General features: G+C 67.9%; 56 protein-coding genes, 1 tRNA gene and 4 pseudogenes (2 of these 61 cut by a window edge). 44 read left to right on the top strand and 17 right to left on the bottom strand.

Annotation, left to right across the window (positions count from 1 at the left end; all coding sequences use genetic code 11):
- From ACIRA5_RS09845 to ACIRA5_RS09760, 18 genes and pseudogenes are all read left to right on the top strand, one after another.
- Positions 1-146, top strand: the end of a protein-coding gene (locus ACIRA5_RS09845) for a hypothetical protein (protein WP_403689166.1). The gene continues 280 nt to the left of window position 1, outside the view; only the last 146 of its 426 coding nucleotides appear in the window; the start codon falls outside the window, past its left edge; it ends in the stop codon at positions 144-146.
- Positions 147-318: 172 nt separating this feature from the next.
- Entirely contained in the window at positions 319-1530 is a 1212-nt protein-coding gene (locus ACIRA5_RS09840) for an acyltransferase family protein (protein ID WP_403689164.1), read from the top strand.
- Between the two features lie 224 nt (positions 1531-1754).
- Entirely contained in the window at positions 1755-3143 is a 1389-nt protein-coding gene (locus tag ACIRA5_RS09835) for a S8 family serine peptidase (protein ID WP_403689162.1), read from the top strand.
- A gap of 119 nt (positions 3144-3262) precedes the next feature.
- Positions 3263-3697, top strand: a pseudogene (locus tag ACIRA5_RS09830) (hypothetical protein); the annotation flags it as partial.
- Positions 3698-4083: 386 nt separating this feature from the next.
- The gene (locus tag ACIRA5_RS09825) at positions 4084-4707 is read left to right on the top strand and encodes a DUF6230 family protein (RefSeq protein ID WP_403689161.1); all 624 of its coding nucleotides are present in this window, start codon (positions 4084-4086) and stop codon (positions 4705-4707) included.
- 76 nt (positions 4708-4783) lie between these two features.
- A complete protein-coding gene (locus ACIRA5_RS09820) occupies positions 4784-5272 on the top strand; it encodes a DUF6114 domain-containing protein (RefSeq protein WP_403689158.1) in 489 nt (162 codons plus the stop codon).
- A gap of 61 nt (positions 5273-5333) precedes the next feature.
- A complete protein-coding gene (locus tag ACIRA5_RS09815; protein WP_403689157.1) occupies positions 5334-5975 on the top strand; it encodes a hypothetical protein in 642 nt (213 codons plus the stop codon).
- Positions 5976-6199: 224 nt separating this feature from the next.
- Entirely contained in the window at positions 6200-6829 is a 630-nt protein-coding gene (locus ACIRA5_RS09810) for a response regulator (RefSeq protein ID WP_403689749.1), read from the top strand.
- 523 nt (positions 6830-7352) lie between these two features.
- A complete protein-coding gene (locus tag ACIRA5_RS09805) occupies positions 7353-8042 on the top strand; it encodes a DUF4389 domain-containing protein (protein ID WP_403689154.1) in 690 nt (229 codons plus the stop codon).
- Positions 8043-8827: 785 nt separating this feature from the next.
- A complete protein-coding gene (locus tag ACIRA5_RS09800; RefSeq protein ID WP_403689151.1) occupies positions 8828-9271 on the top strand; it encodes a GntR family transcriptional regulator in 444 nt (147 codons plus the stop codon).
- Positions 9268-10182 (top strand): ATP-binding cassette domain-containing protein, encoded by a 915-nt coding sequence (locus ACIRA5_RS09795; protein ID WP_403689150.1) that lies wholly within the window; start codon positions 9268-9270, stop codon positions 10180-10182. Before ACIRA5_RS09800 ends, ACIRA5_RS09795 begins: the two co-directional genes overlap by 4 nt.
- On the top strand, positions 10179-11225 hold the full coding sequence (locus ACIRA5_RS09790) for a transporter (RefSeq protein WP_403689148.1): 1047 nt from the start codon (positions 10179-10181) through the stop codon (positions 11223-11225). The genes ACIRA5_RS09795 and ACIRA5_RS09790 overlap by 4 nt, the downstream gene beginning before the upstream one ends.
- A 264-nt stretch (positions 11226-11489) precedes the next feature.
- Positions 11490-12689 carry an acyltransferase family protein gene (locus ACIRA5_RS09785; protein ID WP_403689145.1) on the top strand — a complete coding sequence of 400 codons (1200 nt, stop codon included), beginning with the start codon at positions 11490-11492 and terminating at the stop codon, positions 12687-12689.
- A gap of 137 nt (positions 12690-12826) precedes the next feature.
- Complete coding sequence (locus tag ACIRA5_RS09780) at positions 12827-13606, top strand: polysaccharide deacetylase family protein (RefSeq protein ID WP_403689143.1); 780 nt, start codon at positions 12827-12829, stop codon at positions 13604-13606.
- 1134 nt (positions 13607-14740) lie between these two features.
- The gene (locus ACIRA5_RS09775) at positions 14741-16099 is read left to right on the top strand and encodes an alkaline phosphatase (protein ID WP_403689140.1); all 1359 of its coding nucleotides are present in this window, start codon (positions 14741-14743) and stop codon (positions 16097-16099) included.
- Between the two features lie 385 nt (positions 16100-16484).
- Positions 16485-16688: a hypothetical protein gene (locus ACIRA5_RS09770; protein WP_403689138.1), complete on the top strand. Its 204-nt coding sequence runs from the start codon at positions 16485-16487 to the stop codon at positions 16686-16688.
- A 143-nt stretch (positions 16689-16831) separates the two neighbouring features.
- Positions 16832-17347: a hypothetical protein gene (locus ACIRA5_RS09765; protein WP_403689136.1), complete on the top strand. Its 516-nt coding sequence runs from the start codon at positions 16832-16834 to the stop codon at positions 17345-17347.
- A gap of 209 nt (positions 17348-17556) precedes the next feature.
- Positions 17557-17718: a hypothetical protein gene (locus tag ACIRA5_RS09760; RefSeq protein ID WP_403689135.1), complete on the top strand. Its 162-nt coding sequence runs from the start codon at positions 17557-17559 to the stop codon at positions 17716-17718.
- A gap of 569 nt (positions 17719-18287) precedes the next feature.
- Here the strand turns inward: ACIRA5_RS09760 and ACIRA5_RS09755 are convergent.
- Positions 18288-18854: a Uma2 family endonuclease gene (locus ACIRA5_RS09755; protein WP_403689133.1), complete on the bottom strand. Its 567-nt coding sequence runs from the start codon at positions 18852-18854 to the stop codon at positions 18288-18290.
- A gap of 697 nt (positions 18855-19551) precedes the next feature.
- Here ACIRA5_RS09755 and ACIRA5_RS09750 point away from each other — a divergent pair.
- The 4 genes from ACIRA5_RS09750 (at position 19552) to ACIRA5_RS09735 (ending at position 23941) form a co-directional block, all read left to right on the top strand.
- Positions 19552-19974 (top strand): hypothetical protein, encoded by a 423-nt coding sequence (locus tag ACIRA5_RS09750; RefSeq protein ID WP_403689131.1) that lies wholly within the window; start codon positions 19552-19554, stop codon positions 19972-19974.
- Complete coding sequence (locus ACIRA5_RS09745; protein ID WP_403689129.1) at positions 19971-21794, top strand: GMC family oxidoreductase; 1824 nt, start codon at positions 19971-19973, stop codon at positions 21792-21794. Before ACIRA5_RS09750 ends, ACIRA5_RS09745 begins: the two co-directional genes overlap by 4 nt.
- 79 nt (positions 21795-21873) lie before the next feature.
- Positions 21874-22725 (top strand): hypothetical protein, encoded by an 852-nt coding sequence (locus tag ACIRA5_RS09740; RefSeq protein WP_403689127.1) that lies wholly within the window; start codon positions 21874-21876, stop codon positions 22723-22725.
- A gap of 436 nt (positions 22726-23161) precedes the next feature.
- Entirely contained in the window at positions 23162-23941 is a 780-nt protein-coding gene (locus tag ACIRA5_RS09735; protein WP_403689124.1) for a hypothetical protein, read from the top strand.
- A gap of 51 nt (positions 23942-23992) precedes the next feature.
- Here ACIRA5_RS09735 and ACIRA5_RS09730 read toward each other — a convergent pair whose 3' ends face one another.
- Together ACIRA5_RS09730 and ACIRA5_RS09725 are read right to left on the bottom strand one after the other, a co-directional pair.
- A complete protein-coding gene (locus ACIRA5_RS09730; RefSeq protein ID WP_403689122.1) occupies positions 23993-24502 on the bottom strand; it encodes a hypothetical protein in 510 nt (169 codons plus the stop codon).
- A 451-nt stretch (positions 24503-24953) separates the two neighbouring features.
- On the bottom strand, positions 24954-25289 hold the full coding sequence (locus ACIRA5_RS09725; RefSeq protein WP_403689120.1) for a hypothetical protein: 336 nt from the start codon (positions 25287-25289) through the stop codon (positions 24954-24956).
- 342 nt (positions 25290-25631) lie between these two features.
- Here ACIRA5_RS09725 and ACIRA5_RS09720 point away from each other — a divergent pair, with 342 nt between their 5' ends.
- Both ACIRA5_RS09720 and ACIRA5_RS09715 read left to right on the top strand, forming a co-directional pair.
- Positions 25632-25868 (top strand): hypothetical protein, encoded by a 237-nt coding sequence (locus tag ACIRA5_RS09720; RefSeq protein ID WP_403689118.1) that lies wholly within the window; start codon positions 25632-25634, stop codon positions 25866-25868.
- 220 nt (positions 25869-26088) lie between these two features.
- Entirely contained in the window at positions 26089-26460 is a 372-nt protein-coding gene (locus tag ACIRA5_RS09715; RefSeq protein ID WP_403689115.1) for a hypothetical protein, read from the top strand.
- Positions 26461-26978: 518 nt separating this feature from the next.
- Here ACIRA5_RS09715 and ACIRA5_RS09710 read toward each other — a convergent pair.
- Entirely contained in the window at positions 26979-27263 is a 285-nt protein-coding gene (locus tag ACIRA5_RS09710) for a hypothetical protein (protein WP_403689112.1), read from the bottom strand.
- Positions 27264-27649: 386 nt separating this feature from the next.
- A pseudogene (locus ACIRA5_RS09705) lies at positions 27650-27807 on the bottom strand (ISAs1 family transposase); the annotation flags it as partial.
- Between the two features lie 168 nt (positions 27808-27975).
- Between ACIRA5_RS09705 and ACIRA5_RS09700 the strand changes: the two are divergent.
- The 3 genes and pseudogenes from ACIRA5_RS09700 to ACIRA5_RS09690 all read left to right on the top strand — a co-directional run.
- Positions 27976-28473, top strand: coding sequence for a lactococcin 972 family bacteriocin (locus tag ACIRA5_RS09700; protein ID WP_403689110.1), 498 nt, complete (start codon positions 27976-27978; stop codon positions 28471-28473).
- A gap of 215 nt (positions 28474-28688) precedes the next feature.
- The gene (locus ACIRA5_RS09695) at positions 28689-29183 is read left to right on the top strand and encodes a hypothetical protein (RefSeq protein WP_403689109.1); all 495 of its coding nucleotides are present in this window, start codon (positions 28689-28691) and stop codon (positions 29181-29183) included.
- 54 nt (positions 29184-29237) lie between these two features.
- Positions 29238-29477: pseudogene (locus tag ACIRA5_RS09690) on the top strand (ISAzo13 family transposase); the annotation flags it as partial.
- 109 nt (positions 29478-29586) lie between these two features.
- On the opposite strand, the gene ACIRA5_RS09685 reads toward ACIRA5_RS09690, so the two are convergent.
- Both ACIRA5_RS09685 and ACIRA5_RS09680 read right to left on the bottom strand, forming a co-directional pair.
- The gene (locus tag ACIRA5_RS09685; RefSeq protein ID WP_403689107.1) at positions 29587-30072 is read right to left on the bottom strand and encodes a hypothetical protein; all 486 of its coding nucleotides are present in this window, start codon (positions 30070-30072) and stop codon (positions 29587-29589) included.
- Positions 30073-30351: 279 nt separating this feature from the next.
- On the bottom strand, positions 30352-30921 hold the full coding sequence (locus ACIRA5_RS09680) for a TetR/AcrR family transcriptional regulator (protein WP_403689105.1): 570 nt from the start codon (positions 30919-30921) through the stop codon (positions 30352-30354).
- A gap of 125 nt (positions 30922-31046) precedes the next feature.
- On the opposite strand from ACIRA5_RS09680, the gene ACIRA5_RS09675 reads away from it, so the two are divergent.
- On the top strand, positions 31047-31754 hold the full coding sequence (locus ACIRA5_RS09675; RefSeq protein ID WP_403689102.1) for an alpha/beta fold hydrolase: 708 nt from the start codon (positions 31047-31049) through the stop codon (positions 31752-31754).
- A 270-nt stretch (positions 31755-32024) separates the two neighbouring features.
- Positions 32025-32557: pseudogene (locus tag ACIRA5_RS09670) on the top strand (tyrosine-type recombinase/integrase); the annotation flags it as partial.
- Between the two features lie 69 nt (positions 32558-32626).
- On the opposite strand, the gene ACIRA5_RS09665 reads toward ACIRA5_RS09670, so the two are convergent.
- On the bottom strand, positions 32627-33133 hold the full coding sequence (locus ACIRA5_RS09665) for a hypothetical protein (RefSeq protein WP_403689100.1): 507 nt from the start codon (positions 33131-33133) through the stop codon (positions 32627-32629).
- Positions 33134-33878: 745 nt separating this feature from the next.
- Between ACIRA5_RS09665 and ACIRA5_RS09660 the strand changes: the two genes are divergently transcribed.
- Entirely contained in the window at positions 33879-34391 is a 513-nt protein-coding gene (locus tag ACIRA5_RS09660) for a hypothetical protein (protein WP_403689099.1), read from the top strand.
- A gap of 76 nt (positions 34392-34467) precedes the next feature.
- Positions 34468-37134, top strand: coding sequence for an ATP-binding protein (locus ACIRA5_RS09655; RefSeq protein ID WP_403689097.1), 2667 nt, complete (start codon positions 34468-34470; stop codon positions 37132-37134).
- A 367-nt stretch (positions 37135-37501) separates the two neighbouring features.
- Here the strand turns inward: ACIRA5_RS09655 and ACIRA5_RS09650 are convergent, their stop codons facing one another.
- The 4 genes from ACIRA5_RS09650 to ACIRA5_RS09635 are packed head-to-tail and all read right to left on the bottom strand — an operon-like array spanning position 37502 to position 39099.
- Entirely contained in the window at positions 37502-37879 is a 378-nt protein-coding gene (locus tag ACIRA5_RS09650) for a hypothetical protein (protein ID WP_403689096.1), read from the bottom strand.
- A complete protein-coding gene (locus ACIRA5_RS09645) occupies positions 37876-38223 on the bottom strand; it encodes a hypothetical protein (RefSeq protein WP_403689094.1) in 348 nt (115 codons plus the stop codon). The genes ACIRA5_RS09650 and ACIRA5_RS09645 overlap by 4 nt, the downstream gene beginning before the upstream one ends.
- Complete coding sequence (locus tag ACIRA5_RS09640; protein ID WP_403689092.1) at positions 38217-38645, bottom strand: ATP-binding protein; 429 nt, start codon at positions 38643-38645, stop codon at positions 38217-38219. The genes ACIRA5_RS09645 and ACIRA5_RS09640 overlap by 7 nt, the downstream gene beginning before the upstream one ends.
- 46 nt (positions 38646-38691) lie before the next feature.
- A complete protein-coding gene (locus ACIRA5_RS09635) occupies positions 38692-39099 on the bottom strand; it encodes an NUDIX hydrolase (protein ID WP_037644753.1) in 408 nt (135 codons plus the stop codon).
- A gap of 107 nt (positions 39100-39206) precedes the next feature.
- Here ACIRA5_RS09635 and ACIRA5_RS09630 point away from each other — a divergent pair, with 107 nt between their 5' ends.
- The 10 genes from ACIRA5_RS09630 to ACIRA5_RS09585 all read left to right on the top strand — a co-directional run bounded on the left by ACIRA5_RS09630 (position 39207) and on the right by ACIRA5_RS09585 (position 46122).
- The gene (locus tag ACIRA5_RS09630) at positions 39207-39995 is read left to right on the top strand and encodes a GntR family transcriptional regulator (protein WP_010985167.1); all 789 of its coding nucleotides are present in this window, start codon (positions 39207-39209) and stop codon (positions 39993-39995) included.
- A 174-nt stretch (positions 39996-40169) separates the two neighbouring features.
- The gene (locus ACIRA5_RS09625; RefSeq protein ID WP_010985166.1) at positions 40170-40526 is read left to right on the top strand and encodes a hypothetical protein; all 357 of its coding nucleotides are present in this window, start codon (positions 40170-40172) and stop codon (positions 40524-40526) included.
- Entirely contained in the window at positions 40526-41905 is a 1380-nt protein-coding gene (locus ACIRA5_RS09620; RefSeq protein ID WP_403689089.1) for an FtsK/SpoIIIE domain-containing protein, read from the top strand. The genes ACIRA5_RS09625 and ACIRA5_RS09620 overlap by 1 nt, the downstream gene beginning before the upstream one ends.
- An 88-nt stretch (positions 41906-41993) precedes the next feature.
- Positions 41994-42614 carry a DUF2637 domain-containing protein gene (locus tag ACIRA5_RS09615; RefSeq protein ID WP_403689086.1) on the top strand — a complete coding sequence of 207 codons (621 nt, stop codon included), beginning with the start codon at positions 41994-41996 and terminating at the stop codon, positions 42612-42614.
- An 11-nt stretch (positions 42615-42625) separates the two neighbouring features.
- On the top strand, positions 42626-42817 hold the full coding sequence (locus tag ACIRA5_RS09610; RefSeq protein ID WP_060900673.1) for a mobile element transfer protein: 192 nt from the start codon (positions 42626-42628) through the stop codon (positions 42815-42817).
- Positions 42818-42832: 15 nt separating this feature from the next.
- Complete coding sequence (locus ACIRA5_RS09605; RefSeq protein ID WP_010985162.1) at positions 42833-43027, top strand: hypothetical protein; 195 nt, start codon at positions 42833-42835, stop codon at positions 43025-43027.
- Between the two features lie 25 nt (positions 43028-43052).
- The gene (locus ACIRA5_RS09600; RefSeq protein WP_403689083.1) at positions 43053-43298 is read left to right on the top strand and encodes a SpdD protein; all 246 of its coding nucleotides are present in this window, start codon (positions 43053-43055) and stop codon (positions 43296-43298) included.
- A gap of 166 nt (positions 43299-43464) precedes the next feature.
- Positions 43465-44760, top strand: a complete 1296-nt coding sequence (locus ACIRA5_RS09595; protein ID WP_403689746.1) for a replication initiator — start codon at positions 43465-43467, stop codon at positions 44758-44760.
- Positions 44753-44965, top strand: a complete 213-nt coding sequence (locus tag ACIRA5_RS09590) for an excisionase family DNA-binding protein (RefSeq protein WP_054233105.1) — start codon at positions 44753-44755, stop codon at positions 44963-44965. The genes ACIRA5_RS09595 and ACIRA5_RS09590 overlap by 8 nt, the downstream gene beginning before the upstream one ends.
- The gene (locus tag ACIRA5_RS09585; RefSeq protein ID WP_403689080.1) at positions 44965-46122 is read left to right on the top strand and encodes a tyrosine-type recombinase/integrase; all 1158 of its coding nucleotides are present in this window, start codon (positions 44965-44967) and stop codon (positions 46120-46122) included. The genes ACIRA5_RS09590 and ACIRA5_RS09585 overlap by 1 nt, the downstream gene beginning before the upstream one ends.
- A 79-nt stretch (positions 46123-46201) precedes the next feature.
- On the opposite strand, the gene ACIRA5_RS09580 is transcribed toward ACIRA5_RS09585, so the two are convergent.
- Both ACIRA5_RS09580 and ACIRA5_RS09575 read right to left on the bottom strand, forming a co-directional pair.
- Positions 46202-46274 (bottom strand) — tRNA-Arg (locus ACIRA5_RS09580).
- A 68-nt stretch (positions 46275-46342) separates the two neighbouring features.
- Complete coding sequence (locus tag ACIRA5_RS09575; RefSeq protein ID WP_403689077.1) at positions 46343-47092, bottom strand: TetR/AcrR family transcriptional regulator; 750 nt, start codon at positions 47090-47092, stop codon at positions 46343-46345.
- Between the two features lie 174 nt (positions 47093-47266).
- On the opposite strand from ACIRA5_RS09575, the gene ACIRA5_RS09570 reads away from it, so the two are divergent.
- Complete coding sequence (locus ACIRA5_RS09570; RefSeq protein WP_403689074.1) at positions 47267-48853, top strand: MFS transporter; 1587 nt, start codon at positions 47267-47269, stop codon at positions 48851-48853.
- A 128-nt stretch (positions 48854-48981) separates the two neighbouring features.
- On the opposite strand, the gene ACIRA5_RS09565 is transcribed toward ACIRA5_RS09570, so the two are convergent.
- Positions 48982-50865 (bottom strand): IclR family transcriptional regulator C-terminal domain-containing protein, encoded by a 1884-nt coding sequence (locus tag ACIRA5_RS09565; protein WP_403689071.1) that lies wholly within the window; start codon positions 50863-50865, stop codon positions 48982-48984.
- 128 nt (positions 50866-50993) lie between these two features.
- Positions 50994-52268, bottom strand: coding sequence for a M6 family metalloprotease domain-containing protein (locus ACIRA5_RS09560; protein WP_403689744.1), 1275 nt, complete (start codon positions 52266-52268; stop codon positions 50994-50996).
- A gap of 1175 nt (positions 52269-53443) precedes the next feature.
- On the opposite strand from ACIRA5_RS09560, the gene ACIRA5_RS09555 reads away from it, so the two are divergent.
- Both ACIRA5_RS09555 and ACIRA5_RS09550 read left to right on the top strand, forming a co-directional pair.
- Complete coding sequence (locus tag ACIRA5_RS09555) at positions 53444-54088, top strand: TetR/AcrR family transcriptional regulator (protein ID WP_403689068.1); 645 nt, start codon at positions 53444-53446, stop codon at positions 54086-54088.
- A gap of 158 nt (positions 54089-54246) precedes the next feature.
- Complete coding sequence (locus tag ACIRA5_RS09550) at positions 54247-55797, top strand: MFS transporter (protein WP_403689067.1); 1551 nt, start codon at positions 54247-54249, stop codon at positions 55795-55797.
- A gap of 252 nt (positions 55798-56049) precedes the next feature.
- Here ACIRA5_RS09550 and ACIRA5_RS09545 read toward each other — a convergent pair whose 3' ends face one another.
- On the bottom strand, positions 56050-56396 hold the 3' portion of the coding sequence (locus ACIRA5_RS09545) for a MarR family winged helix-turn-helix transcriptional regulator (protein WP_403689066.1). It continues 163 nt past the right edge of the window; 347 of the gene's 510 nt are visible here — the last part of the coding sequence; its start codon lies off the right edge, out of view; it ends in the stop codon at positions 56050-56052.

Raw genomic sequence — 56396 nt, 5'->3', positions numbered from 1 at the left:
TGCGCAGCCTTCCGGAACGCCTCGACTGCCGCGTCGACGGCGAGAACCGGATCCGGCTCGCGGGCGAGTCGTACCCGCTGATCCGCGAGATTCCGCACGCTGCCGCCCCGGCCTCCCGTCGTGTGCGGCCTGGCTCACACCGATAGGCCCGTATCGCACGGTGGGCAGTGGGTACGCGCCATCCGTGGGCCTCGGCGGCGCCGTCATCCACCCTGAAGGGGATAAATACGGCAACCTTGCCATTTGACCGTCGGGCATGTGATCGGTGGCTTCCGCGGTCGGTCCGAAAGAGAAGGACGACCCTGGAACGGGGGACGCATGACCCAGGCGGACGATCGCAGGGGACTGGCCGGCGTGGCCACGAGACAGGGGCTCGAGGGAGCGGTCGCGGAGGAGGCGCCGTTGCCGCAGCCGGCCGCCGCGCCACGGGTGATCCCGGTCCGGCGGGGCGCCCGCGAGAACCGGCTCGCCGCGTTGGACGGGCTGCGATTCCTGGCGGCGCTGTCGGTGGTCCTCTTCCACTTCGTCGGCCAGACCCCCGGGGCGATGGTCGTCGTCTGGGGGCGCCCGTACCGGAGCACCTTTCCGGAGGCGCACGCCTACTTCGCCTTCGGACGGCTCGGCGTCGACCTGTTCTTTCTGATCAGCGGCTTTGTCATCTGCATGAGCGCGTGGGGGCGTACCCCGCGTGACTTCTTCATCTCACGCGTCACTCGTCTGTACCCGATGTACTGGATCGCGATCGTGGTGTCGGCCTGCGTCATCTACTTCGCCGACACCCCGTTCGGGCACCCCAACCCGCGGGTGCTCTTCGCGAACTTCACGATGTTGCAGACCCCGCTCGGTGTGTCCAACCTGGACCCGGTCTACTGGACGCTCTGGCCGGAACTCTGCTTCTACCTCACGTTCGCGGTCGTGGTGTGGAAGGGCCTCACCCACCAGCGGGTGGTGATCTTCTGCGGGTTGTGGACGGTCGCCGCGGTGCTGGCACCCAGCGCCCACATCCCGCTGCTCACGCTGATCGTGAACCCGACGTCCGCCCCGTACTTCATCGCGGGCATGGCCTTCTACCTCATGCACCGCTACCGGCCGACGCCGCTGCTGTGGGGGATCGTCGCCATGTCGTGGCTGCTGGCGCTGCACTTCCTGCTGGCACCCCACGGCGGTCGCGTCAACTGGGCCACGTGGGCGCCGTGGCGCGGCTGGCTGATCCTCGTGACCACGCTGTTCTTCCTGGTGATGGGCGCCATCGCGCTCGGCGGGACCCGCCGGATCCGCTGGCGCGGGCTGACCGTCGCGGGTGCGATGACCTTCCCGCTGTACCTGTTGCACGACACGGTCGGAATGACCGTCGCCCACCACTACGGCGACCGGATCGACCCCTCGGTGCTGGTCGTGGCCACGGTGACCGCTTTGATCGTCCTGTCGTACCTCGTGCACCGCTTCGTCGAGCGGCCCCTCGCGCTGGTCATGCGGCGCTCGCTGCACACTGCCGCGTTCGACCTGCAGCCGCCGACGCCGCGCTCGTGACGGGCGGTGGTACGACGGCGCCCCCGGGCTTCCGCCGCCCGGCTGCCCACCCGGCGGGTCCGCGCGCCGCGAAACGCGCTGGCCAAGCGGGCCGTTCGCGCCGCAGGTGCTGTTTGGGTAAAGGGTTCGGCATCGACAGTTCAATGGTCTTGTCCTGTGCATGTCTCACTCGATGAGATGCACGGAGACCACTCCGTGCAACTCAGGACCACCCAGGGGGATTCATGCACATATCCCGTACCGGGCGCGGCGTCGCGGCCTCCACGGCCGCCACCGCCGCCCTCGCCGTCGCCGCGCTGGCGACCGCTCCGCTGGCCGGCGTCACCACCGCCGCGCCTGCCGCCGTACCGCACACCAAGGCCGTCCCGGCCCTCGCCGGGCACACCCTGGTCCGCGACGTGGCCAGCCCGCTCTCCAGTGAGCAGTGCCAGGCCAAGTGGCACATCGCCTGTTACAACCCGCTCCAGTACCGCACCGCGTACGACCTCAACGCGCTGTACCGGAAGGGCATCACGGGCAAGGGGCGCACCATCGTCATCGTCGACTCGTACGGCTCCCCGACCGTCCAGCACGATCTCGACGTCTACAGCAAGCAGTTCGGCCTGCGCAGCACCAAGGTCAACGTGGTCAAATGGGGCAAGGTTCCCGTCTTCGATCCCAAGAACGCCGACATGACCGGCTGGGCGGGGGAGACCACCCTGGACGTCGAGATGGCGCACGCCGTGGCTCCCGACGCCAAGATCGTCCTGGTGGAGACGGCGGTCGCGGAGACCGAGGGCACCACCGGTCTGCCGGAGATGATGGACGCAGAGAAGCACCTGATCGACCGTGGCGTCGGCGATGTCATCAGCCAGAGCTTCGGCGCCACCGAGGACACCTTCCCCGGTTTCGACAAGGGCGACTTCTCCAGCATCAAGAAGCTGCGCTACGCCTTCGAGGACGCGAACCGCAAGCACGTGACCGTCCTCGCCTCCTCGGGTGACGGCGGCGCCACGGACCTGAAGGCGGACGGCAAGACCTACTACGACAAGCGCGTCAACTCCTGGCCCTCCTCGGACCCGTTGGTCACCTCCATCGGTGGCACCCAGCTCCACCTGAACGACAAGGGTCAGCGCGTCAAGCCCGACAGCGTCTACAACGACTACGGCTCGGGCGGCGGCGGCCAGTCCCACGTCTTCTCCCGCCCGGCCTTCCAGAACGGCGTGAAGAACGTCGTCGGCGCCCGCCGCGGCACCCCGGACGTGTCGCTGGCCGCCGCGGTCAACGGCGGTGCCTGGATCTACTCCAGCTACGACCCGACCGCCACCGGCTGGGACGTCACCGGCGGTACCAGTGAGGCCAGCCCGCTCTTCTCGGGCATCGTCGCCCTCGCCGACCAGGCGGCCGGCCACCGGGTGGGCAACATCAACGAGGCGCTGTACGCCCTGTCCAAGCGTTCCGCCCATCACGACAAGAGCGCCGGCGTCGTCGACGTCAACGACGGTACGAACAACAGCTACGAAGGCGTCACCGGCTACAAGGCCGTCAACGGCTACGACATGGCCACCGGCGTGGGCACCGTCGACGCCCTCCGCTTCGTGTCCGCCCTCGCCCGAGCGAGCCACCGCGGCTGAATCGCCCCTGCGCGTCGGCCACTGAGAGTTGCCCCTGAGACGGCCCGGGTTCCACGCCCGGGCCGTCCGTCTGTCTATCTGCAGAAATCAAGTCGGCGGATCAAGGCTGAGAGGATCGAATCGACCAGGAGTTCTTGGGCGGCACCACCCGTACAGTGCTGGATGTCGCCGCACAGCTGGGGCTTCGCGTCCTCGTGGTCGGCGGCGCCGACGCCTTGCGCGGTCCCGACGACCCCGATCTGCCGGTCGCCGACAACCACGCGTACGTTCCCGCCGACCTGAAGGCCGTCGCCGCTGCCGGGACGGCTCAGTCGCGGACCTGCCAGGCCCATGCCGATGCCGACCGGGTCCACCTGAGCCCGCCGGCCCTGCTCGAGCCCGGTGAACGAACCGGCCGCTGTCGGCGTGGCACCGACACGCTGCTCACCAGCGCCGACCGGCGATCGTGGATCAGCGCCGAGGACCTGGCCGTCGCCGTGATCGACGAACTCGACACCCCTGGCCCCGAACGCCTCATCACGGTCGTCCACCACGACGAACGCCCGTCGGCATGAGCCGGTCGACGGGCGGGTCGGTGCTCCCCGCCGTGCCCTCGCCCGTGCTCACTCGACCCCTGAGCGCGTGGTCCAGGAATGGCGGGCTCCCCGGTCATGAAGTAAGGGCGCCATGGGCCTGATCGCCAGTTCCTCTCCCTCCCTGCCGCTGACCTGGTGGCTCAGGAGCGCGTCCACTCGGCGATGGTCGGCGGATCGGAGACACCGACGGTGTCACTGCGTCGCGTGTCATCCGTATGCCGCAACGGAAACAGACTCACCCATCCGGCCGACCTGGCGTGCCGTCGGCTGACGTGCCGGGAAGCCTAGGATCCGCCACTAGAGAGAGGGGCGTCGCACCCCTGTCTGGCATCGGCGAGCCCACGTCATGACCGGAAGGAGACGGGATGCTGCACCGCGCAGGCAGGACCTCCTGGAAGCGCTTCGCCACCGTTCTCGCCCCGAGTGTCATGGCCGCCGCCGCGCTCGGCGTCGGCATGGCCCAAGGAGCGCTGGCCGCGTCGTTCCTCATCTCCGGCCAGAAGTTCCAGGTGGCCCTGGACACCCTGGACGTCCGTGGTCTGAGCATCTACGGCATGGTGGACGTGACCAGGAAGGGCGCCCTGGTGCCGGTCGTGGTCACCGGGGCCAGCCGTGCGGAGATCAGCGGGCTGTGCCAGTCCGTGGTGGTTTCGATCCCGGTGCTGGGCCCGTACACGCTGAGGATCACCGGCGGCGACCGCAGGCGGGTCGAGGCGAAGAACTTGTTCCTCGACGCGACATCCTTGTCGAGCACGCAGGCGAATTTCGACGACCTCGACATCGGTGTGGCGGCGGGAGCGGTCAGCAAGGGCCCGATCAATCGGGGGGACAGGAACTCCCGGTTCTTCGATCCCGACGGCGTCGCTCAACAGGCGGATTCGGCCTTCCTGACCAACGTGCACTTCACCACGGTCGCAGTCTCGGCCGCCACGTTCAACGTCCCGGACCTCGAGGTGCGGCTCAGACAGGGCCACCACGAGTGCTTCTGACCCGGCGTCACGAAACACGCACCCTTCGCACCCGCTCGCCCCGTACTCCCGCCCGCCGAACATCACGGAAGCCCACGTGTTCCTCGAACGATTCGGCAGGCGCCGGAACTTGCGCGTCGCCGCCACCGCCACCGCCGCCCGACGAGGATTCAGGACCTGGCGGCACGAACGCCCCTTCTGGGCAGGCCTGTTCACCCTCGCGGCGGGTGTGCCCATCCTCTACCTTCCGTACGCGCACCTGAAGTTCAGCGCCATCCCCCTGGCACTGTCGACCTCGGCCGGCGCGGGGTCGCTGATCATCGGAGTTCTCCTCGTGGCCCTGGCCATCTCCCTCTGGTTCCACCAGCAGGCGCGCGTATTCGCAGGGATCGCGGTCATTCTGCTCGCCCTCGTCTCGTTTCCCGTCGCCAATTTCGGGGGCCTCCTCATCGGGTTGATCTCCGGCCTGATCGGCGGATCCCTGGCCTGCGCCTGGATCCCTCCGACGGGCGCCGCCGCGTCGCAGCCCGCAGCGAACTCTGCGTCAACGACCATCCCCGCGGGTGAGGACCACGGTGGCAAGTGATGAGCTGACCGGCTGTGCGGCAAGCGGGCCGGAGTCCGATCCCTGCCGTCCGGGCCGTGCGGTGAGCAACCGCCTGGCCGGTCAACTGCTGTGGCCCCTCGCCTGCGCGCTGGCCGTCGCCGGTCTGCCCCTGGTCCTGCACCTCGCCACACCGGCGGCCTCGAAGGCGTTGCTCGCCCCCGGCGGCATCCGCACGTCCAAGGCACCAGCGGATGCCGGTACGCCGGCTGCCCGACTGCCGGGCCGTCCGGCGAACACCCCCTGGGTGCTGCGCGCCGACAGACTCGTACTCCACGGCAGTGCCTTCCGCGGCGTGGTCACCGTCCGGACCGCGGCCGGGTCCCAGCGGATGCTGAAGTTCACCGCACGGTCGCTGGACTTCGGCGACCTCGACCTGACGGCGGGCCGTGGCCGCGCGGCGGTGCGTCTGCGGACCAGGCCCGCGACCACATCCACGCTCAAGGGCAAGGACGTGGTGACCCTGTACACCCAGAAGCTGTCCGGCACGCTCGTCGGACTGGGCGGCGCTCCGCTCCCGGCGGACCGCAGCGTCACCGTCACCCCCGACGCGCTGCCCCCGTGGCTCTCCCACCCCGCTGTTCCCACCCGCACCATCACCTTCGAGAAGGTGACCGTTTCACAGGTCGCCCAGCTCGGCGGCGACATGTCCCTCGCCGGGCCGGTCCTCAGCGCGAGGCCATGAGTCGGGCCGTACCCCTGTCCGGCGATCCCGCCGACGGACCCCTTCCAGCGGGGTCCACCACTTGGTGGACCCGAAGTTCAACCTGTCGAGGCTGTCGGCACGAACCCCCCGCCGACCAGCATGAACGGCATGAAGAATCTCCCCGTTCGCATGGCTCGTTGGGTACCGGCCAGGCACCGGCCGACCAGCCGGCCGCGCCGCGGGCAGCTGACAGGATTCGTGTGATCGTGGTGGACGACCACACCGTGATGCGGGCGGGAGTCGTCGCCCTCCTGGCGTCCGAGCCCGGGATCGCCATCGTCGGCGAGGCGGGCAACGGCAGGGAGGCCGTCGAACTCGTCCAGACCCTCGCACCCGACCTGGCCCTCGTCGACCTGCGTATGCCTGTCCTTGACGGCGTCGCCGCGACCGCGGAGATCGTCGCCGGCAGCACATCGACCCGGGTGCTGATCCTCACTACCTACGACACGGACGTGGAGATCGAGCGCGCCGTCGAGGCCGGAGCCATCGGCTACCTCCTCAAGGACACCACGCGCGAGCAACTGGTCGACGCCATCAGATCCGCGGCCCGCGGCGAGACCGTTCTGGCCCCGAAGGTGGCCGAACGCCTGGTCGCCCGCATGCGCCGCCCGGCCCCCGTGGCGCTGACCGGCCGAGAACTGGACGTCCTGAACGCGGTGGCCGACGGTCTCTCCAACGCCGACATCGGCAAACGCCTGGTCATCGGCGAGGCGACGGTGAAGACCCACCTCCTGCGCGTCTTCGCCAAACTGGACGTCAGCGACCGTACCCACGCGGTGGTCGTGGCCCTGGAACGCGGACTGCTCGTACGCCCGGACCGGGAGGCGCCCTGAGGGGCTGCTCTCCAGGAGAATGGTGCGACGCTCCACCCCGCCGACGTCACACGGCGGTACATCGAACGGTACGAGGAGAGACTCCTCGATCACCATCACGGCCCACGCCTATTCGATGATGACAATGATCTGCATCGGAATTTCCTGTGGCGCGGTCCTGAGCCTCACGCGATCCTGAGGAATTTCATATCCAGGAAAACCAGCCGGAGAGCCTCACGTCATGCCACGGAACCTCGTAGCTTGACAGCTCGACATCGGTGATTGGCCTGGTCAAGCGCGCATACGCGCTGGTGACCGCCGACGCCCTACGCCGCCGCCGCGTCTATCGGGTCCGCCGCGATCCGTCAAGTCACGTGTTCCCCTGACACGAAATCCAGGGGCATGACGCAATTCGATTGCCGGGGCCTAATGGAGACACGGCTCACAGAGAGCAAGTGGCCCGCCCCCATCGTCGAAAAAGTCCTGGGGATGCGATTTACGGGCCACGTTTCCTCTTATTCGCACAAGAAAGGATGTGGCAGTAATGTCTCCCACTTCCGCTCATCCCCTATGCGTCGAAGCGACCCTGGATCCCCGCCTGACCCGTTGGAAGTGGCTGGTGAAGTGGATCCTCGCCTTCCCGCACTACATCGCCCTTCTCGTCCTGTGGATCGTGTTCCTGCTGCTGAGCATCGTCGCGTTCTTCAGCATCCTCATCACCGGCAGATACCCCCGACCGCTCTTCGATTTCAATGTCGGCGTCCTACGCTGGAACACGCGAGTCAATTACTACGCCTCCGCAGTGCTCGGCACCGACAAGTATCCGCCGTTCACCCTCAAAGACGTGCCCGACTACCCGATCCGCGTCGATGTCACCTATCCCAAGCGACTGTCCCGCGGCCTGGTGCTGGTCAAGTGGCTGCTGGTCATACCGCAGTTGCTGGTGATCGCGGTATTGACAACCAGCGGATCGAGCGCGTACAGGCACCTCGAACAGTACAGTCCGCTCGGCTCCGGGCTCATCGGCCTGCTCTCTCTCGTCGCGGTGGTGATCCTGATGTTCACGGGGAGCTACCCGCGTGGTCTGTTCGACCTCCTCGTGGGCCTGCTGCGCTGGACGCTGAGGGTGCTCGTCTACGCGTACCTCATGACCGACAAGTACCCGCCGTTCCGGCTGGACATGGGAGGCAGCGAGCCCATGGCAGCAGCGACACAGTCGGCGGGCGGCGGGTAGGGACCTCCGCCGCCGGCCGAGTGCGGGACGGTCTGGGCGGACCGTCCCGCAAGCGTGTGGCCGCGCCCGTTGGATGTTCGGCGGGCAGAGGGGCACGAACGCCGACGAGGTGCGAGGCGGCCCTTGCCGTCACAGGGGTACAAGGTGACTTCGCCGTCGGACCGGGCCACGATCATGTCGCTGCGGCGGTGGCCCGTGCAGTCGCCCGAGGCCGGCAGCTTCGCGTGCTGCCACAGCGCCGCTCCTCCAGGGAGCTTCGCCTGGATGCCCTGGTACGGGGGCGGGTCGGACGGAGGCTCCCGGTTGGCTATGGCGTCGGCGAGGAGGTTGGCGGCGTCGGAACCGAACGCCGGGGCGTAGCTGATGTAGTCGACGTCCGCGTCGTTTCCCCCGCCGTTGTATCCACCGAGGTTGCCGATGACATGGCCGGAGCGTGCGTCGTCCTGGTAGTCGGTGATCCACGGGCTGCCGGAAACGCCACCGCAGTGGCCGCCACCGTCCGCCCACCCTTCGCTGCCCGTTCGCCGGCGGAGGGCATCGGCTTCTAGGCGGTCGCCGGGGCCCTGGTCTCCAGGGCCCCGGCGGCGCCTGCCGTGAGCTCGGTGGCGGTCCATCGCGCGCTGGAGACCGTGTTGGACTCCGGCCCCTGTCCGCCGCACGCGTCACACCCGAAGGGTCTGGCGGGTGAGGGCCGCTTGGGTCGTGTCTCTGTTTGACATCGCTGCGACGCCTCCACCATGCTTGTATTAATTCATTAGTGGAAGTGCACTGAGCGCACTGTGGTCATGGAAGGTGACGTGGTCGAGTACCGGATCGACCGGGGCAGCGGCGTACCGGCCTACGTGCAGATCGTCGAGCAGACCGAACGGGCGCTCCGGATGGGCACGTTGAAGGTCGGGGACAAGTTGCCCACGGCCAGGGAGGTGGTGGCGGTGACCGCCATCAACCCCAACACCGTGCTGCGGGCCTACCGCGACATGGAGCAGGCCGGCCTGGTCGAACTGCGCCGCGGGCTGGGGACCTTCGTGACGCGGTCGCTCGCCCGGCCCGGCGCGGAGGACGACTCGCCCCTGCGCGCGGAGCTCACCGACTGGACGGCACGCGCAAGGGCGGCGGGACTCGAACGGGCCGACATCCTCGCCCTGGTCACCGCCACCCTGGACGCGTACGACAACGAGCAACACCGCCGCACCCCGGGCGACCGGGAACGGAAAGAGGAGGACGCATGACCGGGCCTGACGCGTCGGCCGCGCTGTGCGCCACGGGACTCGGATTCCGGTACCGGGCGCGGGGCGGCTGGGCCCTGCGGGACTGCGAGTTCACGGTGCCCGGGGGTCGTGTCACCGCCCTCGTCGGACGCAACGGCGCCGGCAAGAGCACCCTGCTGCACCTGGCCGCCGGCCTGCTGCGGCCCCGCGCCGGGGAGATACGGGTACTGGACGCCGCCGTACCGGGTACGCCCGAGACCCGCGCCCGGGTCGCGCTGCTCACCCAGGACAAACCGCTCTACCCCCGCTTCACCGTGGCGGACACCCTGCTGATGGGCGAGAAGCTGAACTCCTCGTGGGACCAGGCCGTCGCCGAGGGGACCGTCCGCGAGGGCGGTATCGCACTCTCCGCCCGCGTCGGTGAACTGTCCCCCGGACACCGCACCCGTGTCGCGCTCGCCCTGGCGCTCGGCAAACGGCCCGACCTCTTGCTGCTCGACGAGCCGATGGCCGACCTCGACCCCGTGGCGCGCGGTGAGATCATGGCCGCGCTGATGGCCGAGGCCGCCGAGCACGGGACGAGCATCGTGCTGTCCTCGCACGTCCTGCCCGAACTGGAGCAGACCTGCGACCGGGTACTGCTGCTGCGGGACGGCCGCGTCGAGCTGAGCGAGGACGCCGAGGCGTTGCGTGAGAGCCACGCCGTACTGACCGGGCACGCCGACCAGGCCGACACCCTGGCCGCACGGCACACCGTCGTACACCGCCGGGCCGGTGGCAGACAGATGACCGCCCTGGTACGGCAGCACGGACCACTGGTCGGCGACTGGCACGTCGACCGGCCCAGCCTGGAGGACATCCTGATCGGCTACCTGCACGCCGGGGACACGGTGCGCCCGGCCGGCGCGGTGCGGACGGAGGCGGCGGCATGAAGAACTCCCTCCGCACCGGTCCCCTCCGCACCGGTCCCCGCCGTGTCGCTCCCGTCCGTGTCGCTCCCGTCCGTGTCGGTTCGCTCCGGAGCGGTGCCCTCTGGCTCGCGTGGCGTCAGCAGCGTGTGCTGGTCGGCATCGGCGCAGCCGTCCTGGCCGCCGCCGTGGCGATCGCCGCGTACTACCGCTCGGGCATGCTGGACGCCCTGCACAGCGGACTGTTCGACCACTGCGGCACCGGACCGTTGTACTGCTCGCGCACCGACACCGGCCAGCCGCTGGTGCTGGACATCGCCCCGCTGCAGTACCTGGGGATGTTGAACATCGCCCTGCCCGTCCTGATCGGAGTCTTCTGGGGCGCCCCGCTGCTGAGCCGCGACCGGGAACTGGGCACGCACCGCATGGTCCTCGCCCAGGGCATAAGCCGCGGCCAGTGGTTCGCCTCCCGGTTCGGCCTCGCCGCGGCGACCACGGTGATCCTCTCCGGCCTGCTGGCGGGAGTGTTCACATGGTGGTGGCGGCCCGCTGCCGACCGCAGCTACGGCCTGTTCTGGTACGACAGCACAGCCTTGAGCGGCTCGGGCCCGCGCGTCGTCGCAGCCGCACTCTTCGGGCTGGCGGCCGGCACGCTGCTGGGTCTGCTGGCCCGCCGGGTCCTGGCCACTATGGGCCTGGCCCTCCTGGTGACCGGGGTGATGACCCTTCTGCTGGAGTGGACGCACAGGACGCGCCTGCTGGTGTCGCCGCACACGTACGTGAGCGCCGGCATCGTTCCCAAGGCGCCCATGGGTGACAAGTGGTCGACCGGCCACTACGGCCTGATCACCGCCTCGGGCCGTCACGACGACGTGTTGAAGTGCCCTTTCCCCTCGGGCGCCGACCTCAGGGAGTGCATGGCCCAGCACGGATACGTCGCCCGTTTCTACGAGGCCAACCCGGCCGGTGACTACTGGACCTTCCAGTGGACCGACACCGCCGTTCTCGGCGGCCTCGCTCTCCTGTTCACGGCCGCCACCATGCTGCTCCTGCGCCGCCGCGTCTGACAGCGGCACGTCACCGCTCGGTCTTGCCCCCATCAGGGGCCCCGCGATCCGGGCCTCGTCTCGATTCTCTTCTCGATCCCCTTCCCGATCCCCTTCTCGGCGACCCCCTTCGCAGGGGTCCCCTCAGCACGGAGGTCACTTCGCCATGCCCGCCGACGCCAAGTCACCGAAGGAACCGCGCGACAGCCGCGCCGGCCTCACCCACCGGATCGGCCATGCCCTGTGCCACCCCGAGGGCCGCCAGGAAGCGAGGTGACCGCCGGGATGTGGACACTTCCTCGTCGTACGCGACGTCCGGTCCCGGGACACGGTGAGCCGAGGGGGTCCGTCGACTCGGGTGGACCGCAGAGCGGGCAGGCGCGTCTGGCCGCGATAGACGGGCTCCGCCTGGTAGCGGCGGTGATGGTGGCCGCCTATCACTTTCTGGGAACACCCACCCCGCACTTCTGGGGAAAGACCGAGATCAGGGATTTCGCCCCGTTCCTGCACGAGATCAGCCGCTACGGCTGGCTCGGCGTCGAGTTCTTCTTCGTCATCAGCGGATTCGTCATCTGCATGAGCTGCTGGGGGCGGACTCCCGCACAGTTCGCTGTCTCCCGGATATCGCGGCTCTTCCCTGCCTACTGGTGCGCGGTGCTCCTGGTCGTCGTGGTTGTCCTGGTCGCACGGATGGGCCACTGGCCTGCCGCCACGCACATCGACCCTCGTACAGTCCTGGGAAACCTGACGATGGTTCCGGGGCCACTGGGACTCAACCTGGTCAGCGGAGTCAGCTGGACCCTTTGGGTGGAGGCTCGCTTCTACCTGCTGATGGCCGTACTGCTCATCTCCGGACTGTCCTATCGGCGGATGGTGGCTTTCTGCGGAGCCTGGCTCCTGGCCGGCGTCATCGCCCTTGAACTTCACTCGTCACTGCTCAACGAATTCGTGCTGACCCGGTACACCGGCCTCTTCGTCGCCGGGATCGTTCTCTACCTCATGCACAGGTTCGGACAGAACCTCCTGCTGTGGCTCCTGCTGGGCTTCGCCTGGTGCTACGAACTCACCGTGCTCGAATTCCGGGTGGCCGACCATGCCACCACGTCCCCCGGCGAGGGCCAGCCCTCCTGGGCCGTGTGCGCGGCCGTCATCACCGTCTGTCTCGGGCTGCTGGCACTCGCAGGTCTCGGACGGTTGGCGGGACTGCAATGGCGTTGGCTGGTCACCGCAGGGGGGCTCACCTACCCCTTCTACCTCGTCCACCAAAGCATCGGAATTCCCTTGGCCAAGGGCTTGATCCAGGCAGTTCCGGGGTTGGGACCGTTGCCTTCGATGGCGGTGTCCGTCATCTGCATGCTGGGTCTGGCCGCGCTCATCCACACATGGGTGGAGCGCCGACTCGGACGCTTCCTGAGGCATCGCCTGACGCTCGACGTGCGCCTGCGAGACCTCGCGGCGAAGCCGGCTCTCGCCCGTACGCGATAGCGCGAGGTAAGAACGTCCCGCCGTTCAACCGGGTGCCCTCTCTGGCCACGCACGGGCCGAGAGCAACCTGAGCGCCGTGAAGGCCATCCCCATCCATACATACCGCAGCAACAATCCGACTCAGGGAAATGTCTCGCATGCCCTTCAACATACGAATACGGCGGCCTCGCATAGTCATCGCTGTCGCCACAGCAGTGGCCGCCGCCGTGGCCGTCGCGCTGATCGTGGCTCTGACGGTCACGAGCTACGATCACACCTCGCCGCGCGCCGCCCGCGACAAGGCATCGGGAACGGTGGCCGGGAACGTCGACTGCCGCAAGGCGAAGTGTGTGGCCCTCACCTTCGACGGCGGCCCCAGCCTGACGACCCCCAAGCTGCTGGACATCCTGAAACAGGATGATTTGCACGCGACGTTCTTCGTGCAGGGCAAGGGCCACATCGAGAAGTACCCCAAGATCCTGCGTCGTATCTCGGACGAGGGGCACGAAATCGGCAATCACACGTGGTACCACGAGGTTCTGACGGATATCAGCGAGGCCGACGCCCGTCGGGAGCTGACCCGGACGCAGGACGCCATCGAGAAGGTCACCGGTACGAAGCCCATCCTGATGCGCCCGCCGGAGGGCCGCACCAACCGCAAGGTGGCCAAGATCTGCCAGGACCTGGGGCTGGCGCAGGTGTTGTGGAGCGTCACGGCGAAGGACTACGAGACGACCGACTCGGCCCTGATCACCAAGCGGGTGCTCGACCAGACTCACCGCGACGGCATCATCCTGCTGCACGACCTGCACAAAGGGACCGTGCCCGCCGTCCCGGGAATCATCAAGGCGCTCAAGCAGCGCGGCTACACCATCGTCACGGTGTCGCAGCTGCTCGCCCCTGCCAAGCCCCAGCCGGGGATGGTCTACCGGCCCTGAACAACCGCGGTCCTCGAGACCCGGGGAGGGAGCCACCGGCCCTGGACGGCTACGGCCGGCAGGGTCGGGCAGGGTCGGGCAGGGCCCCAGGCTCACCGATCCTCCCGCCAGGCCCGGTCCATCGCGTTGGCTGCCGCTTGTTCAGCGAGTTGCTCGATCTCCCGGGCATCTCCCGTTCGTCGAGCACGAACAGCCGGCCGCCGACGAGGTGGGTGGTCGTCTTCCAGCCGAGACGGCGACCCGCCTCTCGCGCGGCACGCCGGACGTCCTTCAGCTCGCCCATCTCCTCAAGATCGTCGACGCTCAGGATCAGCCGGCCGTGGTAGCCCCGGTAATCGGGGCTTGAGGGCGGCCCGCATCAGCGACTCAAGCCGGTCGACCAGCTTCTCGTACCGGCGTCGGGCCGGCTCGTTCTCGGCAGGTCTCTCGTATCTCGCGACAGGTCCTCACCCTCTGCCCGCAGCCGCATGCGTGCCGCGAGGAGGAAGGCCCTCCCGTCCGCCGGACAGAAGGGCCTCTGACCGGGTGCTTCGTTGACCGGGCCCCGGCGTTCAGTGCTCATGGCCCTTCTCCTCGTTCGTGGACGATCCGGCCGGCCTCGTCCGGAGTGAGGTCGAGCTGGGTGTTGCTCGGCGGGGTGGGCCAGGGCGAGGCGGTGGTGGCCGTACTCGTCGGGCAGCCGGGGGTAGTGAGCGGGGCGGGTCCGCCGCCGTACGGCCCGGCGGCCAGGAATTGCTTGCCGGTGAAAGGGAGTTGCCTGAGTCGCCGAGTTCATGGGTGGTGTAGTCGGTGACCAGTCCGTGCGGGGTGAATCGGGGACCCTTTTTCATCGCGCCCGCTCGGCCGCCGGCCCGTTCCTCCAGGTTCGTCGTCGACGCGCCGGGCACGGACTTCTTCCACCCACGCGGCGGCGATCGGCTCGACCGCGTTCGGCACGCCCGCTGATCGTCGAGAACCCCGAGCAAGCCTGTCGGCAGACCACCTCCTTCGACTCAGACGACCAAGTTCGGGTCAAGTTCGGGTCATGTTTCTGATGTGACGGCAGCCCCGGAATGTCACCCTCGATTCACCGACGGCTGATGGTCTGGCGTCCGTCGGCACCCGCAGCGACACGAGAACCCAGGAGCCAACTCCATGCACAGACCGTCCCGTCGTCACCTCACGATCAGCACCGCCGTGGTCACCGCCATCGCGGCCGCAGTGGCCGTCACCTCCGTCGCCGGAGCGTCCGACACCAAGGAGCAGGCCGAGCACGCGGTCAAGGGCGGGAAGGCGAAGAACGTCATCCTGCTGATCGGCGACGGCATGGGCGACTCGGAGATCACCCTCGCCCGCGACTACACCGTGGGCGCCAACGGCCGCCTGAACATGGACAAGTTCCCGCTGACGGGTGCGTACACGACGTACGCGGTGCACGCGGACGGCACCCCGGACTACGTGACCGACTCGGCGGCGAGCGGCACCGGCTGGGCGACCGGCGTCAAGACCGTCAACGGGCGGATCTCCAAGACGCCGGGTACCGACAACGCCGTACGGACGATCCTGGAGCTGGCGCAGAAGAGCGGCTACGCCACCGGCAACGTCACCACCGCCGAGCTGACCGACGCGACCCCGGCGGTCCTCGACTCGCACGTCACCGACCGCTCCTGCCAGGGCCCGGCCGACATGGCCAAGTGCCCGACGGACGCGATCGCGGCCGGCGGCCCGGGCTCGATCGCCGAACAGTCCGTCAACCACAAGGTGGACGTGCTCTTCGGCGGCGGCAAGCAGCGGTTCGACCAGAAGGTCACCGACGGCAAGTACAAGGGCCTGACGGTCGCCGAGCAGGCGCAGAAGGTCGGCTACCAGGTCGTCACCGACGACGCGTCGATGAAGGCGGCCAAGGCGGGCAAGCCGGTGCTCGGCCTGTTCGCCACCGGCAACGTGCCGGTGGAGTGGACCGGCAAGGCCGCCGCTGTCGGCGGCACCGACCCGCAGCGGTGTGTGACCTCCAACCCGAACCGGCCGTCGAACACGCCGAGCCTTGCCGACTCCGCCACCAAGGCGATCCAGCTCCTCGAGGCCAAGCAGAAGCACTCCAAGAAGGGCTTCTTCCTGCAGATCGAGGGCGCCTCGATCGACAAGCAGGACCACGCGGCCGACCCGTGCGGGCAGATCGGCGAGACCGCGGCCTTCGACCGCGCGGTGAAGGTGGCCCGGGCGTACGCGGCCAAGCACCCCGACACGCTCGTGGTGACCACCGCCGACCACGGCCACACCAGCCAGATCGTCCCGCTGGAGGCCACCCCGCCCGGCCTGTCCTCCACGCTCGTGACCAACGAGGGACAGCAGCTGAAGGTCAACTACTCGACCAACACGCCGGGCCAGTCCCAGGAGCACACCGGCACCGAGGTGCGGATCGCGGCGCAGGGTCCGCAGGCGTACCGGGTGCTGGGTGTCACGAACCAGACGGACCTCTTCACGACGATCCGTGAGGCGCTGCGTCTGCGCTGACCGGGCGCGGGAATGTTCTGAGGCGAGGGGAGACCGGCCGCCACCGGTCTCCCCTTCCCCTTTTGTTCGGGCCTTCTTCCCCTTATTGTTCGGGCCCTTTGTTCAGGCTGCGGCGAGCTGCGGCTCCCTTCGCACGGTCAGGCGTCCGCCGCGGTCGAGTGCGGCGACGGAGGCCGCGCAGGCCAGCCCAGTCGCGGTGAGAGCGCACCAGGTCAGCCAGAGAGCGTGGTGCCGCGTCGCGAAGTCCCAGAGGTGGGGCGATCCGGGGCACCAACATGTTCGAGGGTGTCCTGATCTGCCTGGTGCTGTCGGTGGCCAAGGGGGGGCGCGGGAGACCTCGCACGTCCACATCGATGTCGACACCGTCGGCGAGGGGGCGGTACGGGTGCGCATCCGCGGGCACGCGACCTTCCCGCGCCTGCCGCACATCCTCGACCCCCTGGAGCAGGTGCCCGCCGACCGGCCCGTCGAGCTGAACCTCGCCGGGCTGTGCCACCTCGACCACGCCTGCATGAGCGCCCTGCAGAACTGGGCCGACCGGCACAACGCACACACCGTCCAGCCCGAGCGCACCCGCGCCCGGGCATGAGGACAGGCCCGTGGGGCGGCCGCCCCACGGGCTCGCGGTGACATACGGGGTGAACAGCCCTTGGCGTTCACCCGTACCCCTTGTCGTACGCCTGTCCGCCACTGCGGGCAGCTCAACGCGGATACGCGGAGACGGAGAGGCACGTGCTTCAGCAGCAGCCACGCGGACGTGGCGGACGTACCGGACGCACTCTGACCACTTCCCGCCTGGTGCGCGGCGCCGCGCTGGTCGGTGGCCTGACCCTGCTCCCCCTGGCCACGGCGTGCAGCGGAGGTGAGGACGACGCCGCTGCGGAGCGCAAGCGGGCGAAGGCGTCCGTGACGGCCGCTCCCGCGGCCGGGGTCGTGGCACCCGCGAAGGTCGAGGTGATTGCCAACCTGACCGGCTGCAAGCCCAAGATCCGCATCAACGCGGAGGAACTGCGCCAGGGCGTATGCCACACGAAGAAGGTCGACTACCTCATCACCACCTTCCCCGAGGACCGGTACAAGGAGCTCTGGCTGGACAGCGCCAGTGGATACGGGGGCAAGTACCTCGTCGGCACCCGCTGGATCGTCAGTGCCCAGCCCGAACTGCTCGAGGGGTTCCGCTCCAAACTCGGGGGAACCATCAGGCAGTTGAGGGGCTACGGCCCCACCGCGGCCCCGAGCACGTCGTAGCGTCCGGCACCGCCTTCACCTGCCGCGTGATGCGTCCGCGTACACCCCACCGCCCCGCAGGCTCCGCTTCATGCACATGGCACCGCGCCGCGCCGCGTCAGGACACCGCTGACCGCTCTCCGGCTCGCGGGCGGCTGCCGACTTCCCCTCCGGTCCGGTGACGGCGACTTTGGCGTACTTCTGCGTCATCGGGTCGCTGAAGGTCAGCCGTGATACCCGGGGGCAGCCCGGCGAAGGTCGCCTGGGCGCCAGGACTGCTGCTGTCGCGTTCGGTGTGGGCCGCGGCCTGCGGAGCGGCGACGGCCAGGACCGCCACCGCGGCGGCGGGTACGACGAGACTGCGCGCCGCCGTACGGGCGGCACGCCGGTGAAAGGCGTTCATGATGCGGGGCTCTCCGTAGCCTCCGGCGACGTGCTGCGCCGGGACGAAAGGTGACCGGCCCACCGAGCGGTCCCCCTCACGACGTGCCCGTCAGGGCAGGCAGGGACCGCCGATCAGCGTCGGCCGGAGAAGGACAAGGGAACGGGGTCCGTGGCGCGGGGGCGCCCTGCCCTCGTTGAGCCGCACCAGCAGCGCCGACATCAAAGGCGCCGTGCTCTCGGGCATGGCCGTGCGCGGACCGGTGCCGCGACCGCCGCCGAGCAGCGGCCACGGGAACACCAGAAGGCGCGGCACGGCGGCGGATCACCGGCGTTGGTTGCGGCAAGGACCCCGGACCGTGATCGGTCCGGGGCCCTTGCCGTTGTGCCCCCGGCAGGATTCGAACCTGCGACACCCGTTGAGAAGTGGGATCGAATCCTTGCCGGGCGCTGCCGCACGGTGCTGCTTTCCCTGGTCAGAACCGCACGGGAAGCCACTTGATCCGGCTCATGCCGCTCTGTGTCGGGCCGTCCGCTCACGTATCGCTCACGCGCTGCCGACTGCTGAGCAGTGCGTAGGTCAGACCTGGCCGAGGTCAATCTCCACCGGGAAGGGAGCCGCTGCCTTGACGACACCGGTGAACACGTCTCCGTCCCGGTAGGTCTTCGTCGCGGGGTCGAGAATGTAGGTGTACACGAGCGAGACGCCTGTCGCGGCCTGCTCGATCCGCCAGTAGAAGCCGATGCCTGCCTTGGCGTACTGGTCGACCTTCACGACCCGGTCGGTGGTCTCCGAGCCCGGCGACACCACCTCCGCGACCAGCAACACGTGCTCGGGGCGGGTGGGGCTGATGTCGATCGTGTCTGCGCGGTACACGACGACGTCCGGGCGGCGATTGATGAGCGGGAGGTCCTGAAGCCGGACGTCGAAGTCCGTGTCGGCATTCCACTCCGGGCCCGCGGCGGCGTCCAGGGCGTTCGCCAGAATCCGGGCCAGCCGGTTGTGCCGCTTGGACGCGCTGGGACTCACGACGACCATCCCGTCCACGATCTCGATACCGGCGCACTGCTCCTCGGACCAGGACTCGTACTCCTCCGCCGTGATCTGCTCATGCATCCACGCCGGGGCCACCATCTCGGCCGTCATGAAGCACCTCCCGGACACTGTGCTGCGGGCCCGATCCCGCTGGATTCAGCGTACTGTCCGCCACCCGTCCGGCACGCTGATCTCTCTTACGCACCCTCCCCGTCGGCCGGCATCCCGCCAGTGAGCGCACGACATCGTGATCGCCGGCCTGACCCCGGAAGACTGAAATCGGGACCAGCGCAGACCAACCGGTACGAGCCGGCAGTACCCCGTTGGTCACGCAAAACGGCCCCAGACAAGGAGTCCGAGGCCGAAGAGAGCGCCTTCCTGGGGAGAAATCCCAGGTCAACGGCGTACTCCCTGGTGCCCCCGGCAGGATTCGAACCTGCGACACCCGCTTGAGGAGTTTTCCCTGGGCGGAGCTGTGACCTGCGGAAATGTCAACTGCGGCGCGTCTGGCCTGGGAAGACACCCCTCCGTAGTTCTCACGTGCTCACAGGGTTTCCCGGCCTCATGTGTGCTGAATCCGTTCTGGCCGGCCGATCCCTCGTCGCGGGACTCGCCGAGGCAGATGTCGTCGGAGCGGTGGTGATCGGCGTCCCGGGGACGCCGTTCTGCGTGGCCTGAGCGTGGCGACGGCCTGCGATCCGCCCGTCCGAGCCGCACGCCAGACGTCAGCGCTCGCACTGGCGTACGTTTCCGGCCATACCCAGGTGGCACAGCATGGTCGACGAGCCGCAGGGGCACCGATGCCCTCGTGCAGACAACAGACGAGACGGCCGACTTCATGGTGCTGTCAAAGAAGTTGACCGGATTCGACGTGGCGACGCTGCGGGGCACGGGGCTCGCCGAGACCTACCTGGCCGTGGCCGCCGAGCAACTGAGCCGGGACCGATTAGGGCGGCTGCTGGAGGCGGGGGGAGGCCCACTCGGCGAGCTGGACGACGACCTGCTCAGTGCCGCCCGCGCCCTCACCCATCTGTGGTACACGGGCAGTTGGCCGGAACCGTCACCCTTCGTGGTGTCGGCGCGCGCCTACGCCGAGGGGCTGGTCTGGAAGGCGGCGGGGATCGCCGCTCCCGCCACCGCACCCGGCGGGTACGGGAGTTGGGCCGCCTCCCCGTCGGCTCCCCCTTCCCCTCCCACTTCCCGTTCCCCCTTCCGGGCGGACTCCCGGTGAGCCACTACGACGTGATCGTCGTGGGCGCCGGCATCGCGGGCTCGCTCGTGGCGAAGGAACTGAGCCGCCAGGGTCGCCGCGTCCTGGTCCTGGAGGCCGGGGAGCGCGCCACCGACCCCGCGCGGGGCCACCGTGAGGCCCTCGACCGGTACGCCACGGCATCCGCGAAGGTGCCGGGCTCCGCCCACCGACCCCACCCCGCCGCCGACTGGCCCGAGGTCACCGACCTGACGGGCACGGACGACGCCCCGGGATTCCGGGCGGTCGGCCATCTGCTCCAGGACGGCCCGCTCCCGTACGCCAGCGGCTACGTCCGTGCCAACGGCGGCACCGGCAACGTCTGGACCGGCCTCGCCCCGCGCATGCTGCCGGAGGACTTCGACACCGAAGCCTTCGGGTACGGGCGCCGCTGGCCGCTCACCTACGACGACCTGGAGCCCCACTACCGGGCAGCCGAAGGGGAGTTGGGGGTGGCCGCCGACACCGGCGAGCAGCGCGAGCACGTCGGGCTCGGCTTTCCCGAGGGCTACACCTTCCCCATGCGGGCCCTGCCCGCCAGCCACCTGGACCGCCTCCTCGCGGCGAGCCTCGACGGACGGCGTGTCAAGGACCCGGTGACCCTGGGCGAGGTCGAACTGCGGGTGGTCGGCACCCCCCAGGCCCGCAACAGCATGCCGGACCCGGGCTACGACGGCGGGCGCGGCTACGTTCCGCGCGGTGCCCAGGGCCGGCCCGACCCGGCCAGCCGGTGCGTCGGCAACGCGACATGCATCCCGCACTGCCCCTCGTACGCGAAGTACACCCCGCTCAAGACACAAGGTCAGTGGGGCAGTTCGGTCACCCTCATCGACCGCGCCGTGGTCAACCGCGTACTCGTCGACGGGAACGGCCGCGCCACGGGCGTGGAGTACCTCGCGTACGACGATCAGGCCACCCGCGTGCACGCCGACGTCGTCGTGCTCGCCGCGCACGCCATCGAGAACGCCCGTCTGCTCCTCCTGTCCCGGCTCGCCACCCGCAGCGGCCAGGTCGGCCGCAACCTGATGGACCACCCGGTGCTGCTCACCTGGGGCCTCATGCCGGAAGCGGTCGACCCCTACCGCGGGCCAGGGTCCACCTCGGGCTTCGAGGGATTCCGCGCCGGGCCCGACCGGCGCGCGCGGGCACCCTTCCGCATCGAGGTCGGCAACTGGGGATGGGTGTGGGCCAAAGGCCCGGTGGACGGCGACGTAGCCCAACTCCTCCGCCACAAGGGCCTGTTCGGAGCCGAGCTGCGACGCGCCGTCGGGGACCGGGTACGCCGCCAGTTCGCCCTGCAGTTCGAGATGGAGCAGGGCGCCGACCCCGCCAACCGCGTCACCCTCCACCCGCACGCACGCGACCAGCTCGGCCTGCCCCGCCCCCAGGTCACCTACGACCTGTCGGACCACGTCAAGGAGGGCATGGCCGCCGCCAAGCGTGCGTCCGACCAGATCTTCGCCCTGCTCGGCGCCGAGGACCACACCGACTACGCGCCCGCGGCGGCGTGGCCCGGCCGCTTCGAGCACCAGGGCCGCCTCTACGGCTACCGCGGCGCCGGTCACGCCGCCGGTACCCACATCATGGGCGACTCCCCGGGCGACTCGGTGGTCGACTCATGGCAACGGTGCTGGGACCACCCCGGCCTGTACGCCGTGGGCTGCGGCAGCATGCCCTCCGTCGCCACCTCGAACCCGACGCTGACCATGGCCGCCCTCGCCCTGCGCAGCGCCCAGCGCATCGAGGCCGACCTGGCCGAACGGGGCCGCCCCACCGCCCTCACCCACGACGAACCCGCATAAATCCCCCAACAGTTCCCCCAACAGTTCCCTCATCAGTTCCCCCACCGAGTTCCCGCATGAGCCCCCTTGGAGTGCCCGCATGAGCCCGCTGCCCCTGCCGCCCGTCGCCGAGCCCTTCCAACTCCCTTTCCACTATGGTGCGTTGCACCACATCGGCATCGACTGGCTCACCGAGGCGGAACCGGTCCGGGACCTGCTCGCCAAGCACCACCCCGCCCTGACCGCCGCCACCTTCGACGGCCGGGCCCTGGTCTCCCTCAACTACCAGCTCTACTTCGCGCAGTACGCGTTCGGCGGGGGCGTCACCCAGGAGATCGAGTACAACGTCATCGCCTTCCCCACCGCCCAGGCGGACCGGATCCCCGAGCTGACCTACGCGCAGTACGCGCAGGGCTGGGACCAGACGAAACTCCTCGGCATCGCCCGCATCCACGTCGTGTGCGACAACCCGTACGCCATCACGGCCGGACGCGAGCTGTACGCCGAGCCGAAGTACCCGGGCTGGTTCGAGGTCGACCTGCCGTCCCTGAACGGCCCGGCGGGCGAGACCTGGACCGTGCACTGCAAGGCGGCCGAGGTGTCGGGGGACGACACCCTGGTGCGCGAGGACAGGAAACTCCTCTCCCTGACCGCGGAGTTGGACGGCCTGACGGCCACCCCCGCCAACAACACCCCCATCACCGGCTACGGCACCGACACCGCCGGCCGGGCCCTCGCGGGCCCCATGAACGTCTACCAGCCCTACCGCTGGTACGACCTGAGCGCCCCGCACCACACCGACCGCGTACGCCTCGTCCACGCCCCCGACAGCGACCTCGGCCGCGGCATCCACCAACTGCTCGGTGACACCCGCGCCACCGGCGCCTGGACCTACCAGTCACCCCCGGTGGCCGCCCACAACCGGCCCTACTACCTGAGCTCCCAGCGTTGACGGCGGTAGGGGGCGGCTCGGATCTGCAGCATCCGCTGATCGCCGCGTGAAATCAGCGGTCGGACGCCGGTCTCAGAGCATTCCGCACGCACACAGGAAAGGAAGATCTCCACAGAGGGCCTTCCTCACACTCACACAGGCTCTGACCTGGTATTTCTCTGTGCCCCCGGCAGGATTCGAACCTGCGACAGCCGCTTTAGGAGTTCGATCCATCCCGGGTGCGGTAGGGCCCGCCTGTGTGTACCGGGGCCATGGGAGGTTGCCGACAACTGCTGCTGTTCGTCGCCGTTGATGTCAGCATTGGATGTCAGCATTGGATGTCAGCGGAACAGCTTTGGCACGGGGCAGACCTGCAACGGCTGGCCAGGCCCGCGGCCCGGCCCCCAGCAGACCTGCCGATCAACACACATCCACAGCAATCGACAGGTCGGCGAAATTGCGCTTGCGACAGTCTGCTTGGATTCCGGAGATGACGACGAGTTCTTCTGTTCCCCTCGCGGACGACGCCGATTCCGACCGCCTGAGGGCCCTGCTGGAACGTGCCGCCAAGGGGGCGGACAGTCAGGCCTGGAGCGACCTGTGGACGGAGCTCTACCACAACGGTTCCTTGGATGTCGCCCATCCGCTGGTGCTCCACACGCTGAGCGACATGGCGGGGGACGACCATGCCGATACGGCAGCTTCGGCCCTCCACCTGGCCGGCGCCCTTCTCGTCCAGGCGGACCAGCGGTACGAGACCCGGAACCTGCGCAACCGGCACGTGCCGCAAGTCGCATGCTTGTTGGCCGCCGCAAACCGGTGGCGGCAGGTCACGGCCGACCGGAATGACTACTGCCACCTGCTTGAGGCGGTCCTGAACCTGGAGGGCGACATCCACTGGGCGCAGGACTTGATCTGGGGCATCCTCAGCGAGGAATACGAAATCGAGTGCCCAGATCCCGGCGGGTGCGCGTCACTGTGGGTGATCATCGGGGAGCGGGGCTTCTTCAGCGCGGCGGAAGACCACGCCCTCTCCGACGACGTCGAAACCTTCCCTCTCCATCCGGCCGACCCCCGCGCGCTGGAAGGTCTCGGCCGCCGTCTCTACGACCTTGCCCGGGCCGACGGCCACGAGGAAGTCGCGCGTGCCCTGACATATGCCTTCGGTGAGGCGACCTGCCCGGAGTGCAAGCAGCGCTTCTCCGTCGTCGAGCAGGTCATCGCCGGTTGTAGCTGAGAACCGCGTCGCGGTGGCAGGATTTGAACCTGCGACTGCTCGGCATTGGCCTCATCGGTAGTCCTCTGGGTGACCCTGCATCCAAGTATTGATCTTGTCCCGCGTTCCGGTGAGCAGGTCTTGGTGCTTCTTGAGGTTTTCGAAAGAGCTGTCGTCGCCCAGTTCGACCCGCAGCTTCGCGATCCATGCGAGGGGATCCTTGAAGTGTTCAGGGCCCTGAAGGTCTGCTTTCATCGCCTCGTCGAGGCTGCCGAGCTCATCGAACACCCGCCCCAGGAAGTACTCGCAGTTCCCCGGGGTCGTGCACCCGTCGTTGTAGGTGGCCTGAAGCCCAGCGAACACATCGCGGACCTTCTCGACTCTCGGTGCCGGTTCTGCCGTGCTCGGGGCGGACGGCTCCCCGGTCGTGGGGGCGGATGCCGCCTTGCGGACATCGCGGACGGGCGACTCCCCATTGTTCGAAGTCGTGCTTGGGCTGCCGGAGCAGGAGAGCAACAATGACGCCAGAGCGACGATGAGCGTGGAGGCGCCGAGAGCGTGCCGTGCGCGCGTGTTGATCACGCCGCGTACGACTCTTTAGCGGGCTCACTGGTTGTGCTGCCTGTTGGAACTGCACTGCATTCTCACCGGCGTGGGTACCCCACTGGGCGCGCCTACCAGGGCTGGCGGAGTCTCAGCCGTCAAGCCAAGACCATGAATCGACCTTGAACACCGTCGTGGCAGCGATGTCACCGAGGGTTCAAATCAAATCCCACACCCACCGCAGGTGAACGGCCCCTGACCAGGTAAATCGGTCAGGGGCCGTTCTCATGTGCACTGTTCGGTAACCACCATGGTTCCCCGCCAGTTACCGGTCGTTCGGGCATGGCAGGGGCGCGGGGGCACCTTCTGATCCGTAGCAGCTCTACAGAGATCGGTCATTGGAGGTCTTACAGGCCGCCGTGAGGGCCATGGGGGCCGGTGCTGGGCGCTGCCGGTTGCTGGGGTTGCTGTACTTCGTTGCCGTACGGCATCACAGATCCACTCGGGTCTCCCTCTCCTGACTCCCCTGCCGCAACACGACGTGCGCCGGCCTCAACGGCAGACTGCGAAGCATCGGCTCCATCACCTTGAAGAGCGCTTCCGCATCCGCCCCGTAGGCATACACCACAGCTTCGCCTCCGCCGAACTCGTTCCCGTCGACCTCGCCGACTCCCGCGTCCTCGACAGCGGCTGCCATGGCCCGCTCAGCGTCGAAGATCGCTTCGCGCTCGGCACGCGAACCGTACTTGTCGTCACTGAGTCGGTAGTGGGCGATGACGGCTTCTTCCGGTGTCTCCGGTTCGGGAAGCTCAAAAAGCGTGTCCATGCGCGCACGATGCCACCATCCTCTGACAACGCCCTCGGGCCGAGCCTGCGGATGCACTCAAGGGTGCACGCCTCACGACTGTGGTGATGGTCCCAGGGGCCTCGGACGGTGCCGTTCACCGTTCACCTGCGTTCATGCACAGCCGGTCGTCTGAGCGACTGCCGCCTTGGGTCTCGTCTGAACGACCGTGAACGGCGCTGAATGAGACGGAAACTGAGACGGAAGGGAGTCCAAGATGCCCCGATCAGGTGACGCACAGCGGATTCGACCTCGGTGATCACTCACCCGCCCCTATGGTGCGTCTCGCTCTTGCACGCTCAGCCACCGAGGAGTCGACGCAGCATGACGACCGCGCCGGATCAACAGCCTGCCCAGCCGTACGGACAGCCTCCGACGATCATCATCAACAACAGCAACTCCGCCGTGGCGTCGGCCGCCGCAGTGATCGGCGGGGCAGGGCTGAGGCGTCGGCGTCAGTCGTTGTGGGTTCACTTCTGGCTGTTCATGTTCACTGCGGGCATCGGCAACGCCTTCTATGCGGTTCACGTGAGCCGCTGGAACCGGGACAGAGGTCTCTGACTTCAGCCTGAAAGACGCCGGGGCTCTTCCGATCCGATACCTACGGGAAGGCCCTCCGTCGTCCACCACTTGGCCGACGGAAGTAACCAGGCGCTGACGCCGAGCTCCTAACTTGGGAAGCTTGGGTCTTCTATCCGGATGCCGGAATGTCCCCACCCGAAGCCCGCGTCATCCGTCCACAACCGCCCGAGGCAGAGGGACCAGCGGGCAGGATGGCCTCATGACAAAACTGTCCGTACGGTCGTTCCGTCGTGCCTCCTCTGGTTCAGTGCTGTCGTTGTGGTCACAGGACTCTGTGTTGTCGATCGGCTCAGTGGGATCGGTGCTGTCCGTGGGGTCCGTCGGTTCGGCCTTGTCAGTGGGCTCGATCGGAAGCGCCCTGTCGGTCGGCTCGATCGGCTCCGCCCTGTCGCTGATCTCAACCGGCTCGTGGCTGAGTACAGGATCGTTGTTTTCCGCGCAGTCTCGGTGGTCGGTGCTGTCCTGGCGTTCCTCTCGCGCTTTCCTGGCCGCGGGAGCGGTAGGGGCAGCGACTGGAGGCGCCTTGCTGTTGGCCCAGATGCTGCACAAGGCCGATACCGGCACCGGATGACTCTGGTCAGGTTGAGGGGTTATTTCGCTCGGCGTTCAGACCGGAATGAGTGCTTGGTCCCGTGATGCAGGGGCGCGCCGGAAGACGGTGGCCTCGCTGGCGAGGATGCTTCCTTACGTCGAGATTCCCGGCGGTTCGTCGGGACTTCGCTGCGCGCCCTGTAGGCCACTGGCCGGATCCTCTCGGAGCGTTCCAACACGCGCTCGCTGCTGGTGTCTTGCCGAGTGGCGGCCGGCCTGGGCTCACAGCCGAGCGAGGTGACCTCACCTCGTGACAAGTTGTGCCTAGCTGGTTCCAGCGGGTATCACGGTCAAGCCGCCTTGAGGGGGCGCTCAGTAGCCGAAGAAGTGCGGGGCCGGGGCTCCGGCCTGCGGGCCTGTCATCGATCAACGCTGCGACCTGCGACTTAGCCGTCGGTGGTTGTCAGCGTTGGTCGGCGTTGAGCACCCTCCGACGGCCCCAAGACGGTCCAGCCGTCATGAATCCCGGCACCCGGGTGCCGTCTGGCCCACATGCCGCTACAGACCGCGTAGCGCCTCGTACAGATCGCCGTAGGCTGACCAACAGTCGATACTGCCGTCGTCGTACAGGCTGCCCATGTACCAGTCATCGTCTTGAACAGGCTTCACGAGGCACAGACTGTGGAACCCGAGAATGATCTCCGGGTGCAGCACCTCGGGAGCTCCGGCGCCGGCCACCCACTGCACCACCCGGTCTGGATCCAGCGCGACAGCCTCCCGGTCCCCGGACACGTCACGGATCCGCTGGAGGGTCCAGCCTGGGGGAATTTGCGCGCCTGCCATCCTCGGATGGTCTCACCCGCCAGGTGCGGACCACCGCTTTAGGGGAGCGGCGGGGGCATCGTGCCGCTGAGCTGGGGTTTCGATACTTCGTCAGGCTGCCGAGAACTCGACCGCAAGACACCCCTGTTGACCGTGGCTGACCCCTGCATCTGGCACGGCAGTGGCACGAAGCTCAGCCGACGACGGTCCGCCACGACGGTGGGTGCGCCGACCGAGCACGCACGCGTGTGCCTCGCTGCACCCCCACCGACCTTAGCCAGCCCATTTGCGGTTATCTGGCGTGCGTCACCTGTGGTGGTCCGAGCGCAGCGCGTGGCACGGACCAACTGGCTCGTCGTGCTCGACGTTGACGACCAGGGCCCGGCGTTCTCCCCTGGATGTCCGGTTCATGGTGATCCTGTGATGCCATAGAGGGCGAGGACTTGGTGTTGGTCGGTGTGGGCGCGTCGGGCGAAGGCGATGTTGACGCGCCCGGCCAGCTTGAGAGCACCACGGATCAGATCGCGGACGATGGCCAGGACGGCGGGGTGTTATGGGCCCTGACAACACGCGTGCCGTGGCCGCGCGTTTATGGCCCCGCCCGTGAATACCACCGCCCGACAACGGTTTCAGGTCGTGCCGTGGCCGTAAATCGGCCAAGCCTTGACCGCCACAGCGCCCTCATAGAAGATCCCTCCGATCCCTCGATAGCGGGGAGCGAAAAAGGGGGAACGTGAAAAAGTTTGGAAAGTCAATACTTTTCGGCATTTCGGGCGCCGCGCTTGCGGTTTCCAGCTTTGCCACTCCGGCGGCGGCCTACGGCCCTCAGAGCGGAACCGGTACCGACGATACCGTGGTTGAGGCCAGCGACGGCCTCATACCTGGGCAGCCCGTCATCCATAAGAGGGGTGACGGCGTCAACCCGCCAGCGGAGCTGGGTAACCCCTCCGAGTGGGGCGTGGTAAAGCTGGAAATCAAAGATTCGGCGGCTCAGCTGAAAGGGAATACCTGCGAGAATGTGACTCATGGCAAGTGGTGCTATGGGTACGATCTGGTGTCGGCTGGAAAGAAGTGCTACTCGAACTACATCGCGGATGTGAAGCACAAGTCAACGGTCAGGGTCCAGAACGCCGACCATTCAAGTGGCTGGGTGGCGAAGGGGGAGACTTCCTACGCCAACTCAACACAAGGTGCGGCATGGACCTGCTATGCATATTACGATAATGCATAAATGTGTCCGTCGTGATGAGGGCTGATCTCCCTCGGGTGGGTCATTACTCCGGGCGCACGCGGGCCCGGAGTAATGCCGCATTAGGGCTGGAAGGGGAGAGAGTGAACTTTTGGGGTGCTCGGGCTGCGTCGTTTGCGGTGCCACTCGGGCTTGGCTTGTTGCTTGGACTGATGGGGCCTGCCGCTGAGCATTGGGGCGGCCGTCCAGGTGCGGCCGTGGGCGCCGTTTTCACCGGTGGGTGGCCGTGGGCCTGTTACGCGTTTCTGGTGGGATATTTCCGCCGGTCTAAAATCGAATCGGTTGTTCTCGCGCCTCTGGGGCTGGCTATCGGTGTCGTGACCTACTACCTGACTAAGGGAAGCCTCGCCTCCCTGGGTGGACTGGATTCCTCAGGTGCGGGATCATCCGGAATTGCCCTCTGGGGTGTGCTGGCATTCTTCTTCGGAGCACCCCTTGGGCTGCTGGGGAACCTCGCGCAGGTGCCGGGCATCGGCGGCCTGTTCTTCCGGCTGCTTATTCCCCTGGTGGCTTTTTATGAGACTTCCATGCGTCTGGAGATGGAGTCGCGCGGGCCGAGTCAGGTTGTTCTGGGTACCTGGACCACCATTCGGTTCACGGCTGTTGCCGTTGCGGTCGCTCTGGTGGGCCACACGGTCTGGGGTTGGTGGAGGTCTCGCCGTATTCGTTCCGCCGGGGTGGGCGTTGGCTAAGGGATTGCAGATCATCAAGGTGTTGCTTTCCGCCCCATGGCTCGTTGATGTGGTATGCGCATCCCGGACGAGATTCGTACCCAACTCGCGGTGAAGTTCGCGGTGTTGTTCCCGCATCTGGATGAGCGGCAGCGACGGCTGCTGATGGCCGCAGAGGCCCGCGTCCTGGGACACGGTGGTGTGCGGGCCGCCGCGCGGGCGGCCTCGGTGAGTGAGACCACGGTCCGCAAGGGCGTGTTCGAGTTGGAGGCCGGCGAGGAACCCCTGGGGCGGGGCGGCGGCCAGACTGGGGCCGCAAGAAGGGAGACGGTCATTGTGGTTGCTGCGTAGTTCTGCACGGTGGCTACTGGACGGCGGCGGTTGCTGTGATTGCTGTACTTCCGTGCTGTACGGGGCCCGGCAGCTACCCCGCTTGCTCAAGGGCCAAGCCGCTGTGAGTGGGCTCGGCACCCCACATGGCTGCCAGCTGGGGGTAGGACTCGATGAACCGGCGCATCTCCCCCAGCGCGGCGATCCTTGGCGCGCCGATCTCGTCGTAGTCGAACCCGGTGTCTTGGTGCCCGAGGCTGTCGACATCTGCCCAGGCCGGGTCCTCGCCGAAGATGAGCTGCAGCTCCACTTTCCAGTACTCCGGTTGCCAGTCGGGGGCATCACGGTCGTCGGCTTCGTTGACCGCAAGCAGTCGCCCGAAGGACAGCGCAGGCTGGTCGTCGTTCCAGCCCCACCTGCCCCATTCGACGATGAAGCCATCACCGTCGTTCTCCGGCCGCTCGATCCCTTCCACCTCGATCTGGAGGAACTCGCCGAAGGCATCCCAGGCGGCATCGACGTCGCGTACGGAATCGGGCTCGACCGTACGCTGTCTCAAGATGCGCGCGAATACGTCCACGCTGGATCGCCACGGAATGGGCATGCGGGATGCTAGCGCGCTGCTCCAGGTGGACGAGGGCTCGCCCCAGGAGCGCTGGCACTGGAAGCAGAGTTCGAGGTCTGGCCTCATCGTTATCAGGTCGATCACGGAGGATGGGCGACGTGCTTCAACCGACCCTGGTGCTCGGCTGACTGTCCACTGAGGTTCGCCGTCGACCGCCACCGTACGGGGCTGTTGGTGTCAGACGGTGGTGTCAGGCAGAGAGGGTGGGCTTGACAACCAACGCCAGTGTCTCGGTCAGACCTCCTCGGCGGGGAACACCTCGTCGACAGCTCGGCGCAGTGTTTCGCGGACGACCGCCGGGTCGCCGAGTTCTGCTGCCTGGAACGCGCCGTCGTGCAGCAGGACGAGTACGCGTGCGGCGTGCTCGGAGTCCGAATGGCCGAGGTCGGTAGAGAGTTCGCGGAACACCTCGAACAGCCAGGTGCGTTGGTCGTCGATGACCGCGCGCACCGGATGGGTGCGGTCGGGGTACTCGGCGGCCGCGTTGAGGAACTGGCAGCCGCGGAAGCCGTCTTCGAGGGTCGCGTCGCCGAGGACAGCCATCACCGCACGGATCGCCTCGCGCGGTGACTTGCCGTCTCGCGCACGGCCGACAGCGTCCCGGATCCCCTCGGCGGTCGTCGTGAGGTAAGCGGAGACCAGGTCGTCCTTGCTGGGGTAGTGCCGATAGAAGGTAGCGCGCGTGACCTGGGCCTCGGTGATGAGGCGTTCGACGCCGACAGCGTGGATGCCCTCCGCATAGAACAGGCGGGACGCGGTGCGCAGCAGCCGGTCCTTGGGGTGGAGCTCCGAGGCAGTCGTCATACACCCATCGTAAAGAAAGACCAGTCGTTCTGGACGGTCGCCCTTGTCACGTTGCCGCACCCAGAGAGAACGACTAGTCTTTCTCGAAGAAAGACCGATCATTCTCTCCGAGAGGTAAGGAATCCATGAGCACCACCCCCACGATTGTTTTCGTCCACGGCGCCTTCGGTGACTCCGGCATGTGGAAGGGCGTCATCGCCAAGCTCCAGGCACAGGGCTACACCACCCTCGCCGTCTCGAACCCGCTCCGCGGCCTGGAGTCCGACGCCCAGTACGCCGCCACCGTCGCCAAGACCGTGGACGGCCCGGTCGTCCTGGTCGGCCACTCCTACGCCGGCGCGATCATTACCCGCGCCGCCCGCGACGCGTCGAACGTCGAGGCCCTGGTCTACGTGGCCGCCTTCCAGCCCGACGAGGGCGAGAGCTGCCTTGAGAACGCCTCTCGCTTCCCGGGCGCCAAGATGGGCCCGGACACCACCGTCGCCACCGAGCACGAGGGCGAACCGGAGCTGCGCATCCTGCCTGAGCACTACCGGGACGTCATCGCCGGTGACCTGCCTGCCGAGGTCACCGACATCCTCGCGGTCACCCAGCGCTCGGTGCGCGTGCAGGCCCTGACGGCGGAGCTGTCCGGCCAGCCGGCCTGGCGCACGCTGCCGTCGTGGGCAGTGATCGCGACTCAGGACCATGCCATCCCCGGCCAAGCGCAGGAGTTCATGGCCGAGCGCGCCGGATCGCACGCCGTGCGCGTGGAGGCGTCGCACGCGGTAGCCATCTCGCAGCCCGACGCCGTGGCCGACCTCATCATCGAGGCTGCCAAGGCCACCCGCTGACCCCCTCCGTCACCACCACGGCCACTTCCGGCTCCAGTGAGGGCGGAAGCAATCGGCACGGACGGCCGCGAGATCCATCGCCGTCGCTGCAGCCTGCTGTGGGCAAGAGAGGCCCGCTCACGATCGCGTGAACGGGCCTCTCATCTGTGTCGAGCTAGCGGAGTCTTCTTGACCATGACGCAGGAACGTTCGTTCACCCATCACCGTCCCCAGCTCCCGCCGGAGGCATCGCCTTGACGCAGGCCGCTCTATGCGGTGATCGACTCATGGCTACGGGGCGAGATCATCGGCCTCTGGTGGTCGGATCTCGACCTCGACAATCGGGTCCCCTACGTCCGCCAGCAGACTCAGCGCCGTCGCGGCGTCCTCTACGACGACGATCCCAAGAGCCGTCGCCGCCGCGTCGTTCCGCTGCCCGCCCTCTGCATTGCCCCGCTGCGCTGGCACCGGATGCGGCAGTCCGCCGCACGCGCCAAGGCGGGGGAGCAGTGGCACGAGTCGGGCTACGTCTTCACCACCCGCACCGGCCGCCAGGTCGAACCGCGGAACGTCTACCGCTCCTTCACCCGCATCGCCGAGTCCGCCGGCATCCGTGTCGTCCGGCTTCACGACGCGACGCCCGGCACGGCACGGCCACTCTTCTCACGGCGGCCGGAGTGGCGCCCCGCGTGGTGATGGAGATCCTCGGGCACTCTCAAATCAGCATCACCATGGACGTGTACACGCACGTGGTGCAAGACACACAGCGCGAGGCCACGAGCAACGTGGATAGGCTGTTGAAGAGGCGTCCCGGTCAGGTCTGACCGCTGACATTGCCTCCTGAGCAAGACGTGGAGCCTCAGGCCGTGACAGTCCTGGGGCTTCGTGCTCGCTCAGAGGTTGGACTCGGGCCCTCCTCGTTCAACGAGCGCGCGAGCGGCGACAACGACCTCTCCCTTGAGCTGCTCCAGCGGAGTGCTCCAATCGGCGTTCCAGTCGTCCAGATGGATGGCACACTCGACGATCGGCTGCAGGGCGTCGGGATAGCCGAGTTCTGACGCTGCTTCGACCCATATGAGGTCGGCACCGGTCGCCGGGTCCAAGGAGCCGTCGACGATTTGAGCGGCCAACCAGTAAGCCAACGCCCACCTGGCAGCGATCGGGTCCGCGGGCACCTCGAATCCCAGCCCCAGCTCGTCCACGACGTGATCGAACAGTTCCCGTGCCTCGTGTTCCTCACGTCGACCCAGGCCGGCGAGGAGGGCGAGCGACGGGGCATCGACGTCGGCCAGAAGTGCGTCGAGGCCGGCTTGGATCAGGCGGTCCGAGCCGACGTGATGTCCGAATGCCTGAGCTCGTGCCAGTTGCCTCAACCGGTCGAGGGCCTCATCTTTTGTCACGCCGGATGCGCTCCGTCTCGTCCCCGTTGATGTCAGAAGTAGATGTCAAAGGCCCCGGACCATGATCGGTCCGGGGCCTTTGCCCTTGTGCCCCCGGCAGGATTCGAACCTGCGACACCCGCTTTAGGAGAGAGGGTGGGGCGTCGGGCCGGTGACCTGGAACTTCGATGACTGGTGAGATGCCTAGCAACTCGACCGGCAGACACTCTTGTTGACCGTGGCTGACCGCTGCATCTGGCACGGCAGTGGCACGAACCTCAGCCGACGACAGCCAGCCACGACGGCGGGTGCGCCGGCCAACCACGCGCGCGTATGCCTCGCTGCACCCCCACCGGCCTCAGCCACGCTACTGGCTTGTCTCGTCGACCAGGGCAAGCTGCGACGGCCGGCTCGTAACGGTAGCTTCGGGGCCCTCAGCTTGGGAAGTTGCGATCATTTGCGGGCGGTTCGAGCGTTGGCCTGGGCGAACGGCCGGGCTGCGGCCTCTTCGGGCTGGGTCGCTTTCACCGTGATTCCCCGCTGTTCCCCGCACAATCTGGTGCGCCTGTGCTGCTACGGCGGGCGGAGGGTTCGGCCTCCTTGCTTAGCCACTCTCGCTCGGCGCCGTCGGCTCGCCGGTCCCGCCATACAGGTTGGCGCTGCGGCACGCGCCACCACAGGACCGTCATGAGGCCTCCAACTCGACTGAGCACGTCGATGAGTGCCGCTCGGGACTGCTGGGTATCGGTTCCGGCGTCCTATGCTGATGGAACGTCAAGCCAAGGGTGGACAAACGATGGCAGCAGCGGGGGAGACGGAGCCTCGAGAAGCGGTACGCAAAGAGTTCGCTTTGGAGCGATACCGGTACATACTGCAGCAAATCCATGCGGTGAACGAGAACGTGCACCGCTTCCTCGCGATCTATCAGACACTGGCCACCGCACTCGTTGGTGCGGCCGTCGCGCTCTTCGTGGGGTACAGGAAGTGGGAAGTAGCTCCAGACGTTGCGCGTGGCGGTGTGATCGGCCTGCTCATCCTCGCCACGGTGGTCGCTGCGTTCACCTGCATGCTAATTGTGGTCGGTGCGCTGACCTGGCTTGACTACCGCAATGAGGAGTGCGACATCACTGACGAGGTCGTCGGCCTCGGCTTCCGTGCCCGTCCCCGTTCAGGCAACTTGCTTCGTTGGTATGAGACATACGTACTGCTGTTCATCGTTGTGTCTGTTGTCACGATGTGGCTGCTAGCAGGGCTCTTCCTGCTTCCCGCAATCAGATGACAGCGCGCATGACTTGAACACAAGTATCTCCAGAACCGATGGCGACGCGTTCAGGCTTGGCCCATAATGAGATCTTATGGATGCCATGGAAGCTAAGCCTGGCTTGTGGAGCAGGTCTCTAGGATCGAACGCTCACGTCGCCAACGCTGGTACGCGTGATCGATTTCGTCAGGCGCTAGTGGACATGCATAAAAAGGCAAGTGAGCTGGCCGGTGAGATATCGCGTGATCTTCCTGAATTCACCCAGCACGACATCTCTCATCTCGATGCTCTGTGGGAGCTAGCAGATCTCATTGCGGGACCGCATGCCGTACTCAATCCAGCCGAGGGTTTTATCCTTGGAGCATCCATCCTTACTCATGACCTAGCGATGAGTAGGGCATCACACATTTTGGCTGGTGGTGGAATTCGGACGCGTGATGAGTGGCCAGATGCACTTGCCGCTGAACTCCGAAAGCAACTTGGGAGAGCTCCATATTCTTCCGAGTTGGTGGCACCGGCAGAAGATATTGCCCTGCGCGCGGAGAAATTTCTTTTGCGTGACCTTCACGCAAGTACTGCTGAAATTCTTCCCACTAGCAGTTGGACTACGCAAGATAATGAAACTGCTTACCTGATCGCTGATTCCGAGATCCGGTCGGCTTATGGCCGATTGATTGGAACAGTGGCTGCCAGCCATCACTGGGAATACGATCGTGTCGTAGAAAGTCTCGGATCACCTGTCGGTGTGCCAGGCTTCGCACCCGTTAACTGGACCGTCGACACACTGCTTCTGGCATCCCTCTTGCGTACAGCGGACGCCGCACATCTGGATACTTCACGCGCACCCGACTTGCTTGCTGCTGTGCGGGACCTGCCGAAAGAGTCAAGAGATCATTGGCTATTTCAGAGCCGCCTTCAGCGGCCTTACTTGAAGAATGACCGTTTGGTCTTCACTGCCTCGCAAGGCTTCGGGCGAAACGAGATGGATGCCTGGTGGCTTGCATATGATGCACTACGCGTAGTCGATGATGAATTGCGAAACGCTGACTCCGTATTGATAGAAAACGGACGCTCACGACTTGCCGCCAGAGGTGTCTCGAACGTCGATTCTCCTAAATCATTCCGTGAAGTATCACCATGCCGGGATTGGGAGCCTGTAGCTGCCGAGATTGCAGTAAGTGACGTCGCTGGATTGGTTGAGAGACTTGGCGGACGAGAGCTATATGGTTCGGATTGGACAGTTGGCCTTCGTGAACTTATCGCTAATGCTTGTGATGCCGTAAAAGCGCGAGAAGCGCTGGCCGAGTATCGGGGAAGATCGTTCCACGGCAGGGTAAGTGTCTGGTTGGAACAGGGCGACGATGGAATTTGGTTGGCTTGCAGTGACAACGGAATTGGAATGTCCCCATCCGTGATGGGGCATCAATTGCTGGACTTCGGTTGTTCTTCATGGCTAGCCCCCGCAGTAGCACGCGACAACCCGGGACTCGTTGCTAGTAGATTCAATCCCATTGGTCGCTTCGGTATTGGATTCTTCTCCGTTTTCATGATGGGTGACAGAGTCCAAGTGATCTCACGCTCGCAGAAAAGCGGGCCCATGGATACGTGGATCCTTGAGTTTGGTAACGGAGTCAGCGTGAGGCCATGCCTCAGGAGAGCTGTTCCTAATGAGCAACTAGATGACCCGGGGACAACAGTAAAGGTCTTGCTGAGCAACTCTATTGTTGTCGGTGAGGCTGAGTTCCTCGTGAGAATTAGCACCGATTCCATGTCACTTGAGGTGTCCGCCTCTCTCGCAAATATCCTTGAGTACCTCCTACCTGCCCCCGAAATTGATGTCTATTTTGGAGGGGATGGGCACAATGGCGTCGAACTCCTTATGCCCAAGGAGGATTGGCTGACCATCGATGGGGTGAGGTTGCTAAATAGGGTCATGGGATATCATATTCTCGCTAATTCCGGGCTGGAACGAGAGGAGGTTGAGAAATGGATTGACCATCACGCCAAGAGAATGAAAATTATTCATGATGCTGCCGGTAGAGCGGTGGGTCGTGCAGCCCTCATCGACCATGTGTTGTCGCGAGACCTTGATCGGTGGGGTCAGAAGTCATCAACAGTAACGGCTGGGCCAGCACGAACCCGTACCGCTGTTCACGGTACGGCTGGGATCTTTGTGGGCGCTACGGAAAGGGCTGCACGCGATTCCGCACGGCCCGTGGCTGATCAGCGATCTATAGCCGAATGGATCAGTGCCCAAGTGGAGCAATTGTCTATTTCTGGTAAGGGGGTAGATGAAGAGTGGATCGAAGATATTGTTGGCGCCATCATCGAACTGGGAGGTAGCCCCGCTTCGCTGGCGTTTTGGAGAACTAAAGAGGGATGGTTGACCCAGTCGGAGTTGATTGATTGGATCTCTCGAAGGAATTGCATTTATGTAATTCATCCAGTGTATGCTAATGTGCGCGTGGGAATGCGGGACATTCCTGTTGATCTCATCGATGATGCCGTCTACTTCGAGATCGGACGCAGGAGGGCACTAACCGGGCATGTTGAAGATTGGCCTCTGCCCGAATCAAGTTTTTATAGTGCCGGAATCCCCGGCGCATTTGGGGCGGCCATTCGTGAAGCCTGGAACCTTTCGGGTGAGGTTGATTATGAATCCGTCTGGGCTAAGGATGAGGGCGTCCGTAAAGTGAGCTCCTATCAGGGGGAAGATATTGAAGGTGAGGTTCTTTCGTTCGAGAAAGCAGAATTTCTATGAGTTTGTGCCTTAAGCGTGCCGCGTAAGGTCGGTGGAGCGGCTTTGGGCTGGAGTGGCTTTTGCGCGAGTGATCATGGCCCCGTAAACTTCCGGCGCGTCGGGCAGCCTGTGGACCTGCCCGGTAGAGCACGACGTTGGCGCCGTGATCTTCGAGGCTCGCGCCAAAGTGGCTGCCTAAGTCGTGGAGCCGACCGCCCCAGCCACGACGTACTCCTTCTCTGGCATCAGGCGACTGACTGCTCTGTGCGCGGCGCGGGTGCCGGCCGGGCTGGAGCGGGGCGGAGACAGGAGCGCAGGCCCGGCCGGGGGCCGGGCCGCGCGCGGTGAGCGGAGCGAGCCGCCTTGAACCAGTAGAGAAAGTTGTAACTCAGTACTTGGTGAAGGGCTTGAAGTCGTTCGCGCAGGAGGGGAGTTCAAGGCTTCGCCGGTGGGCCAGGGGTAGGAAGAGCGCTGGTCGGGCCGTCCAGGTGATGCGTGTGCCGCCCTGGTTGATGGTGACCGTGCAGGGCTCCGAGCACAGGAGAGCTCTTCTTGTCTCGATGCGGCCCTCGTACAGCCACTCCCAGGCTTCGTCGGAGGCTCTGGGGTCCAGTGCTGGCGTGATGGTGCGCAGTGCGATCGCTATCCAGCGGTCGGCCTGTCCGGCCGAGTGGGCGTCGAAGGAGCCGCGGAGGGTCGGCTGTCGCGTCTCGGTGAGGTCTTCGGTCCAGCACTCGCACCAGAAGCCGCGGGTGTATCCATTCACAGGGCCGCTCCCGGCGGGTAGGCCACGAGGACGTAGCGCGTGTTCTCGTCGTACAGGGTGAGTTGGTAAGCCGTGCCCGTTGTCAGGTAGGCGAGGGCTCGTTCGTGCTCGGTCTCGTCCCGCAGCCAGTAGCGGCCCGGCTGGGCGTAGGCCATGTCGAGTTGGTCCGTGACGTTCCTCGTGCGCTCGCGAAGCCATCGCACGGCCAGGCGTGGGCTCGTCGCCTCGTGTGATCCCAAGGGGATCGGGCTGGTCTCGTGAAGTGGATAGGCCGTGGCCCAGCAGCAGTACGCGCCGCTCTGCCCCGCCGCGGCTAAGTCCTCGGGAGTGGTCGACGTCAGCACGGGTGGCCTCCCGCGCGGGCGCTCGTGAAGAGTTCCGCGGTCACCGTGTGGCCGGCCTGGCTGTCGTGGATCACGACTCGGTGGGCGATTGCGCTGACCATGCCGAGGCCTCGCCCGTGTGTGGCGTTCTGGTCGGCGGGCTCGGCCTTCGGTGCTGTCCCGGTGCCGCCGTCGTCCGTGACCGACAGGGCAACCACCTGGGAAGAGACCGCGAGGGCCAGATGGAAGCTGCCCGACTGCTGTCCGCTGGCGGTGTGGAGGATCGCGTTTGCGCTCAGCTCGCTCACGATCAGTTCGGCGTCCTCGGCTAAGGGCGAACCCGCGAGGATGTCGCGGGTCCAGCGGCGGGCCCTGCTGACCTCTTCGGGGGAACCTGGGCAAGTGAGGCCCCAGACCCGCGCAGTGCTCGTATACTCGTGCATACAAGTTCCTTCGTGCTGGTAGGCCGCCATGTGCAGCGGGTTCGGGCTAGACGAGTTTCACGCCGTCGTGGGCGCGGATGGCCGGCGGGGATGCCGCGTCGAGTGCGTCGAGGACGCGGATCGCGTACGCCTCGTCGGCGAGTTCGGTGACTTCTTCGCGGGTGGCCCAGCGCAGTGCGTAGGTCTCGTCCCCGGTGGTGGGTGTGCCGTCGGCGGCTTCGCAGCGGAAGACCAGCGAGACGATCAGGCCCGTCATGTTCTTGTAGACGCCGGTGAGGGTCGCGGGAAGCGCGATCTTGATGCCGGTTTCTTCGAGGACTTCGCGCTGAAGCGCCTCGGGGAGGGTTTCCTCCCGCTCGACGATGCCGCCCGGGGGTTCCCAGTGACCGTTGTCGCGACGCTTGATCAGCAGGGCTCGGCCCTGGTCGTCGACAATGACTCCGGCAACGCTCACGGAGTGCGGGCGGTCAGTGGTCACGTTCCTCGGCCTTCTCGGATGGCTAGGCTCTCCACCGTAGCAACAACACTCGCCCACTCGTCTAGATACCTAAAGGAGTACTCGTGACCTCACTCCCGACCAGTCTGCTCGGCGACCTGGACCCCACGAGCGATCGTGCGGTGTTCCGGCAGATCGCCGACCAGCTGCGCGAGGCCATCGACCGTGGGCGATTCAAGGAGGGTGAAAAGCTCCCCTCGGAAGCTGAGCTCGTCGAGCACTACGGAGTGTCCCGGATGACCGTCCGGAACTCCTTCTCCATCCTCCAGGGCGAGGGGCTCGTCCATGCGGAGCACGGGAAAGGTGTCTTCGTGCGACCACGGCCACCCGTGCGGCGGCTCGCCTCCGACCGGTTCGCTCGGCGCCACCGCGAACAGGGGAAGTCCGCGTTCATCGTCGAGGCCGATGCTGCTGGCAGTCATCCGCAGGTGGACAGCCTGGAGGTGAAGGAGGAGAAGGCCAGTCAGGACATCTCCACGCGGCTCGGCTCCGTGCGGCGTGTGCTCGCCCGCCGGCGCCGGTATCTGCTCGACGGTCGTCCGGTCGAGTTCGCCACCTCGTATCTCCCGCTCGACATCGCCCGGGACACCCCGATTGCCGAGCCCAATCCCGGTCCCGGCGGCATCTACGCCCGTCTTGAGGAACTGGGTCACCGCCTCGACCACTTTGAGGAAGAGATTCGGGCCCGGATGCCCTCGCCGTCAGAGGTCAAGACGCTCCGGCTGGCTTCCGGCGTGCCCGTGATCCACCTGATCCGCACCGCGTACGACACCGAGGGGCGGGCCGTGGAGGTCTGTGACACGGTCATGGCGGCTGATGCGTACGTCCTGTCGTACCAGCTTCCGGCGACGTGATCGGCGTGAACGGGTGATCCGCGGTGGTGCGCGGGGCCGCTTCCCGGAACTCGTACACGCCAACAGGCATACTCGTATAGACGAGTGGGCAAGTTGTGTGGCAGGGTGGTCGTCGTTCCCGGAGATCGGGTTCGAAGGCCGCACCTTGTATAGACGAGTAGATAGGAAGAACTCTTGCGCACCATCCGTGTGGAGACCTCGGCCGCGACGATCCTGCTGACCGAGGCGCCCGAGCCCAAGGTCCGCGACCGGCAGACCGGCGAGATCGCCAAGGACATCAACAGCGGCGAGGCCCTGATGACGATCGGCGTCGTCTACATCGAGGAAGGGGAGTCCTCCCTCATCAAGGTCACGGTTCCGGAGAGCGGGGTCTCGGAGGGGCTCGCGCTCGGCGCTCCGGTTTCGCTGCCGGGGCTCGTGGCCCGGCCGTGGGAGAGCGTGTTCAACGGGCAGCAGCGGCACGGCATCGCCTACCGCTCCGCCGCCGTCACTCCGGCCGCGTTCCCGGCCGCCATGGGGGCCACGGCCTGATGACCGACCTGGCAACGCTTCTGGAGGTGGGTGGTCCTGTCGCCGCGCTCGGCGTCGGGGCTGCCTACACCCGGGCCAAGCACCCCGGCGTCTACTGGTCCACGGTCGGTCTCCCGATATCCACGGCCCGGCTGCTCAGCTCCTACAGCTCCGTCATGGAGGCGTGCGGCCTGACCGTGGCTCCCTCCCGGCTGCGGGTCCTGGCGGTCAAGGCCACCACCCGACGTGAGATCCGCCCCGTACCGCCGCGTCGGGGCATCATCCGGCCCACTTCGACCGGGTTACGGCTTCGTCTGCGGCTCGCCCCCGGGCAGGAACCCGCCGACGTCGCCGCCTCGGCCGAACGGCTGCGACACGCCTGGGGCGTCCACGCCGTGTACGTCACGACCGTCAAGCCCGGCGTGGTCGAACTGCGGCTCGTCGGCTTCGACGTCCTGCGGCGGGTCCGGATGCCGCGCAAGGTCGATGGCGGGTTCCTCAAGGCGCCCGTGGCCCTGCGGGAGGATGCCACCCCGTTCGTACGGGACTACCGGACCGTTCCTCATCAACTGACCCTCGGCGCAACCTTGTCCGGCAAGTCCATGTACCTGCGGCATCTCGTCGCCGGACTCGCCCCGCAACCCGTCACCCTGGTCGGCATCGACTGCAAGCGCGGTGTGGAGCTGGCGCCGTTCGCCGCCCGGCTCTCGGCACTGGCCACCGACCCCGAGCAAGCCGCCGAACTGCTGCCGGTGCTCGTCAAGGAAATGGAGGACCGATACGACCTGATCAAGGCCCGGCAGGGGATCGCGCCAGACGCCCCCGACGAAGAGATCACCTCGGACATCTGGGGCCTGCCCGAGCACGAACGCCCCATACCCATCGTGCTGTTCGTCGACGAGGTGGCCGAACTCTTCCTCGTCGCCACCCGCAAGGATGAGGACCGGCGGGATGAGATGGTCACCCAGCTCATCCGCCTCGCCCAGCTCGGCCGCGCCGCCGGTATCTATCTGGAGGTCTGCGGGCAGCGGTTCGGCGCAGAGCTGGGCAAGGGAGCGACCATGCTCCGTGCCCAGTTGACCGGCCGTGTCTGCCACCGCGTCAACGACGAAGCCTCCGCCAAGATGGCGCTCGGCGACATCGCCCCCGAAGCCGTCTCCGCCGCGTGCGCCATCGCTCCCGAACGCCCCGGCCTGGCCGTGGCCGGTGACACCTCCGGCGGCTGGTCCCGCATCCGCACCCCGTACCTCTCCCTCGGTGACGCCGCCGAGATCTGCCGCGAGTCGGCCCACCTGGTGCCCGACCTACCCGCGCTCAAGCGCTTCCGGCCCGACGTGCCCGTACGGCCCGTCGAGACGGCGACGGCCCCGGTACTCCAGCCGCGCCCCGTCACCGACTGACACTCGCCCACTCCCCACCCCGGTCGGCGTGACCGCCTCGCGCCAACTCCCTACCCATCCCATGCCTGAATCCCGAAGGAGCCGCAGCATGCGCGCCCAACTGGCCCGTATCGACGCGGTACTCGTCCAAGCGCTCATCGCCGCAGCGCTGTCTTTCGCCCACCTCCATGACGTCGCCTCGGCGGCCGGTCAGGACGGGTGGAAGGCCTGGGCGTATCCCGTCTCCGTCGACCTGCTGCTCGTCGCCGCCTGGCGCCGACTGCGGACCGGCGACGCGAAAGCGGCTGGGTGGTGCTGGTTCGTCATCGCACTCACGGCGTCCCTCGGGGCGAACGTCGCCACCGCCGGACTCCTCGACCTAGAGCAGGTGCCGGCATGGCTGCGCATCCTCGTCGCGGGCTGGCCCGCGGTCGCCTTCCTCGGTGGAACACTCCTCGCCCACTCGGCCCCGGCCTCACACGAGGACACCGAGGAGCAGGACGACCAGGGGGACGCGCCTGATCCCGCCCCGGAGCTCCCTGCACAACCGGCTCCCGGGCTGACCCCGGCTCCGCCTGCCGTAGCCGTCCCGGCCGCCTTGGTCGAACACGCCCGCAAGGTCGCCGCCGAGCACCGAACCCGTACCGGATCGGCCATCGACACCTCGACCCTCCGCGCCCGGCTCGGCGTCCCTGCACTTATGGCCGAAGCCATCGCCGCCCACCTCTGAAGGAGACCCACGTGACCCCTGACCGGCGCTTCCGTGACGTCACCCGCATCGGCCCTGTCCAGGTCGGCACCGCCTACGACAACCGGGGACGGGAGAAGCACACCGCCGCCTGCACCGCCCCGCGCTGCGGCTTCTCCGCCGACTACGACAGCCGCGCCGCAGCCGAACTCGCCGCCCGCACCCACCGCTGCCCCGTCCGCTGAAAGGACCCGCACCCCGTGACCGTCAGCCTCCCGCTCGTCGTCGTCCTCGGCTTCATCGCTTGGGGAGCGGTCAAGTTCCTCGGCGTCCGTACCTGGATCGTCGTCGTGATCGCCCTGTTCGGCTTCCTGCTCTCGCACACCTTCATGGCCCCCGCCATCGACTCCGGCACGCGTTCCGGCGTGGGCATTGTCAACGGCTCACATGACTAGACGAGTAGATGAGGAGAGCTTCACTGTGTTCCTGCCCAAGTACCCCGACAACCCGACCCCGCCGCCCGCACACAGCCACACCCCGGCCGATCCCGCACCCGTACGACGCACGCTCCCGCAGATCTCCATCAGCCCCGGAGCAGTCGCGGCCGTCCTCGTCGGCGGCGTCGTCCTGACCGCGCTCCTGGCCGCCGTCGCCGTCACGGCCATCTCGGTCGCCGTCGCCGCCGTGGTCCTGCGCTCGATGCTCCGCGACCACCACCGGCGCTGAACGGCGCCTGATGCCCCGGGGCGGTTCGACACGGCCAAGCATCCACCGCCCCGGGGCTCATCCCTCCTGACCAGCGCAGCATGCCAGCCAGAAGGAGAACGCCATCTTCACCCGCCCCACCCCGCCCCCACTGCCCGAACTCGCCAAGCTGGCCCAGCACGGCACCCTGCCCGGTATCCTCCGCCAGCTCTCCGGACTCGGCGGCTGCACCAACCCGATCCGTCTCGACGGCCACCGCACCGAATACGACGTCGACACCCGCACCGGAGAGATCGGCAACGTCCTCCACCGCCTCGACTCCGCCAGCCTCCCGGCCGGTCACCTCCTGGTCCGCTGCAACAACCGCCGCACGACCCGCTGCCCGGCCTGCGCCGAGGTCTACCGTCGCGACACCTTCCACCTGATCACCTCCGGCCTGCGGGGCGGCAAGGGCGTCCCGGAACGCGTCGCCTCACACCCCCGCGTCTTCGCCACCTTCACCGCGCCAAGCTTCGGGCCCGTCCACAACCGCCCTTCCGGATCGGCCGGTTCAGTCCGTCGCTGCCGCTGCGGTGTCCTTCACGACCAGGACGACGCCGAGCTCGGCACCCCGCTCAACCCGGACACCTACGACTACGAGGCCGCCGTCCTCTGGAACGCCCACGCTGGTCCGCTCTGGCGCCGCTTCTCTACCTACCTGCGCAGGGAGGTCGCCAAGCGGGCCGGACTCTCACAGCGCACCTTCCGCAAGCACGCCCGGGTGTCCTTCGCCAAGGTCGCCGAGTACCAGAAGCGCGGCGCCGTCCACTTCCACGCCGTCATCCGCATCGACGGCCCCGAAGGCGGCGACACCCCGCCCCCGGCCTGGGCCACCGCCGAACTGCTCACGGACGCCATCGGTGTCGCCGCTGCCCACGTCCGCGTGGACGGCCCGGCCATCGACGGACGCGCCCACACCTTCACCTTCGGCCGACAGCTCGACGTCCGCACCATCCGATCCGCCGACTTCGACGGTGACCAGGAGCTGACCGAACGGGCCGTTGCCTCCTACATCGCCAAGTACGCCACCAAGGGCGCCGAGACAGCCGCGGGAGCTCTCGATCGCCGCCTCAAGTTCCTCGCCGAACTCGCCCAGCTCGACATCACCGACCATGCACGCCGACTGATCCGCGCTGCCTGGACCCTCGGCGCACGCAAGGACCTGGAAGACCTCCGGCTCCGTGCCTGGGCCCACATGCTCGGCTTCCGCGGCCACTTCTCCACCAAATCCCGCCGCTACTCCACCACCCTCGGCGCTCTGCGCACCGCTCGCGCCGAATGGCGCCGCGCCCAAGCCACAGCAGCGACCAAGGCCGAGCCCGACACGACGTACGTCCTCGCCCACTGGGCCTTCGCCGGAACCGGCCTCTCCTCCACCGAAGCCTGGCTCGCCGCATCCCTCGAACCCGCTCCCGGAACGGAAGGAGACCCCACCCGTGGCTGACCGCTACCTCACCGTGGCGCAGGTCGCTGAATTCCTCGGGACCACGGAACGCTTTCCGCGTCGGCTGATCGCCGAACGGCGCATCACGTTCGTCAAGGTCGGCCGGCACGTACGGATCCCAGAAAGTGCGTTGGGCGCGTTCATAGACGCTCACACCATTCAGCCGATCCGTCACCGCGGTGCCACGCTGCGGAGGGCTGCCTGATGGCCAACAAGAAGGGCAACCGCAGAAACTTCGGGTCCGTCCGTCAGCTCACCTCCGGCCGATGGCAGGTCCGCTACCGGGACCCTGAGACCGGCCTCCTTCGTCCGGCTGAGAAGACGTACGAGACCAAGACAGATGCGCAGGTCGCGCTCACGCACATCGAGGCGGACATCACGCGCGGTCAGTGGGCGGACCCGGACGCCGGAGCGGTGAACTTCGCCGACTACGCCACGGCATGGCTGCGGGATCGCAAGCTGGCCGACCGGACCCGTGAGCGGAACGAGTCGGTGGTGCGGCTGCACATCATCCCCACTTTCGGCGCGGGCTCCATCGCCGACGTCACGACCGCCCGGGTACGGAGCTGGCGCGGCAAGCTGCTCGCGGGGGGAGTGGGGGAGCCCACGGTGGTCAAGGCGTACCAACTGCTGCGGGCCCTGATGAATACGGCGGTGGACGACGAGATGATTCGGCGCAACCCGTGCCGGATCAAAGGCGCGGACAGCTATGACGTGCCTGAGCGGCCCGTGTTGTCGGTGACGGAAGTCTTCGGGGTGGCTGATGCCATCGCGCCTCGCTACCGGCTGCTCGTCCTCCTGGCGGCGTTCACGACGCTCCGCTTCGGCGAGTTGGCTGCGCTGCGTCGCAGGGACATCGACCTGGCCGGCCGCCTGGTCGTGGTCCGCCGGGCGCAAGCCGAGTTGCAGGACGGGCGGCTCTTCGACAAGGCGCCCAAGTCGGCTGCGGGGGTGCGCACGGTCTCCTTCCCCGGTGAGCTGGTCGATGCGATCACGCTTCACCTAGAGCACTACGCCGCTGCTGGACAGGACGGTCACGTGTTCGTCGGGCCGCAGGGTGGGCAGCTTCGGCGGAGCAACTTCCGGGACGACTGGGTCAAGGCGCGGAAGGATGCGGGCGTCACGGCCGACCTGCACTTTCACGACCTGAGGCATACGGGCAACACGCTGGCTTCCACGGCCGGGGCCAGTACCCGGGAGCTGATGACGTGGATGGGCCACAGCAGCTCGCGGGCCGCGCTGATCTATCAGCACATGACCAGTGACCGTGATCGGGCCATTGCCGACCGCCTTGGCGCGATGATCCGCGACGGCGGGGGAGACCCCTCGGGGAGCGGCGACAAGGGCTCCGCACGGACGTAGTGGCACGCGTGTGGCACGGCGCCTGAAACGGCGAAGGGCCAGCCTGGGAGGAAACCCTCCTGAGCTGGCCCTTCTCCTGTGCCCCCGGCAGGATTCGAACCTGCGACACCCGCTTTAGGAGAGCGGTGCTCTATCCCCTGAGCTACGAAGGCGGGGGGATCTCGGTGAGACCCGGCGACTAGCGTAGCGGATTCGGTGGGGTGGGGATTCTGGCGTTCGGTCAGTGGGTGGTTCGGGTTTCCAGGCCGTCCAGGACGCGGTCGAGGCCGTACTGGAAGTTCTCGTCGCGGGCGGTGCGGGGATCCTTGCCGCGTTGTTCGGCGTAGCCCTCGCGGAGGTGGGGGTAGGACTCGACGGCCTGTTCGGCGGTGGGCCAGAGGCTTTCCACGTACTGCTGTTCGGTGTGGCCGCTGCGGGCGAGGACGTTGAGGTAGGCGGCCTCGCTGGTGGCCATGCCGGTGACGTAGGCGACGAGGGTCGAGGCGGCCTGGTCGGCCTCGGTGGTGGGCACGCCCGCGCGGGTGAAGAGGGCGAGCAGGAACTCGGCCAGGCGCATCGCGTTCGGGCCGAGGTACGACATGCCCATCTCGCCGAGGACCGAGGCGATCCACGGGTGGCGCAGCATCGTCGCGCGCAGGCTCCGGGCGCAGTGGGTCGCGTCCGTGCGCCAGGTCGCGGGGTCGGTGGACCGGGGGATCTCGATTTCGCCGTAGATCTCGTCGATGGCCAGCTCGATGAGCTCGTCCTTGTTGGCCACGTGCCGGTAGAGCGAGGTGGCTCCGGCGCCGAGGCGGGTGCCGAGTTTGCGCATGCTCAGGGCGTCGATGCCGTCGGAGTCGAGCAGGCGTAGCGCCTCGGCCACGATCTGGTCCCGGCTCAGCGCCGGCTGTTCGCGACCGGCCCGGGGGCGGGTCCACACCGACGGGACGGGCGTCGGCGGCCCGGCTTCTGCCTGCTCCTGGGGGGACATGCGGCTTCCTCTCTCCCGGTCCGGCCACCGTAGCGCACAGCATGCGCAGGGTGCGTACGGGTGGCCATGGATTCGTACGGCGTTCTCTCTTGCGTACAGTGTGCGCAACACCGTACGGTGTTCCACAGAGCGCACGGTGTGTGCGACTCAACCCGCCGTTCGAGAGGTAGTGAGATGGACCGTCATCCGCGTCGCTGGCTCATCCTGATCGTGTTGTGCCTCAGCACCCTGGTGCTGGTCGTCGACAACATGGTTCTCACCGTGGCGATCCCGACGATCGCCGAGGACCTGAAGGCCAGCGCCCAGGACCTCCAGTGGATCCTCGACTCGTACATGCTGGTCTTCGCCGGGCTGCTGCTGACCGCGGGCAGCCTCTCCGACAAGTTCGGGCGGCGGAAGGTGATGGTCATCGGGCTCGCGCTCTTCGGGGCGGCCTCGGTGGTGGCCATGGAGGCCGCCACGCCCGGGGCGCTGATCCTGGGGCGGGTGCTGATGGGTGTCGGGGGTGCGCTGATCATGCCCAGCACGCTGTCGATCCTGATCACCGTCTTCGACGACGCCGAGCGGCCCAAGGCCATCGCCGCCTGGAGCGCGGTCGCCATGGTCGGGCTCGTCGGTGGTCCGGTCGTCGGCGGCGCGCTGCTGGCCCACTTCTGGTGGGGGGTCGTCTTCCTCCTCAACATCCCCATCGCCGGTCTCGCGATCATCGCCGCGCTGGTCCTCATGCCCGAGTCCAAGGGGCCCTGGCGCAGGGCCGACCCCATCGGCATGCTGCTGTCGATGGTCGGCATGACCGCGCTCATCTGGACGATCATCGAGTTCCCCAAGGGCGGGCTGGGTCAGCAGGGCACGCAGCTCTCGCTCGGCGTCGCCGTGCTCGGGCTGGTCGGGTTCGGGGTGTGGGAGAGCCGCTGCTCCTCGCCGATGATCCCGGTCTCGCTCTACCGCAACCGTGTCTTCACCGGCGCCAGCTTCTCCCTCGTGCTGCTGACTCTGGCCCAGGGCGGCCTGATGCTGGTGCTGACCCAGTACCTGCAGTTCGTCCTCGGCTACTCCGCCACCCAGACCGGTCTCGCCTTCGCCCCGCTGGCCCTCGCGACCCTCGCCTTCAACAGTGTCGGCGCCGCTCTGCTGCCGAAGACCGGCAATCGCGCCATGGTGGTCTTCGGACTCCTCGTCATCGCCTCCGGGTTCGGGCTGCTGTCCACGCTGAACGCGGAGAGCGGGTGGGGAGTGCTCGCCGGTGCCATGTGCCTCATGGGCGCCGGCGGCGGGCTGACGATGCCCGCGGCGATGGCGGCCATGATGGGGGCGATCCCGGACGAGCACGCCGGTGTGGGCTCCGCGCTCAACGACACCGTCCAGCAGGCCGGCGCCGCGCTCGGTGTCGCCGTCCTCGGCGCGGTCCTCTCCAGCACCTTCACCGGCCACATGCCCGCCACCGCCCCGGCCGCCGCCCGCCACTCGATCGGCGACGCCCTCGCCGTCGCCGCCCGCACCGGCGACACGTCCCTGCTCGCCTCCGCCCACGACGCCTTCACCAGCGCGATGTCGGCGAGCTTCCTGGCGGGCGGGGCGGGAGTCCTGGTCGCGGCCGTCCTCGCCGTCTTCCTGATGCGCGACGGCAGGCCCGCCGGAGCCTCGGCCTCGGACCAGGGTGTGACCGAGGTCGCGTCGCGGGAGGGTGCGGCGGACGAGGGTGTGCTGGGCCAGGGGGTGCCGGAGGTCGTGCCGGCCGGGGGCGTGGAGGTCAGCCACTGACGTCCAGGGGCGGCCAGGGGGGCACCCCCCCCACACCTGCTCCGCCCGTGTCCGGACCACGTTGCCGTGGCCCGGACACGGGCGTTCACGTGCTCAAACGGTCGTCAGAAGGGGTATGCGCCGACGCGTCACGTCCGCGGTACCCGGCGGAACCGTCCCGCCACCCACAGGTCCTCCTGGATCCGTCCCACCGTGGCCCGCAACTCCGGCAGCACCTCGGCGACGCACTCCTCGGGCGTACGGCGGCTGCTGTGCATCGCGACATTGACGGCGGCCACGACCCGCCCACCGCGCTCGCGCACCGGCACCGCGACCGAGCGCAGCCCCACCTCCAACTCCTCGTCGACCAGGGCGTATCCCTCTTCCCGTACGCGGTCCAGGACGGCTTTCAGCTGATCGGGGTCCGTGATCGTGCGGGGGGTCAACGGGAGCAGTTCGGTGAGCGGGGGCTCGGGCAGGTCCGCCAGCATCGCCCGGCCCAGCGCGGTGGGGTACGCGGGCAGACGGGTGCCGACGGTGATGTGGACGCTCATGACGCGGCTGGTGGAGACGCGGCCCGTGTACCGGATCTCGTCGCCGGTCAGGACCGCCAGCGACACCGAGTCGTGCAGCCGCTGCGAGAGCTCGGTGAGGTGCGGGGCGGCGATCTCGGCGAGCGAGGTCCGTGACAGGGGAGGGAAGCCGAGGCCCAGCACGCGGGGGGTGAGGCGGAAGACCCGGTCGTGCGCGGTGACGTATCCGAGGTGTTCCAGGGTGATCAGGGCGCGGCGGGCGGTCGCCCGGGCGAGTCCGGTGGCCTGGGCGACCTCGGTGAGGTTCAGTTCGGCGCGGCCCTCGCCGAAGGCGGTGATGACGGTGAGGCCCCGGGCCAGCGACTCGATGAACTCCCGGCCCAGTTCCTGTTTGGAGGCGCCGGTCCAGACGGCGAGGCCGGAGGGGGCGGTGGTGGTGCGCGGCGTGGCGGATTCGGCGTGCTGTGCCTCGCGCAGTTCCCGTTCCATCGCGGCGACGGCGTCCCGTAGCCGGGGCAGCAGGGTGTCGCGCAGATCGGCCGCGGTGTGCCGGCTGGTGTGGCTGACCACGCTCACCACACAGGCGATGCGGCCCGACTCCCGTACGGGCATGGAGAGGGCGACCAGGCCCGGTTCGATCAACTGGTCGTCCAGCGCCCAGCCGGCCTCCCGCGCCTCGGCCGTACGCTGCTCGAAGTCGTCGCCGAGGGTGGGAAGTCGACGTGTGCTTCGGCCGGCGCCCGGCTCCTGCGGCCTGTCCGCCGCGAGGCTTCTGCCGACGGTGAGGTCCTTGGCGACGGTCAGGTCCTTGGCATCGGTGAGGTCTTTGCCGTTTTTGCGGTTCGTGCGGTTCGCGCCGGTCCTGTCCTTCTCGTCGTTTCGGTCGTCCTCGCCGTACTCGATCGGCCGGCTCCGCGCCGGGACCGCCGGAAACCCCCGGTCCTCCGGGTCGGCCGCGCGCCGCTCGCGCCACCGTGCCCATTCCCGATCGCCCCACTCGGTGGCGAACAGCGGGCCGGGCGCGGTGCGTTCGGCGGGCAGCAGGTCGCCGATGCGGAAGCTCAGCGACATGGCGCGGCGCCGGGTCGCCTGGTGGATGAAGCGGATGCCGTCCTGGTCGCCGACCGCGAGTGAGACGGACTCGTCGAGCTCGTCGGCGAGCGCGTCGGCGTGTGCGTCGAGGAGGCGGGGCAGGCGCAGGGCGGCCAGGTAGGCGTTGCCGAGTTCCATCAGACGGGGGGCCAGGACGGCGTCGCGGCCGTCGAGGCGTACGTACCCCCGGCGCGCCAGGGTCGCGGTGATCCGGTCGACGGTGGAGCGCGCGAGCCCGGTGGACCGCTCCAGACCGCTGAGGCTGGACACTCCGTCGGCGTCGGTGAGCCGCCGCAGTACGGCGATACCGCGGATGAGGGGGGTGACGGCCTCGGCGGGCACCGCGGCCTCGGCGCCTGCGGCGGTGCTGGTGCCGGTCCCGGGGGCCGGTGCGACGTTCGATGGCATGGGCTCTCCGATGCGGATCTCTGAAGAGACGCAGTCGCGGATCTCCGAAGAGACTCAGAACAGACACCGTAGCCCTTGCACGGCCAGGTCAGCAGGTCGGAGGCCGGGAGGGGCGGGGGAGCGGCCGGTCAGCGGCGGGTGACGGACACCCGGTAGTCACCGTTCGGATCCGACGCCGTGACCGCGATCGTGATGCCGGTCTTGGGGTCCTTGAAGGACTCGCCGGGGGTGAAGGGGGCGTCGGAGAGTTCCGCGTGGACGTTGGGGCTGCGGGTGCAGCCGCCGCTGTGGCGCTTGGAGTCGTAGACGGTGATGGGGCCGTTTCCGGTGTCCACGCCCGCGTCGACCTTGTAAATGAGGATGCCGGGGCGGCAGACGGCGGAGTCGTTGCCGTCGTGGGTGCGCAGTTCGAAGGCGTACCCCGTCTTGGTGCTGGTGGGTACGAAGACCAGCTTCTCGCCGCCGGGCCGGGACAGCGGGGTGAGGGTGTACTCCGTCGTCCCGGGCGACGCCGCGCATTTGACCTGCGACTCGTCGAGCCAGCCCAGCTTCCACTTGTGCCAGCCGAGGAGGTCGTTGTCGGCGCCCCAGTCCTCGCTCATGATGTCCCAGTGGCCGACCGCGCCTCCGCCCTCCGGGGTGTAGAGGTCGGGCAGGCCGAAGGTGTGGCCGTTCTCGTGGGGGAGTACCCGGTAGCCGGTCTCGGCGTAGGAGCCGGAGCCGTCGTCCTGGCGGCTGTAGACGAAGGACGCGTTGGAGACGGGGACGCCGTCGGCTATGGGTGCCTCGGTGTTGCCGGCGAAGGTGACGGACAGGACGGTGTCCAGGGCGGAGGGCCCGGCGTTCGGCGTCACCAGCACGTTCAGGAGGTCGTACGAGCGGAAGTCCACCTCGGGGTCGGCCGTGGCCACTATGTCCTGGACCAGATCACGGTAGCCGGGGTCGAAGGGGGCGCCGCGTTCTATGCCGTACGCCTTGAAGGGCTTGGGCATGCGGAGCCAGTGGGGGATGGGGGTCTCGGGGCGGTAGTCGAGGCGGCCGTAGGAACTGGTGCGAAACCAGTTCTGGGTCTGCGGGAAGAACTCGGCGAGCCGGTCGAGTGCGCTGCCCGGGCCGGGCGCGTCGGAGAAGTCGACCATCAGGGTGAGGGCTCGGACGGTGCCGGTGGAGCGGGCGTATCCGGGTTGGGTCGGTATGCCCTCGCCCATCTGTACGCCCATCGCGCCGGTGATCATGCAGGGGCCGAGCGCCGTGGAGCGGGCCAGCGCGATGGAGCCCGCCGTCGTGGAGCCCGCCGGGAGGTGACCGGTGCCGGCGGAGGTGCTGACCGTCAGCGTCAGCAGGGTCACTGTGGCGAGGGCGGTCACGCGGCGCGAGCGTATCCGGCGGGTGGTGGGCTGCATCGTCTGCATGCAGGGGCCCTTCGCTCACGGCAGCCACCCGGTCACCGGCTGCACCCTGTGCGATCACCCTGTGACGGGCGATGCGGGGGCGCGCGCTGGAAGAGCCCGAACGTGGGTTTCTTGCCGGGGGAGGGGTGACAGGAGCCGCGTCAGAGGTTTGACCACGGGCCGGGGCGGTGTGGATGTGGGGGCGTGGGGGTGGGGCGGACGTGCGGGCGGGCGTGCGGGTGTGGGGTGGGGTGGGGTGGACGTGCCGGCGGGAGTGGGGCGGGCGTGGGCTGCGACGGGTGCTGATCCGCGGGCCGTGTCGGGTGCGCGGCCGGCCCGCGGTGGGCCGGGCTGGGCCGCGCTGCGCTGCGCTGCGCTGCGCTGCGCCGGGCTGGGCGCGTGGCCGCCGGCCGCGCGGGATGCCGGTCGCGAGCCGCTTCGGATGCTTGGCCGTGCGCTGCGCAGGATGCTCTGCCGGAGGCGCGCCGGATGCTAGGTCGCGCGCCGCGCAGGATGCTGCGCTCGGAGTCTGGCCGGATGCTCGGTGCGGCGTCACGCCGGACGCCGCGCCACGCATCGCGCCGGACGTCGGGCCGGAGCTATGCCGGACGTCGGGCTGGAGTCATGTCGGACGTCGGGCCGGAGTCATGTCGGACGTCGAGCCGGAGTCATGCCGGACATCGAGCCGGAGTCATGCTGGACGTCGGGCTGGGGCTGGAGTCATGCTGGACGTCGGGCCGGAGTCATGTCGGACGTCGGGCCGGAGTCATGTCGGACGTCGGGCTGGAGTCATGTCGGACGTCGGGCCGGAGTCATGTCGGACATCGAGCCGGAGTCATGCTGGACGTCGGGCTGGGGCTGGAGTCATGCCGGACGTCGGGCCGCCCGCCAAGCAAGACGCCGGGTCACCCGCCGCGCAGGGACCCGAACACCGGGCCACCCACCGCACCGGACGCCGGGCCGCGCCCCACCACCCCCAACGCCAGCCCTCCCCCACCCCCAACGCCAGCCTTCCCCCACCCCCGACCCCGCCCCCCACCATCCAGTGATGCAGGTCACATTAGATCTCTGGGAATGCGGGAAATAACCGGGGACCGTTTCCCCGTTTAGCCATGTGTCCGAGTGAAACGGGGACGGATTCCCCGGATCGCGCCACAGTCTTCCTACCTACGTCTGAGGAGTACGCCGTGGAGACCGCCACCCCCGTGAAGCGTCGCGTGCCCCGGCCCCGCGCCGATGCCCTGCGCAACCGGGAGCGGATCGTCGCCGCCGCGCGTGAGATGTTCGTCGAGTTCGGCTCCGACGTGCCGTTCGACGAGATCGCCCGCCGCGCCGGTGTCGGCAACGCCACGGTGTACCGCAACTTCCCGGACCGCGACGCGCTTGCGCGGGAGGTCGTCTGCTCGGTCATGGACCGCACGTCGGAGTGGATCGAGTCGGCTCTCGTGGAGGGCGGCGACGCCTTCCAGGCGCTGAGCGACTTCGTGCACTTCGCGGCGGACGAGCGGATCGGCGCCCTGTGCCCCATGCTCTCCGAAGCCTTCGACCAGCACCACCCGGATCTGTTCGCCGCACGCGAGCGGACCACGGAGATGGTCGACGCGCTGATGAAGCGCGCCCGCGAGGCCGGACAGTTGCGTCCCGACGTCGAGTCAGGTGACCTCCTGGTCGCCGTCAGCCAGCTCACCCGGCCGCTGCCCGGCACCGCGTGCGAGGGCATCGACCGTTTCGTGCACCGTCATCTGCAGCTGTTCCTGGACGGTCTGCGGGCACCGGCCCGCTCCGTACTGCCCGGAGTGGCGGCCACCGTGGAGGATCTGCGAACAGCCTGACCAGCCAGCAGCCACCCTGACCGATGAGATCGGCGCACAGCGCCAGTCCTTAGTCCGACAAGCTTCCGGAGGCTTGCGGCCGTCGACGAAGACGAGCCGCCGGCTCCCGTGACCTTCCCTCACCTTTTTCACTGCGAAGTACCGGAGTGGGTATCCCCATGTCTGAAACAGGCACCTCAGCCTCGGCAAAGTCGGCGGCCGAACTCGCCGACGCACACAGCAACCGCTGGAAAGCGCTCGCGTTCATCGCGCTCGCCCAGCTGATGGTCGTCCTCGACGCGACCATCGTGAACATCGCGCTGCCCTCCGCCCAGCAGGACCTGGGGATATCGGACGGCAACCGTCAGTGGGTCATCACGGCCTACGCCCTCGCCTTCGGCGGTCTGCTGCTCTTCGGTGGCCGTATCGCCGACCTGTGGGGCCGCAAGCGCACCTTCGTCACCGGTCTGATCGGCTTCGCGGGCGCCTCCGCCCTCGGCGGCGCCGCGCAGAGCTCGGCGATGCTGCTCGGCTCCCGCGCCCTGCAGGGCGCGTTCGGCGCACTGCTCGCGCCCGCCGCGCTCTCGCTGCTCGCGGTGATGTTCACCGACGCCAAGGAGCGCGCCAAGGCGTTCGGCATCTACGGTGCGATCGCCGGTGGCGGTGGCGCCGTCGGCCTGATCCTCGGCGGCTTCCTCACCGAGTACCTGAACTGGCGCTGGACGTTCTTCGTGAACATCCCGTTCGCGATGATCGCCGCCCTGGGCGCGTACTTCGTCATCCGTGAGCCGGCCGGTGGCCGCAACCGCTCGCCGCTCGACATCCCCGGCGTCGTCCTCTCCACCCTGGGCCTGGTCTCCCTGGTCTACGGCTTCACCCGTGCCGAGTCCAACGGCTGGAGCGACTCCACCACCATCGGTCTGTTCGTCGCCTCGGCGGTGCTGCTCGCGGCCTTCGTCTTCACCGAGTCCAAGGTCAAGGCCCCGCTGCTGCCCCTGCGCGTCATCACCGAGCGCAACCGCGGCGGTGTCTACCTCTCGCTCGGCCTCGCGATCATCGCGATGTTCGGCCTGTTCCTCTTCCTGACCTACTACCTGCAGATCGTGAAGGGCTACTCGCCGGTCAAGACCGGCTTCGCCTTCCTGCCGATGATCGCGGGCATGATCACGGGCTCCACCCAGATCGGCGCCCGTCTGATGACCCGCGTCCCGCCGCGGCTGCTGATGGCACCGGGCTTCGCCCTGGCCGCCGTGGGCATGCTGCTGCTGACCCAGATGGAGATCAACTCCTCCTACGCGGGTCTGCTGCTCCCGGCCCAGCTGCTGCTCGGCCTCGGTATGGGTACGGCGTTCATGCCCGCCATGTCCCTGGCCACGTACGGTGTCCAGCCGAAGGACGCCGGTGTCGCCTCCGCGATGGTCAACACCTCGCAGCAGGTGGGCGGCGCGATCGGTACGGCCCTGCTGAACACGATCGCCGCCTCGGCGACCACCTCGTACATCAAGGACCACATCGCCGGTGCCACCTCCAAGCCGCAGCAGCAGCTCGTCCAGCTGCAGGCCATGGTGAACGGCTACACCAACGCCATCTGGTTCGCCGTCGGCATCCTGGTGGTCGCGGCCACGATCGCCGCGACCCTCGTCAACACCGGCCGCCCGGACATGTCCGCGGCCTCCGGCGCGGGCGACGGTGCCGAGGACGAGGTCAAGGTGCCGGTGATCGCCCACTGATCACCCGTACCGCCCGTACCGCCGCTGGTACCTCCGGTGCTTCAGGTGCTTCGAGTGCGGGCGCGGGGTGGGGACGCCTCGCCCGTACGATTCCCAGGGTCCGCCCCGGTTCCGAGTTCATCGGGACCGGGGCGGACCCGCGTCCACCCCCGGGTCAACCCGTCAACCCGTCGGCCTGTCAGTCCGTCAGCCCGTCAACCGGATCAACGCAGCCAAGGGCAGGTCCGCTCAACGTAGCCAAAGCAGGTCCGCTCAACGCAGCCAAGGCAGGTCCGCGCCCGCGTCCTTCGGCTGCAGCCCCTCGGCGATGATCCGCATGGCCTCGCCGAGGGCTTTGTGCTGTTCGGGCGTGAGCCGGTCGAAGAAGGCCTGCCGTACGGCGTCGACATGGCCCGGCGCGGCCTTGCTCAGCACCTCGTCACCGGCGTCGGTGAGGACGGCGAACTGGCCCCGCTTGTCGGAGGGACAGTCCTCGCGGCGCACCCACCCGTTCTTCTCCAGGCGGGCGATGGCGTGCGAGAGGCGCGAGCGGGTGATCTTCGCGTTCATGGCCAGCTCGGTCATGCGCAGCCTTTTGCGCGGCGCCTCGACGAGCTGGA

It is taken from the genome of Streptomyces sp. NPDC096311 (assembly GCF_044763085.1).
In the GTDB taxonomy this organism is placed as follows: domain Bacteria; phylum Actinomycetota; class Actinomycetes; order Streptomycetales; family Streptomycetaceae; genus Streptomyces.
This window is presented reverse-complemented; position numbering and strand designations above follow the sequence as displayed.

Coding starts and splice junctions, on each gene's coding strand:
- ACIRA5_RS09795 (WP_403689150.1), top strand. CDS start 9,268: ATGACCGGGCCTGACGCGTCGGCCGCGCTGTGCGCCACGGGACTCGGA.
- ACIRA5_RS09740 (WP_403689127.1), top strand. CDS start 21,874: ATGAGCCCGCTGCCCCTGCCGCCCGTCGCCGAGCCCTTCCAACTCCCT.
- ACIRA5_RS09620 (WP_403689089.1), top strand. CDS start 40,526: ATGACCGACCTGGCAACGCTTCTGGAGGTGGGTGGTCCTGTCGCCGCG.
- ACIRA5_RS09780 (WP_403689143.1), top strand. CDS start 12,827: ATGCCCTTCAACATACGAATACGGCGGCCTCGCATAGTCATCGCTGTC.
- ACIRA5_RS09710 (WP_403689112.1), bottom strand. CDS start 27,263: ATGGCAGGCGCGCAAATTCCCCCAGGCTGGACCCTCCAGCGGATCCGT.
- ACIRA5_RS09785 (WP_403689145.1), top strand. CDS start 11,490: ATGTGGACACTTCCTCGTCGTACGCGACGTCCGGTCCCGGGACACGGT.
- ACIRA5_RS09790 (WP_403689148.1), top strand. CDS start 10,179: ATGAAGAACTCCCTCCGCACCGGTCCCCTCCGCACCGGTCCCCGCCGT.
- ACIRA5_RS09570 (WP_403689074.1), top strand. CDS start 47,267: ATGGACCGTCATCCGCGTCGCTGGCTCATCCTGATCGTGTTGTGCCTC.
- ACIRA5_RS09755 (WP_403689133.1), bottom strand. CDS start 18,854: ATGACGGCCGAGATGGTGGCCCCGGCGTGGATGCATGAGCAGATCACG.
- ACIRA5_RS09725 (WP_403689120.1), bottom strand. CDS start 25,289: ATGGACACGCTTTTTGAGCTTCCCGAACCGGAGACACCGGAAGAAGCC.
- ACIRA5_RS09660 (WP_403689099.1), top strand. CDS start 33,879: ATGGAACGTCAAGCCAAGGGTGGACAAACGATGGCAGCAGCGGGGGAG.
- ACIRA5_RS09575 (WP_403689077.1), bottom strand. CDS start 47,092: ATGTCCCCCCAGGAGCAGGCAGAAGCCGGGCCGCCGACGCCCGTCCCG.
- ACIRA5_RS09640 (WP_403689092.1), bottom strand. CDS start 38,645: ATGCACGAGTATACGAGCACTGCGCGGGTCTGGGGCCTCACTTGCCCA.
- ACIRA5_RS09840 (WP_403689164.1), top strand. CDS start 319: ATGACCCAGGCGGACGATCGCAGGGGACTGGCCGGCGTGGCCACGAGA.
- ACIRA5_RS09835 (WP_403689162.1), top strand. CDS start 1,755: ATGCACATATCCCGTACCGGGCGCGGCGTCGCGGCCTCCACGGCCGCC.
- ACIRA5_RS09655 (WP_403689097.1), top strand. CDS start 34,468: ATGGATGCCATGGAAGCTAAGCCTGGCTTGTGGAGCAGGTCTCTAGGA.
- ACIRA5_RS09775 (WP_403689140.1), top strand. CDS start 14,741: ATGCACAGACCGTCCCGTCGTCACCTCACGATCAGCACCGCCGTGGTC.
- ACIRA5_RS09675 (WP_403689102.1), top strand. CDS start 31,047: ATGAGCACCACCCCCACGATTGTTTTCGTCCACGGCGCCTTCGGTGAC.
- ACIRA5_RS09800 (WP_403689151.1), top strand. CDS start 8,828: ATGGAAGGTGACGTGGTCGAGTACCGGATCGACCGGGGCAGCGGCGTA.
- ACIRA5_RS09805 (WP_403689154.1), top strand. CDS start 7,353: ATGTCTCCCACTTCCGCTCATCCCCTATGCGTCGAAGCGACCCTGGAT.
- ACIRA5_RS09720 (WP_403689118.1), top strand. CDS start 25,632: ATGACGACCGCGCCGGATCAACAGCCTGCCCAGCCGTACGGACAGCCT.
- ACIRA5_RS09560 (WP_403689744.1), bottom strand. CDS start 52,268: ATGCAGCCCACCACCCGCCGGATACGCTCGCGCCGCGTGACCGCCCTC.
- ACIRA5_RS09550 (WP_403689067.1), top strand. CDS start 54,247: ATGTCTGAAACAGGCACCTCAGCCTCGGCAAAGTCGGCGGCCGAACTC.
- ACIRA5_RS09585 (WP_403689080.1), top strand. CDS start 44,965: ATGGCCAACAAGAAGGGCAACCGCAGAAACTTCGGGTCCGTCCGTCAG.
- ACIRA5_RS09565 (WP_403689071.1), bottom strand. CDS start 50,865: ATGCCATCGAACGTCGCACCGGCCCCCGGGACCGGCACCAGCACCGCC.
- ACIRA5_RS09825 (WP_403689161.1), top strand. CDS start 4,084: ATGCTGCACCGCGCAGGCAGGACCTCCTGGAAGCGCTTCGCCACCGTT.
- ACIRA5_RS09715 (WP_403689115.1), top strand. CDS start 26,089: ATGACAAAACTGTCCGTACGGTCGTTCCGTCGTGCCTCCTCTGGTTCA.
- ACIRA5_RS09615 (WP_403689086.1), top strand. CDS start 41,994: ATGCGCGCCCAACTGGCCCGTATCGACGCGGTACTCGTCCAAGCGCTC.
- ACIRA5_RS09680 (WP_403689105.1), bottom strand. CDS start 30,921: ATGACGACTGCCTCGGAGCTCCACCCCAAGGACCGGCTGCTGCGCACC.